General features: G+C 50.6%; 50 protein-coding genes and 3 tRNA genes (1 of these 53 only partly in view). 39 read left to right on the top strand and 14 right to left on the bottom strand.

The features are described from left to right. From tilS to PHT49_09005, 3 genes are all read right to left on the bottom strand, one after another. Positions 1-1,186, bottom strand: partial view of a tRNA lysidine(34) synthetase TilS gene (tilS, locus tag PHT49_08995; GenBank protein ID MDD5452015.1) — the 5' portion only. It extends 230 nt beyond the left edge of the window; the window shows 1,186 of its 1,416 coding nt (coding positions 1-1,186); it begins with the start codon at positions 1,184-1,186; the stop codon falls past the left edge of the window. Between the two features lie 145 nt (positions 1,187-1,331). Then, positions 1,332-1,760, bottom strand: a complete 429-nt coding sequence (locus tag PHT49_09000) for a DUF1634 domain-containing protein (protein MDD5452016.1) — start codon at positions 1,758-1,760, stop codon at positions 1,332-1,334. A 25-nt stretch (positions 1,761-1,785) separates the two neighbouring features. Continuing rightward, positions 1,786-2,736: a sulfite exporter TauE/SafE family protein gene (locus tag PHT49_09005; protein ID MDD5452017.1), complete on the bottom strand. Its 951-nt coding sequence runs from the start codon at positions 2,734-2,736 to the stop codon at positions 1,786-1,788. Positions 2,737-3,068: 332 nt separating this feature from the next. Here PHT49_09005 and PHT49_09010 point away from each other — a divergent pair, with 332 nt between their 5' ends. Both PHT49_09010 and PHT49_09015 read left to right on the top strand, forming a co-directional pair. Then, positions 3,069-3,944, top strand: a complete 876-nt coding sequence (locus PHT49_09010; GenBank protein ID MDD5452018.1) for a universal stress protein — start codon at positions 3,069-3,071, stop codon at positions 3,942-3,944. Between the two features lie 72 nt (positions 3,945-4,016). Further along, on the top strand, positions 4,017-4,871 hold the full coding sequence (locus tag PHT49_09015; protein MDD5452019.1) for a universal stress protein: 855 nt from the start codon (positions 4,017-4,019) through the stop codon (positions 4,869-4,871). Between the two features lie 77 nt (positions 4,872-4,948). On the opposite strand, the gene PHT49_09020 is transcribed toward PHT49_09015, so the two are convergent. The 4 genes from PHT49_09020 to PHT49_09035 all read right to left on the bottom strand — a co-directional run bounded on the left by PHT49_09020 (position 4,949) and on the right by PHT49_09035 (position 10,678). Beyond that, positions 4,949-7,636 carry a PEP/pyruvate-binding domain-containing protein gene (locus tag PHT49_09020; GenBank protein ID MDD5452020.1) on the bottom strand — a complete coding sequence of 896 codons (2,688 nt, stop codon included), beginning with the start codon at positions 7,634-7,636 and terminating at the stop codon, positions 4,949-4,951. Between the two features lie 333 nt (positions 7,637-7,969). Next, positions 7,970-8,404, bottom strand: a complete 435-nt coding sequence (locus PHT49_09025) for a universal stress protein (protein ID MDD5452021.1) — start codon at positions 8,402-8,404, stop codon at positions 7,970-7,972. 294 nt (positions 8,405-8,698) lie between these two features. After that, positions 8,699-9,412, bottom strand: a complete 714-nt coding sequence (locus tag PHT49_09030) for a hypothetical protein (GenBank protein MDD5452022.1) — start codon at positions 9,410-9,412, stop codon at positions 8,699-8,701. A gap of 3 nt (positions 9,413-9,415) precedes the next feature. Beyond that, positions 9,416-10,678, bottom strand: a complete 1,263-nt coding sequence (locus PHT49_09035; protein MDD5452023.1) for a sulfite exporter TauE/SafE family protein — start codon at positions 10,676-10,678, stop codon at positions 9,416-9,418. A 430-nt stretch (positions 10,679-11,108) separates the two neighbouring features. On the opposite strand from PHT49_09035, the gene PHT49_09040 reads away from it, so the two are divergent. From PHT49_09040 to PHT49_09110, 15 genes are all read left to right on the top strand, one after another. Further along, positions 11,109-11,195: transfer RNA gene (locus PHT49_09040), tRNA-Leu, on the top strand. Positions 11,196-11,228: 33 nt separating this feature from the next. Continuing rightward, positions 11,229-12,530 (top strand): trigger factor, encoded by a 1,302-nt coding sequence (gene tig / locus PHT49_09045; GenBank protein ID MDD5452024.1) that lies wholly within the window; start codon positions 11,229-11,231, stop codon positions 12,528-12,530. A gap of 27 nt (positions 12,531-12,557) precedes the next feature. After that, positions 12,558-13,163 carry an ATP-dependent Clp endopeptidase proteolytic subunit ClpP gene (clpP, locus tag PHT49_09050; protein MDD5452025.1) on the top strand — a complete coding sequence of 202 codons (606 nt, stop codon included), beginning with the start codon at positions 12,558-12,560 and terminating at the stop codon, positions 13,161-13,163. Beyond that, entirely contained in the window at positions 13,163-14,419 is a 1,257-nt protein-coding gene (gene clpX, locus PHT49_09055; GenBank protein MDD5452026.1) for an ATP-dependent Clp protease ATP-binding subunit ClpX, read from the top strand. Before clpP ends, clpX begins: the two co-directional genes overlap by 1 nt. 11 nt (positions 14,420-14,430) lie before the next feature. Further along, entirely contained in the window at positions 14,431-16,875 is a 2,445-nt protein-coding gene (gene lon, locus PHT49_09060) for an endopeptidase La (GenBank protein MDD5452027.1), read from the top strand. Positions 16,876-16,953: 78 nt separating this feature from the next. Beyond that, positions 16,954-17,029, top strand: a tRNA-Val gene (locus tag PHT49_09065). Between the two features lie 23 nt (positions 17,030-17,052). Further along, positions 17,053-17,130, top strand: a tRNA-Asp gene (locus tag PHT49_09070). 151 nt (positions 17,131-17,281) lie between these two features. Next, positions 17,282-18,400: a DNA-processing protein DprA gene (dprA, locus tag PHT49_09075; GenBank protein ID MDD5452028.1), complete on the top strand. Its 1,119-nt coding sequence runs from the start codon at positions 17,282-17,284 to the stop codon at positions 18,398-18,400. 11 nt (positions 18,401-18,411) lie between these two features. Next, positions 18,412-20,658 (top strand): type I DNA topoisomerase, encoded by a 2,247-nt coding sequence (gene topA, locus PHT49_09080; protein ID MDD5452029.1) that lies wholly within the window; start codon positions 18,412-18,414, stop codon positions 20,656-20,658. Positions 20,659-20,856: 198 nt separating this feature from the next. Continuing rightward, the gene (locus tag PHT49_09085; protein MDD5452030.1) at positions 20,857-21,891 is read left to right on the top strand and encodes a DUF1566 domain-containing protein; all 1,035 of its coding nucleotides are present in this window, start codon (positions 20,857-20,859) and stop codon (positions 21,889-21,891) included. A 348-nt stretch (positions 21,892-22,239) separates the two neighbouring features. Continuing rightward, positions 22,240-22,788 carry a sigma-70 family RNA polymerase sigma factor gene (locus PHT49_09090; protein ID MDD5452031.1) on the top strand — a complete coding sequence of 183 codons (549 nt, stop codon included), beginning with the start codon at positions 22,240-22,242 and terminating at the stop codon, positions 22,786-22,788. Between the two features lie 16 nt (positions 22,789-22,804). Continuing rightward, positions 22,805-23,128 (top strand): hypothetical protein, encoded by a 324-nt coding sequence (locus tag PHT49_09095; protein ID MDD5452032.1) that lies wholly within the window; start codon positions 22,805-22,807, stop codon positions 23,126-23,128. A 2-nt stretch (positions 23,129-23,130) separates the two neighbouring features. Further along, positions 23,131-23,577: a periplasmic heavy metal sensor gene (locus PHT49_09100; GenBank protein ID MDD5452033.1), complete on the top strand. Its 447-nt coding sequence runs from the start codon at positions 23,131-23,133 to the stop codon at positions 23,575-23,577. Positions 23,578-23,673: 96 nt separating this feature from the next. After that, positions 23,674-24,204, top strand: coding sequence for a chromate transporter (locus PHT49_09105; protein ID MDD5452034.1), 531 nt, complete (start codon positions 23,674-23,676; stop codon positions 24,202-24,204). Position 24,205: 1 nt separating this feature from the next. Further along, positions 24,206-24,721, top strand: a complete 516-nt coding sequence (locus PHT49_09110; GenBank protein MDD5452035.1) for a chromate transporter — start codon at positions 24,206-24,208, stop codon at positions 24,719-24,721. Between the two features lie 152 nt (positions 24,722-24,873). On the opposite strand, the gene PHT49_09115 is transcribed toward PHT49_09110, so the two are convergent. Continuing rightward, on the bottom strand, positions 24,874-26,388 hold the full coding sequence (locus PHT49_09115; protein ID MDD5452036.1) for a porin: 1,515 nt from the start codon (positions 26,386-26,388) through the stop codon (positions 24,874-24,876). A 458-nt stretch (positions 26,389-26,846) separates the two neighbouring features. Beyond that, entirely contained in the window at positions 26,847-27,059 is a 213-nt protein-coding gene (locus PHT49_09120) for a chromate transporter (protein ID MDD5452037.1), read from the bottom strand. On the opposite strand from PHT49_09120, the gene PHT49_09125 reads away from it, so the two are divergent. The 3 genes from PHT49_09125 (at position 26,995) to PHT49_09135 (ending at position 31,603) form a co-directional block, all read left to right on the top strand. Further along, positions 26,995-28,902: an ATP-binding protein gene (locus PHT49_09125; GenBank protein ID MDD5452038.1), complete on the top strand. Its 1,908-nt coding sequence runs from the start codon at positions 26,995-26,997 to the stop codon at positions 28,900-28,902. The genes PHT49_09120 and PHT49_09125 overlap by 65 nt on opposite strands. Positions 28,903-28,996: 94 nt before the next feature. Continuing rightward, positions 28,997-31,003 (top strand): endopeptidase La, encoded by a 2,007-nt coding sequence (lon, locus tag PHT49_09130; protein MDD5452039.1) that lies wholly within the window; start codon positions 28,997-28,999, stop codon positions 31,001-31,003. 429 nt (positions 31,004-31,432) lie between these two features. Beyond that, on the top strand, positions 31,433-31,603 hold the full coding sequence (locus tag PHT49_09135) for a hypothetical protein (GenBank protein ID MDD5452040.1): 171 nt from the start codon (positions 31,433-31,435) through the stop codon (positions 31,601-31,603). 167 nt (positions 31,604-31,770) lie between these two features. Here the strand turns inward: PHT49_09135 and PHT49_09140 are convergent, their stop codons facing one another. Continuing rightward, on the bottom strand, positions 31,771-32,202 hold the full coding sequence (locus PHT49_09140; protein MDD5452041.1) for a response regulator: 432 nt from the start codon (positions 32,200-32,202) through the stop codon (positions 31,771-31,773). Positions 32,203-32,232: 30 nt separating this feature from the next. Beyond that, positions 32,233-34,461 (bottom strand): ATP-binding protein, encoded by a 2,229-nt coding sequence (locus PHT49_09145; GenBank protein ID MDD5452042.1) that lies wholly within the window; start codon positions 34,459-34,461, stop codon positions 32,233-32,235. Positions 34,462-34,594: 133 nt separating this feature from the next. On the opposite strand from PHT49_09145, the gene PHT49_09150 reads away from it, so the two are divergent. The 18 genes from PHT49_09150 (at position 34,595) to glnD (ending at position 53,849) form a co-directional block, all read left to right on the top strand. Then, on the top strand, positions 34,595-35,707 hold the full coding sequence (locus PHT49_09150; protein ID MDD5452043.1) for an ATP-binding protein: 1,113 nt from the start codon (positions 34,595-34,597) through the stop codon (positions 35,705-35,707). Next, a complete protein-coding gene (locus PHT49_09155; protein ID MDD5452044.1) occupies positions 35,689-37,089 on the top strand; it encodes a sigma-54 dependent transcriptional regulator in 1,401 nt (466 codons plus the stop codon). The genes PHT49_09150 and PHT49_09155 overlap by 19 nt, the downstream gene beginning before the upstream one ends. 153 nt (positions 37,090-37,242) lie before the next feature. Next, positions 37,243-37,800 (top strand): CBS domain-containing protein, encoded by a 558-nt coding sequence (locus tag PHT49_09160; GenBank protein ID MDD5452045.1) that lies wholly within the window; start codon positions 37,243-37,245, stop codon positions 37,798-37,800. Between the two features lie 7 nt (positions 37,801-37,807). Continuing rightward, on the top strand, positions 37,808-38,218 hold the full coding sequence (locus tag PHT49_09165; GenBank protein MDD5452046.1) for a response regulator: 411 nt from the start codon (positions 37,808-37,810) through the stop codon (positions 38,216-38,218). Between the two features lie 140 nt (positions 38,219-38,358). Further along, the gene (locus tag PHT49_09170; GenBank protein MDD5452047.1) at positions 38,359-39,621 is read left to right on the top strand and encodes a sulfite exporter TauE/SafE family protein; all 1,263 of its coding nucleotides are present in this window, start codon (positions 38,359-38,361) and stop codon (positions 39,619-39,621) included. Positions 39,622-39,624: 3 nt separating this feature from the next. Continuing rightward, entirely contained in the window at positions 39,625-40,338 is a 714-nt protein-coding gene (locus PHT49_09175; protein MDD5452048.1) for a hypothetical protein, read from the top strand. Positions 40,339-40,361: 23 nt separating this feature from the next. Next, entirely contained in the window at positions 40,362-40,796 is a 435-nt protein-coding gene (locus PHT49_09180) for a universal stress protein (GenBank protein MDD5452049.1), read from the top strand. Positions 40,797-41,049: 253 nt separating this feature from the next. Next, positions 41,050-41,700, top strand: coding sequence for a YkgJ family cysteine cluster protein (locus tag PHT49_09185; GenBank protein MDD5452050.1), 651 nt, complete (start codon positions 41,050-41,052; stop codon positions 41,698-41,700). A 234-nt stretch (positions 41,701-41,934) separates the two neighbouring features. Continuing rightward, complete coding sequence (locus PHT49_09190; protein MDD5452051.1) at positions 41,935-42,330, top strand: phage holin family protein; 396 nt, start codon at positions 41,935-41,937, stop codon at positions 42,328-42,330. Between the two features lie 233 nt (positions 42,331-42,563). Beyond that, positions 42,564-44,087 carry a glutamate synthase-related protein gene (locus tag PHT49_09195; protein MDD5452052.1) on the top strand — a complete coding sequence of 508 codons (1,524 nt, stop codon included), beginning with the start codon at positions 42,564-42,566 and terminating at the stop codon, positions 44,085-44,087. A gap of 12 nt (positions 44,088-44,099) precedes the next feature. Continuing rightward, complete coding sequence (locus PHT49_09200; protein MDD5452053.1) at positions 44,100-44,534, top strand: 4Fe-4S dicluster domain-containing protein; 435 nt, start codon at positions 44,100-44,102, stop codon at positions 44,532-44,534. 4 nt (positions 44,535-44,538) lie between these two features. After that, positions 44,539-45,816, top strand: coding sequence for an FAD-dependent oxidoreductase (locus PHT49_09205; GenBank protein ID MDD5452054.1), 1,278 nt, complete (start codon positions 44,539-44,541; stop codon positions 45,814-45,816). Between the two features lie 2 nt (positions 45,817-45,818). Beyond that, positions 45,819-46,967, top strand: a complete 1,149-nt coding sequence (locus PHT49_09210) for a glutamine amidotransferase family protein (protein ID MDD5452055.1) — start codon at positions 45,819-45,821, stop codon at positions 46,965-46,967. Positions 46,968-46,972: 5 nt separating this feature from the next. Then, entirely contained in the window at positions 46,973-47,734 is a 762-nt protein-coding gene (locus PHT49_09215) for a hypothetical protein (protein MDD5452056.1), read from the top strand. An 89-nt stretch (positions 47,735-47,823) separates the two neighbouring features. Beyond that, positions 47,824-49,374, top strand: a complete 1,551-nt coding sequence (gene nifA / locus PHT49_09220; protein ID MDD5452057.1) for a nif-specific transcriptional activator NifA — start codon at positions 47,824-47,826, stop codon at positions 49,372-49,374. A 276-nt stretch (positions 49,375-49,650) separates the two neighbouring features. After that, positions 49,651-50,874, top strand: coding sequence for an ammonium transporter (locus tag PHT49_09225; protein ID MDD5452058.1), 1,224 nt, complete (start codon positions 49,651-49,653; stop codon positions 50,872-50,874). A gap of 24 nt (positions 50,875-50,898) precedes the next feature. After that, the gene (locus PHT49_09230) at positions 50,899-51,237 is read left to right on the top strand and encodes a P-II family nitrogen regulator (GenBank protein ID MDD5452059.1); all 339 of its coding nucleotides are present in this window, start codon (positions 50,899-50,901) and stop codon (positions 51,235-51,237) included. Positions 51,238-51,242: 5 nt separating this feature from the next. Then, positions 51,243-53,849, top strand: coding sequence for a [protein-PII] uridylyltransferase (gene glnD / locus PHT49_09235; GenBank protein ID MDD5452060.1), 2,607 nt, complete (start codon positions 51,243-51,245; stop codon positions 53,847-53,849). Positions 53,850-53,966: 117 nt separating this feature from the next. Here the strand turns inward: glnD and PHT49_09240 are convergent, their stop codons facing one another. The 3 genes from PHT49_09240 to PHT49_09250 form a co-directional block, all read right to left on the bottom strand. Then, on the bottom strand, positions 53,967-54,398 hold the full coding sequence (locus PHT49_09240; GenBank protein ID MDD5452061.1) for a PIN domain-containing protein: 432 nt from the start codon (positions 54,396-54,398) through the stop codon (positions 53,967-53,969). Next, the gene (locus PHT49_09245; GenBank protein MDD5452062.1) at positions 54,388-54,621 is read right to left on the bottom strand and encodes a hypothetical protein; all 234 of its coding nucleotides are present in this window, start codon (positions 54,619-54,621) and stop codon (positions 54,388-54,390) included. The genes PHT49_09240 and PHT49_09245 overlap by 11 nt, the downstream gene beginning before the upstream one ends. 307 nt (positions 54,622-54,928) lie before the next feature. Then, positions 54,929-55,210 carry a hypothetical protein gene (locus tag PHT49_09250; protein ID MDD5452063.1) on the bottom strand — a complete coding sequence of 94 codons (282 nt, stop codon included), beginning with the start codon at positions 55,208-55,210 and terminating at the stop codon, positions 54,929-54,931. Positions 55,211-55,240: 30 nt separating this feature from the next. Here PHT49_09250 and PHT49_09255 point away from each other — a divergent pair, with 30 nt between their 5' ends. Next, the gene (locus PHT49_09255) at positions 55,241-56,290 is read left to right on the top strand and encodes a cytochrome c3 family protein (protein ID MDD5452064.1); all 1,050 of its coding nucleotides are present in this window, start codon (positions 55,241-55,243) and stop codon (positions 56,288-56,290) included. The last annotated feature ends 205 nt before the right edge of the window (positions 56,291-56,495 follow it).

A 56,495-nucleotide genomic window follows, 5' to 3' on the forward strand; every position in this document is an offset into this window, starting at 1 on the left:
TGGGAAAAAAGATCCGCCCATAATCAAAACAAGAGGCGGGGTGCGAAGTTTCATGGAGAGAAGGCCCTACCCCACCCACTACTTCAAAAGAGACAGATTGTCCGATCTCCGGCAAAAAATACCGGCCCACGCCGTTTATCTCATATAAAAAATCTTTTGGCATCTTATCGATCCTCTTCCGGCTAAATCTCAACTCCTGATAAATCCTCTCTACTGTTACTTCGCCGGGCAGAGAAATCCTCCTATAAGGGCCGTCTTTCATGGCCAGGGATTGAATAGATTCCAGATGCCTGAACCCGATGTCCTTCAATCTTGTCCCGCTTAATTCAAGGCCCTTTTGCATGACCCTCATCTGAACCGGCCCTGGGATCTCATGATAACGCCTCAAATCCAGCGCTATCACCCGTCCCTCCGGTCCTTCTTCCAATTTAGCGAGGCCTGTCCAAGCCTCCTCAGCCATACTCGCCAGCAGGGTCTCATCCTCCCGCAGTATGGAAGCAGTCTGGAGCAAGATTCTACGGATGCGCGGATTAAAATTGGTTTCCAGCATGGGCAATAAATCGTGCCGGATACGATTTCGCAGGAAACCCCGCACCTCGTTTGAACTATCGATCCGAAAAGAAAATTTATTGGCCGTTAGATAAGATAAAATATCGGCTCGCGAGGCCTCGAGCAAAGGCCTGATAAAAATCCCTTCCCGGATAAAGGGCATGCCGGATAGCCCCCTGGCCCCGGCCCCCCGGATCAATCGCAATAAAAATTCCTCGGCCTGGTCATCGGCCGTATGTCCGAGGGCTACCCTCCGGGCCCCTGTCTTCTCCGCTGCTTCCCGCAAAAACTTATAACGAAGTTCGCGGCAGGCCTCTTCCAGAGAAAGTCCTTCTTTCTCTTTTAAGGCAAGGGCATTGCCCTGGCCCATACGAAAAGGCAGGCCGAGTTCCTCGGCCAGGTTTCCGACAAAAATGGCATCTTCTGCAGATTCTCTCCCGCGGAGGCCATGATCAAAATGGGCAATGGAAAGGTTGAGTGGACTGGTCTCTCTCAGTTCGCACAGGAGATGGAGCAGGGCCACCGAATCCGGGCCGCCGGAGACTGCCGCCACCACGTTATCCCCGGCACGAAACATGCCGCATCGGGCCACCGTCTTCCGAAATATGGATATTAAGGGTACTTGTTTCTCTTTCACTTAGGCTAAATATAATCTTTTTGCCCAATGCTGACAAGAAGAGGATTCTCTGCGGATGGGTCCATAAGCGAATATGACTGTTGGAAAACTAAAAAGCCGGCAAGACATGCCGGCTTTTTAGAACCATTGTTTCAACGTTGTGCCATTAATGTCCGCCAGTCGCAATTAAACCTGATGCGGCGGCAGACAGGACAATGACCTCAAGTAGGGCCAGCACGGCATAAACAATGTCCTTTTTCCGCAACAAGGTGGGGATGATAGCGGCATAACAGATGATCGTTACACCGGCCAGCAGGACTATGCCGATGAAGTTTAAAAAATCACCCTTACCCAGTTGGGAGGCCCACCACCAGCCAGGGGTAATATTGGCCGCCTGAAGGTAATCATGGACATTCATAGACCAATATCGACTTAAGTCTTCTACCGGTATACATGGTTCAAGGATACCCAAGACGTACACAACGAAGGTTATAACCAGGATTCCCAGCCCTGCGAGCATGCCCTTTTCAAGGACACTGGCATATAGAACTTGTTCCTCGGCTGCTCCCGGTTTCTTTATCGCATTGGTTGCCATTAGACGTCGCCTCCTTAATATCTCATTAAAAAAGTGTTATCCCTAATCCCTTGGTCAGGGCCTTGAGTCCGGCAAAGGCCAGAATGCCGATAACCATCCAGCGGATAAAGGTGGGCTTTGCCTTGGCCAGGATCTTAACCCCGATCAAAGATCCCAGCATGATGCCGATCAAACTCGGAACTACCATCATCGGTATGACACAGCCTTTATTCAAATAAATCCACGCGGCCGAGGTGTCGGTGATGGATAAGAGGAATTTGCTCGTAGCCACGCTGATCTTAAGCGGAGCGCCCATCATGAGGTTGAGCACCGGCACATTCGCCCAGCCGGCACCCAGACCAAACATACCGGCCATGACGCCAATGATGATAAAGGTTGCCAGTCCCAGAGGCGTCCGGTGTACACGCCACTCGATATCCTTACCGGTGCTTTCCTCGCGATATATGCCTGTGATGTGTAAAGCGGTGGACAGGGCATCGGGTTTCTTGACCTCGGGAAATTCAGATTTCTTGGCGGTGAGCATGATAACACAAATACCAAGAATCGTTGCCCCCAATGCGGTCTGGACGACATTCGTGGGAAGGGCCAGACCCAGCATGGCTCCCACTATGGCACAGGCCGAGGCGATTACCGCCACCGGTATAGCCAGACGCAGACTGGCCATGTTCCTCTTGAGGAGACCGGGCCCGGCAGCCAGGGCCCCGGAAAGGGCCACCAGTAAACCACACCCGCGCACGAAATCAAGGTGAAAGGGGAAAAATCCGCTGATGATCGGGACGAACAATACCCCGCCGCCCACACCGCCCAAAACAGCGACAATCCCCATGACAAAGGTGACCACAAAAAGTATAATCGGCCACTGCCACCATGGCCCGCCGGCATCCGCCGCCGCGGCCGGATCAACCGCAGCCAGCGCCGGGCTTATCCAAAGAAAGACGAGTAAAAAAATGGCAATTGGAAACAAGTATCGTTTCATTTTGCATCTCCAGTGTTGTAAAATTACAATGCGTCGTTTTATAAATGAATTGTTCTTCAATGTCAAGTATGATTTGACATCTGTCACTTTTTTGTTGACTTTTTAAACGCAATATTGAAAAGTCTTTTTATATCTGCCGGAACAGATCAGGGCTTTTCCGGCGTATATTATCCGGCGTAATTATAGTGAATGTCGTTAGTTAATAGTCATTTGTCACTGATAAAAGAGAGCAATCTTCCACAGTTAACCAATGATCGGTGACTAATGACTGACGTTGTCTATAAGCATAGACTGAGATAGACTATTATGGTTAGAGGGGGGGTATTTCGGCTATGAAAAGCAAGGAGACTATCGCCACCACCTGTAAGCTATGCCCTTTGAGCAGACACGAAAAAATACTCGTGGCCACAGATGGGTCAAGGTATAGTGAGAAGGCCTTGGATGGGGCAGTGAATATAGCTGGAAAGTGTGGAAGCAGCCTTTATGTCTTAAACGTCGTGGAACTCAACCCCGAGTTTATGTCTCTGGCCCCTGAAGCCGTAGAAAAGATGGAAAGGGATTCCAGGACGTTACTGGAGGAAACAAAAGAACGTGTTTCCCAAAAGGGCATAACGTGTGAGACCGTTATTCATGAGGGTGAGCAGCCTTATGAGTTCATTGTTAGTGAAGCAAAGAGAAAAAAAGCCGACCTTATAGTCATAGGGACACATGGAAGAACCGGACTTAAAAAACTACTTATGGGTAGTGTAGCCGCTCGCGTCATTGGCCATGCACCGTGTCCGGTAATGGTCATTCCTCTTCGAGGATCGGTTGGTCTGAAAAATATACTCGTGGCCACGGATGGTTCAATATATGCTGAAGCGGCCGTGAAGGAGGCCATAAGTATTGCCGCAGCCTGCGACAGCAAACTTAGTGCAGTGTGTGTAGTTAAAGGCCAGAGACCTACAAAATACACGAGTGAAGCAGAAAAAATCGTTGAAAGGGTCGTAAAGGGCGCCGCCAAATCCAATATCCAAGCCGAAGGAATAGTCCGTGAAGGCGAGCCCTATGAGGTTATAGCGGATCTGGCCAGGGAGAAACAGGTTGATATTATTATAATGGGCAGATACGGCCGGACCGGACTGACCAAACTATTAATGGGAAGCGTCACCAAAAGAGTAATCGGCCATGCATCCTGTGCAGTGCTGGTAATTCCGGGAAGTGTATAACCGTCCTATAGCTAACCATGATATGTTAACATCATAAATTTAAGGAGTTTTAGAGTACAGGAGGTATAATTCATGTGGGAAAAGATTCTTTTGGCCAGTAACGGAGTGGAACAGGACCGCCTGGCAATCGAAGAGGCAGTAGCGATAGCTAAACGCTTCGGGAGTTCGCTCGATATAGCAGCGGTGGTGGATGTGAACGAAGAGTTTGAAACTACGGCCCCAGGACTGACTGACAAACTCAGGGCCAAAATGAAAAAAACCATAGACGAGCTGGTCGCTCGGGCTGCCAGGGACGGTGTAAAGGCTACCGAGTCTGTGTCTGTTGGGGAAGCACATGTGCGTTTCAGTGAAAAAGTCAAGGAACTCGGGACAGATCTGGTCGTGATGGGGACGCGTGGCCGGGCCGGTCTGAAAAAGATTTTCATGGGAAGTTTAACTGCAAACGTAATCGGCCATGTGGGATGCAGTGTCCTGGTGGCCAAGGGAGAGCCCAAACGTGGTGAATACAAATCACTTCTCGTCCCCACAGACGGATCAGAGTCCAGCAACCATGCCATTCACGCGGCCTGTCGCCTCGCCAAAAAACTGGGTTCCAAGGTTACCATCCTGAATGTCGTTCCGGTGTACGGTGATCAGGTTGACCTGGCCACCAAGACCGGCCTCAGCGAGGTATTTTCCGTGGAATCTAAGGCAATTATGACGAAAGCAGAACAGATCGCTAAAGAGTACGGGCTATCCGTAACCGGCATAGTGATCGACGAAGGGTACCCCGCTGATGAAATTGCGCGTGTAGCAAAAGAGGGGAAGAGCGATCTGATTGTTATCGGGAGTCACGGAAGTGCTGGCATTACCCATGCGGTCATGGGGAGCACTGCCCAACAGGTTATCGAACAAGCGCCTTGTCCCATCCTGGTAGTAAAGCAATAATTCTACTCAGGGGCAATTAGGGAGTTGGGAGCGACAGTCGGGAAGCATCTTTCATTATGGCGTCTCCCAACTCCTTGTCAGGAACTTAATTCTTCAAACTCTGGTCCCTTATGTTCGTTAACTTTCAGCCCTAGAATAGGGGCCGTATTCTCTTCCTTTCGTTCTATCTTCACGAACGAATATATGTCATCGAGCATTTTTTTCAGATAATAGTTGACAAGGGCCTCATTGGACATAATCATATCCATCTGCCGGGTATGCAAGACGAGGTAGCCCAGAACTTTCAAACGCTCTTTGAGGAATTCCTGATCGCACCCTTCCAGGCGGGCAGAGACTACGTCCTCTTTTGCCTCAACCCGGAAGTCAAATCTACTGAGTATCTCACCGATAAAGGCAACGCGGCGGTGGCGACGTGTCACGTCGGCCGCTCCCCCCTTGAACATAAAACTCGCGTAATTTTCTCCCGGTATATCTCCAACAAAGGCCTCCACCGTGGAAAAGTGAAACCCGAGCTTTGAGCTGAGATTACAGAAATGCCGGGAGATCATGAAGTAATTCCGTTCGGCAAAGTTTGCCCCCGTATCTGGACCTATCTCCGGGCGCATGGTGGCTTCGAACATAACGGATACCATGCCCTTGGTGTCCACGGCCGGTCCCTTCCAGGGTATGGCGGTAATCCCCTCCCACAGGGCGAGCATAGGGATTGAAGCGATGTTATCAATTGAAACTCTCTTTCCCTCGACTGGGACGTTGAAGCCATCCTCGAGATCGACCACCCACCATTGCATCGGCACGCCGCAGACCAATCTCTTACTTGCTCTCCGCGAAAGATGATATTGATCGCCGGATTCAAACATTTCCCGGACCGATACCTCGTGAATGAAACGAGTAATGTCGTGCACCGTTCGGCATTTTGACGGGGTAAAATCTACCGAATCGGGATCGGTCAGGTTGAGGGGCGTGATATTGGTGAGAACCTGTTCGAGGGTCTTGTATATCGGACTTCCCTTCATGAGACTCAGCCTTTCGGGTCGCACGCCCAAGAGCGATTCGATCCGCCCGGAATAAATCCTGCCGTTATCCGCATCCACAGTAATCAGATCGCCATTTTTTATCTTAGTGGCGGCCGCAGGCACTCCAACCAACGCCGGGACGCCAAATTCCCGGGAAACGGTGGCCAGATGTCCGGCGACGCCGCCCTGTTCAGCCACTACTGCCGCGGCCTTGTGCAGTATTGCGGCCCAACGCGGATAAGCAAATTTGGTAACCATAACCGCACCATCAGGAAAGTGCGCCATGTCATCCTCATGTTGTAGCAAAAACGCCGGACCTGCAGCCACCCCTGGACTAGCCGTGATATCACCGTACAGTAGTGGCTCAGGTCCTTTCTCCTCACTCGGTATAACGGGCTTCCTTCGTTCCATGGACGACTTCAGGCGGATTAAAGGACGACATTGGAGTATCACTACAGAACCGTCGCCTGTGATGGACCATTCCACATCCTGTGCTCCGCCGAAATGGGCCTCCAGGCGCGAACAGATCTCAGCCAGAAAAAGTGCCTGCTCATCCGTAACAGAGGGAACCTCACGTTCTTTTTCCGGGACTTCGACCGCACCAAGTCCGCCTCCGGCAGCCGGAACTAATTTTATCCCCTTTGGGCGAATAGTTTTAGCCAGTATTTTTACAGGCTTGGTATGCGACAGCACGAAAAGATCGGGGGAGGTCGTACCGTCAACCACTGCCTTGGCCAGTCCCCAGGTGGCATTGATGATTATCTGGTCTTTGCGGAAGTCCTCTGGATCTCTTGAATACGCCACCCCGCTGGCTACCGGATCGACCATGGCCACAACGCCCACACACATGGCAATATCCTCATCACGGAAACCCATATTCAGTCGGTAGGCAATAGCTGAGAGGGAATATTTACTGGCAACCACTTCCTTATAGGCGTTGACAAGGTTTGTACCGTCAACATTTAGGATCGACCGGTACTGGCCGGCAAAGGTAGCCTTCTGTTGGTCTTCACCGAGGGCGCTGCTTCTGGCAGCAACTTTGACCCCTGGTGTTGTTTTTCCCTCAAGCTGCCGGTAGGCAGCCTTGATGGCCTCTTCAAGTTCAGGAGGAAGCGGGGCCTGAAGAATGGCGGCGCGAATCCTGGAGGCTTCCTTCTCCAGTTTCTCGATATCCGAGAGATCTACGGAACTGATCCAACGGTTAATTTCATCTTGTAGCTTATTGTAGATTATAAATCTCTCATAGGCGGCGACCGTAACAGTGAACCCTTCCGGTACCCGTACACCGGACACTTTGGCAATGGAGCCGAGGTTTGCCATCTTGCTTCCCACCTGCCCGGCCATGGTTTCATCAACGTGGTCAAGGGGAATAACGAATGCTCCTCCAGCCAGGACCTTTCGTTCGGCCAGCGCGGTGTCGATCTTACCGAACACGTCCTTTGCAGCCTCAAAAAGCCGCCAGTATTTGCCTCCCCCCAGTTCATTGATACCCTTTATCATCTTATATAGGTTCACAGAGATAGCAGTACAGTTTGCCCTGACAAAGTCCATGCCGAAACTGCGCTTACCGTGCAGCATCTTTTCCATGTCGGCCATTATTTCAAGGACTTTATTATTAGAACCCAGCAGGGTCGTAAAGTGCCAATAACGAAGCTTAAAGGCGGCATATAAGTCCGCTTCCTCCGCTGCGCTCAGACGTTGTTGGGGTTCTTCTTTTGAAAAAAGCCTTTTTATTGATTCCCAGAAAGCCAAAGCGATTACCTCATATCTCTAAAAATTAAAGCTCCCCCCAGCCCGCCTTGCGGCGGACGGGGAATCTCCATATGCAAGGTAAAATACATCGTATTCGCTCGCTAACCCCGCTGCAAACAGCGGGGAACGCGCTCGCGCTATGCATGTTCACAGGCCCTTTGTTTTATAATGAATTATACAGCACAAAACGTCAACCGGAAAGGGGCTGTAAGTTAAAAGACCAGCCCCGGTGTACGCATCAACGGTATCTTGCGCGGATATGGACCTCACACAAAAAAGGGCCTCTAGTGATAGAGACCCTTTTTCATGTGGATATCCCACTGGATGCCTTGCCTATTTTTCCATCCTTACCACCAGCACCGAGCAGGGGGCATGGTTTACCACTCGTGAGGCCACACCTCCCAGGATGATCCGAGCCGTGGCCCCTAACCCACGGCTGCCTATGGCAATAATGTCAAACCTACCTTTCTTGGCGGTGGTAATGATGGCATCAGACACCGAATTTGATGAAACCACTGAAGTCTTCGGGCTTATACCAGCCGCTGAGAGAACCTTCTGAGCCTCTTCTAACGCCCTTTCTGCATAGGCAGTAACTTTTTTCTCAAGGGACTCCCGTTCACGGGCCGTATATTCAATATCTATATCGGCAATAGAAGGCGTTACGGTCATAAGGGCTACCTGAGCGCCTGTGGCCCTGGCCATATCGGAGACCATCTTGACCGCCTCCATGGCATATTTGGAACCGTCGATCGGCACTAATATCTTCATGTTTACCTCCTGTCTTAGATTGTAGTACTGTCAAGAATCTTGCCACAGAGAACACAGAGATATCATCAGGGTAAGACAGCATCTGGTTCCTCCCTGGCTTCTCCAATGTTCTTGTTTGTCCCTATAACATGGCTTAATCACAGCCCTGGAGAGTGTACAGGTTCCGGAAGTGCCATAAAACTATTTCTTTTTTCATTGCTCTGTCTTTTTCTTTTGATTCCTTTACCTTGCTCTGTGCACTCTGTGTTCTCTGTGGCTTATTTTTCATGAACCTTTTGACATTACCAGGTTTTTTTATTCCTTCTTGGCCTTGGATTTGGTCATGGTCAGTCCTATTCCGTTGAATAACTCGTAGATCGAATAACCAAACCACAACGTGTAGATGACGTAGCCACCCAGCAACGCCACCAGAAGCGCCACGTGGTCTTTGACCTTCTCCTGCGTTATACCGTAAAAATTGTAGCCGGGCTCAATAACCTTGCCTATTACCTCATCCAGGAAAAGAGACTCCTCAAAACGTTCCTGCTTATCCAGATCCTTCTTGACCCCCTTTAAGGCCGAATGCCAGATATACATGACCTCCTTCTCATCGTAACCGTATTTGGCGGCCACCTCCGCCCCCCGGTCATTAAACATAAGATCAGCATCGTTCTCCGCGACCAGCAGCGTCTTGCCAAAGTCTCCGCCGCTTAGAGTGACCTTGTCTCCTGCTACCACGGCATTCGAGCCGTTTTTACTGAAAAGTATGGCGGCTTTTTCTGCCTCGGATCCATCTTTCATCTTGATGGTCATATCCAGGGGGGTACCCGCAAACTTGTGCGTCTTTTCCACGTACTTCGGGATAAAGTAGGTCGATCCCTTGGCCAGGGAGTTGAACATGTCATCCGCATAGATAATGGTCGTTTTCCCCTTAAAAAGCGGCACAAACATGATAACGTAAAATACTATGGCAAAAGAGACTAACAGAAGCAGACCCAGGTTGAATGCCTTGCTGTTTTTTACCAACATGGTTTATCCCTCCCCTCTCAATGTTCTCATGTTCCCAAAAAACTTACCAAAGACAAACGCGCCGAATGTCGTGACCACTGCAAAGAAGAGGACTATGCCTATGGTATCAAACATACCGGCGGTCGATTTGGCTATGTCAATCCACCCTAACTCGTTGAATTTATTCGGAAGGGCAAAGAGCCGGTTGAAGAAACCGGCCAGAACGGCCATGGCATAAAAGGCACGGATATAGATGCCGCGCACCACCTTGGTCGTCAACGCCCCGATCTGGATACCAATGAGGGAGCCGAGGAGCATGCCCATGGCCAAGGTGTAGAAGACAAAGCCATAGATGGCATATTGCGAGATAGAGGCAAAGCCGGCCGTCATGATGATCTGAAGAATATCAGTACCCACCGTGGTAAACGAAGACACACCGAGCATGTAGACAAATATCGGAAAGGTCAGGAAGCCGCCGCCGACACCCATGATGGCCGCCACAAAACCGACAAAGGTCCCGCAAATACCCACAATCCAGGCCGAGAGTTTCCTGCCGCCGGGAACCAGGTCCTCATCAAAAGCGATCATGGGCGGCATGTTGATGGCCTGGAGTTTTCGGGGCAGGCCGGTCAACTCGCCAACCGGGCCACCGCCGTGTGCCCCACCCTCGTCGCCTTTCTTGCTGGCTTTCACAAAGTCCAGCATGGCATAGATGCCGAGAAAACCGAGCAGTAAGGCGTACACGATGCTGATAAAGGTGTCACTGATAACCGGGTTCATGTTGTAGAGGGCCCGGTTGATAACTCCGCCGCCAAGCACGCCAAAGATGGACCCGCCGACAAAGGCGATGGCCAGTCCCACGGAGACGTTGCCCAGTTTCTTGTGCACGGCCGTCCCCATGATGGCCTTGGCAAAGATGTGGAAGAGGTCTGTACCCACGGCCGTGATACCCTTGATACCGGCGCTCATCAGGGCCGGGGCGATAACAAAGCCGCCTCCTGCGCCGATGCAACCCGTAATCAGTCCGGCGATAAGGCCGATGGCTATCGAGGACAGAAATATAGTAGTCGTATAGGTGGCCGGGGCGTATGCCTTCTTGCCGCCCAGGATGTGCGGAAGGTCTGCCGCCGAGGCCACCATTACGGCCAGGATCGGCAGCAGCAATGCAAGTAATATCAACAACTTTTTCCTGTTTTTCAAGATGGACATGGATGCTTCATAGTCCCATCTGGCGTGTGCGGCGGACGCCATAACTAACACCTGATAAATTTTTCTCGTCGTTTTCATCAATATCCCCCCTGTTGGTTTGGTTAGTTATAGCATGGGCGAAGGTGCGAAATACGGACGTCCACGCTTGGTAAATTTTGTATACTAAACCTTGGTTACCGTGCCTCTACCCCCCCTTAATTAAAAAAAGCCCCGCCGTCTTCATAGTGCCTCCCTCCTCGCCGTTTTTATTTGAAAAAGCCTTACGTAAGATCGTATGAACAGCAATTCATTGTTTCTATACCAATATTAGATAAATGGCAAACAAAATTGTAAAAAGGCATCTATTCCCCCTCTCTGTTACTCGGAAAATCCTTTTAAATCCCCCTAGGAGACTGTGGCGTAATAAGTGAGGAGATTATCAAGTAAAATAGGACATTTCTAAATTGGCTTGACAGGAATTTTTCTCTTCTTGACTTAAGTTATTATCTGCATTAAATTTAACGCGTAAGCGAGAGTGGCGGAATTGGCAGACGCGCTGGACTTAGGATCCAGTCCGCTACCGTGGGTGGGGGTTCAAATCCCCCCTCTCGCACCATTACTAATTCAAGAGGTCAGGAGTACAAAAAACGTGAGATGCAGAGTTGAGGATATAAGCGCCGTCCGCAAGAAGATCTATGTTGAGATTCCTCAAGAAGTCGTGGCTGAGGAGATTGAAAACGCTTACAGGGCCTTAAACAAGAAAGTGAGGATAAAGGGGTTCCGTCCAGGCAAGATCCCCAGGGAGATTTTAGAACGTTACTACCGTCAAAATGTGGAAGTAGATACCCTGGATAAACTTCTCAACGATTCCTACCCCAGGGCCGTTCATGAGACAGGGCTTTCTCCGGTGGCCAGACCCGTGATTGATGAGGAAGAATTCAAGCCCGGGGAGTATCTTAAATACACAGCTACGGTAGAGGTTAAGCCGCTTATAGAAGTGAAGGATTACCTGGAACTGGAGATTGAGAGGAAGGAGTCGCCAGTTACCGACCAGGACGTGGACAAAAAACTGGATGAGCTCCGGCAGATGAATGCTCATTTTAAATCCATTGATGAAGACCGGCCGATCAGAGAGGGAGATGTAGCGGTTATTGATTATAAGGGATTTCGGGACGGCAACCCCGTGGAGGGAAGTAACGGACAAAGTTATCATCTGGAGGTCGGCTCCGGGCTTTTCAATCCGGATTTTGAAAGGCAATTAATTGGTTTGTCGAAAAATGCCGAAACAGAAATAAAGGTGACCTTCTCAGAGGATTTTGCAAATAAAACAATGGCCGGAAAGACTATGGATTTCCAGGTTGGTGTAAATGACATAAAAGAAAGGGTTGTCCCGGCCTTAGATGATGCATTTGCTGTGGATCTGGGCGCTGACTTTAAGAACCTCGAAGACCTGCGCAATAAGGTCAAAGAGACCCTGGTTGAGGCCCAAAAAAAGCAGTCTGAAGCCGATATGCGGCGCCAGGTTATGGATATGCTGATAGCAAAATGTGATTTTGAATTGCCGGAGAGTCTCCTGGAAGGAGAAATAGACGCTATAGTGGATGAGTCCCGGCGTAAGCTGGCAAGAATGGGCATACCCGTTGAATCTACGGGTATTTCCGATAAAGAACTACGTAACAAATTTAGAGAAGAGGCGGGGAAGCGAGCCCGGGGCTCGCTCATCCTGGAGGAGATAGCACGCAGGGAAAATCTAAAGGTGGAAGAGAAGGATATTGACGAAGAATTCGCCAAGGTAGCCCGCACGCTCAACATGAAGCCGGAAGAGGCTAATCACCTGCGCGCCAACCCTAACCTTATGCAATCATTGCCGGATTATATATTACCCCAGAAGACACTGGATTATCTTATAGAACATGCGAAGATAAAATTGGCTCAGGCTGCTGTGGAATAAGTATTGAAAATAGATGGAGATTGGAAGATGACATTAATACCTATTGTTGTAGAACAGAGCTCACGCGGTGAACGGGCTTATGATATCTATTCGCGCCTTTTAAAGGAAAGAATAATCTTTTTGGGGTCTTCAATAGATGACGACCTGGCTAATCTGGTGATTGCGCAGATGCTTTTTTTGGAGGCTGAAGACCCGGATAAGGATATTACCCTGTACATTAATTCCCCCGGGGGAATAGTGACGGCCGGACTGGCCGTCTATGATACCATGCAGTACATAAAACCAAATATTGTGACTCTGTGCATGGGGCAGGCTTCCAGTATGGCCGCACTACTCCTGGCCGCAGGGGCTAAGGGCAAACGCTATGCGCTGCCGCATTCGCGTATTTTGATTCATCAGCCCCTGGGCGGCGCCCAGGGTCAGGCCACAGACGTAGATATTCAGGCGCGGGAGATTTTGCGGCTGCGTGAAGAGCTGAACAAGATTTTGTCGGATCACACCGGCCAATCCATTGAGCGGATCAGCAGGGATACGGACCGCGATTTCTTTATGGGCGGCGGGCAGGCCATGGAATACGGCCTCATTGATGAGGTTATAGCTAAACGGCCTGTGCTTAAAAAGGAGGAAAATTAATGTCAAAAAAGGCTGATAGAAAGGGAAGCGATTTACTCTGTTCTTTTTGCGGTAAAAGCCAGGACGAGGTCAAGAAGCTGATCGCAGGGCCGGCTGTCTATATCTGTGATGAGTGTATAGAACTCTGTAATGATATTATGGCTGAGGAGTATGAGAAGGAAGAGGTGGCCAAGAGGAGCGGCTCGATACCAAAGCCTCGAGAGATCAAAAATATCATGGATGAATATGTAATAGGCCAGGAAAGGGCAAAAAAGATACTGGCCGTAGCGGTTCACAACCACTATAAAAGAATTGACAGCCGGGTCGATACCCAGGGCATAGAACTGCAAAAGAGTAACATCCTCCTTGTCGGCCCAACGGGTTGCGGGAAGACTCTTCTGGCCCAGACCCTGGCCAAGATACTGAATGTCCCCTTTACTATTGCCGATGCCACTTCTCTCACCGAGGCCGGTTATGTGGGTGAGGATGTTGAGAATATTATCTTAAGCCTGTTGCAGGCGGCTGACTACGATGTGGCCCTGGCCTCGCGGGGTATAGTTTACATTGATGAAATCGATAAGATCGCCCGAAAATCAGACAACCCGTCTATCACCCGTGACGTCTCCGGCGAAGGCGTACAGCAGGCATTACTCAAGATTATAGAAGGGACTACGGCCAACGTCCCGCCCAAGGGTGGTCGCAAACACCCCCAGCAGGAATTTGTCAAGGTGGATACTACCAATATCCTTTTCATCTGCGGTGGGGCATTTGTTGGCCTGGAAAACATCATCAGAAACAGGATCGGGGTCAAGTCCATGGGCTTTGGCGCCGATATTCGCGGGGCGTCCCAGTCCAGGCTTGGTGATATCCTGGGTGAGGTCAAGCCGGAAGACCTCTTGCGTTTTGGTCTTATACCGGAATTTGTGGGAAGATTGCCGGTCGTGGCCACACTGGAAGAACTGGATGAAGAGGCGCTTATCAAGATATTGAAAGAGCCTAAAAATGCCCTGGTCAAACAGTATAAGAAGCTTTTCGAGCTTGATCATATTAACTTACGCTTCACCGAAGGGGCGCTGGTGGCCGTGGCCCGTGAAAGTATGAAAAGAAAGTCCGGCGCCAGAGGATTAAGATCTATTCTTGAGAATGCCATGCTGGACATAATGTATGAACTCCCCTCTAAGGGGGACGCAAGGGAATGTGTGATCAGCGAAGAGGTAATACTCAATAGAGAGGAACCCATTATCCTGTATGAGACAACAAAGGCTCGTAGTGCATAAGGGGTATATTTATGTTTGGTTCTAACGCAAAGGGGAAAGAGGATGCCTTGAAAAGGGAGAAGATCGTTGTCCCGCTTTTACCGCTGCGTGATATAGTGATTTTCCCGCACATGGTAGCGCCGCTTTTTGTGGGAAGGGAGAAGTCCATCCAGGCATTGGAAGATGCTATGGGTCGAAAGGCGGATCTTTTCCTTACAGCGCAAAAGGATGCCAAAAGAGACGAGCCCGGCGAAAGAGATATAGAACCCATTGGAACCATAGGCAGTATATTACAACTCCTGCGTCTGCCGGACGGTACGGTGAAACTCCTGGTCGAGGGTAAGAGGCGCGGGAAGATAACGCAATTCCTGCCCCATAAAAACTTCTTCCTGGTTGAAGTCGAGGAGATGGCTGATACGGGTGAGCATGGTCTGGAAAAAGAGGCGTTGGTGCGCACCGTACGTTCTACCTTTGAGGAGTATGCAAAATTTAACAAAAAGATACCTTCAGAAGTACTGTTATCTATTGCTTCTATTGATGATGTCTCTAAGTTAGCCGACACCATGGCATCTCATTTGACCTTGCGCCTCGCAGACAAACAGGCCGTTCTGGAGACGTTGAATCTGGCCAAGCGTCTGGAAAAGCTTTATCACCTGATGTGCGCCGAGATAGAGGTCGCTCAGATCGAGCATCGCATAAAAGACCGGGTCAAAAAGCAGATGGAGAAGACCCAGAAGGAATATTATCTCAGCGAACAGATGCGTGCCATCCAGAAGGAGATGGGCGGTAAAGATGACTTTAAAAGTGAGATGAATGAACTCGAGCAAAAGATTAAACGGAAGCGGATGTCGAAAGAGGCCGCAGCCAAGGTGCGTAATGAGTTCAAGAAACTGAAGATGATGTCGCCTATGTCCGCTGAGGCTACTGTTGTCCGTAATTATATAGACTGGTTGATTTCCCTCCCCTGGTATGAAAAGAGCAGGAATCAGATAGATATTAACGAGGCAGAGAGGATCCTGGAAGAGGATCATTATGGTCTTAAGAAGCCGAAGGAAAGGATTATTGAATACCTGGCGGTCCAGAGTCTTGTCAAAAAGATGAAAGGGCCGATTCTCTGTCTGGTAGGCCCGCCCGGAGTAGGAAAGACTTCTCTGGCCAAGTCCATAGCGCGGGCCACCAGGCGAAACTTTATCCGCTTATCTCTGGGTGGAGTAAGGGATGAGGCGGAAATCCGGGGTCACCGGCGGACATATATAGGGGCTATGCCCGGGAAGATAATACAATCTTTGCGCAAGGCCAAAGTCAATAACCCGGTCTTCTGTCTGGATGAAGTGGACAAGATGAGCATGGATTTTCGCGGCGATCCTTCCGCTGCCCTCCTGGAGGTGCTTGATCCGGAACAAAATCATAGCTTTAATGACCATTATCTCGATATCGATTATGATTTATCGGAAATTCTCTTTATAACTACGGCTAATACCCTCCACGCTATTCCACCTCCCTTACAGGACAGGATGGAGGTTATTCAACTTTCCGGATATACGGAAGAAGAGAAATTAAATATTGCCAGGAAATTTTTAATCCCAAAGCAGATTCAGGCTAATGGTCTTCAGAAGGGTGACCTGGATATTACAGATAATGCTATTCTGGGAATCAGCCGCCGTTATACCCGGGAAGCCGGCGTCCGTAACTTAGAGAGGGAGATTTCCAGTATATGCCGTAAGGTGGCCAAGGAGATTGCCAAAAACAAAGAGGAGAGGCGAAAGGCGGTGGTTAATGCCCAGTCCCTGGAGAAATATCTTGGTGTTCCTCGTTACCGCTATGGCCTGGCTGAAGAGAAGGATGAGATCGGGGTGGCTACCGGACTGGCCTGGACAGAGTTCGGCGGGGAGATACTGCAGATTGAAGCAGTTATCATGCCCGGGAAAGGCAACCTGACCATCACAGGTAAGCTGGGCGATGTCATGCAGGAATCGGCCAGGGCCGCCCTCAGCTATGTCCGTTCCAGGGCTGAAAGCCTTGGACTGGATGCTGATTTTTACCAGAAGATAGATATCCATATTCATGTGCCGGAAGGAGCTATCCCCAAAGATGGTCCGTCGGCCGGTATTACCATGGCCACGGCTATAACCTCGGCCTTGCTTAAGATCCCGGTCCATAAAGATACGGCCATGACAGGCGAAATTACATTGAGGGGCCGTGTACTGCCTATTGGCGGGCTTAAAGAAAAGATGCTGGCGGCAAGGCGGAGTAATGTGAGTGCGGTGTTTATCCCTCGTGAGAATGAAAAAGACCTCAAAGATATTCCCCCTAGGTTGATTAAATCTATCCAAGTGGAAATGGTTGAAAGCATGGACGAGGTGCTCAAGAAGGCGCTGGTATTGGATGACCCGGAGTCTTTATTCAAGGGTCCGGCATCCTCTCCGGTAGGCGTTTTCCCTAAAGGGGAGGTCCTTCCAGAAATTACCGCCCATTGATGTATTGCTTCTTATAACTTTATGTACATTTTGCTTGACTTGCCAAAATGGAGTTGTTAATAGTACAAACCTGATCAGGGGCGGATAGCTCAGTTGGGAGAGCATCGGCCTTACAAGCCGGGGGTCACAGGTTCAAGCCCTGTTCCGCCTACCATTTCTTGTCTTAAAATAATCGTCGGGGTCGTAGTTCAGTTTGGTTAGAACGCCGGCCTGTCACGCCGGAGGTCGCGAGTTCGAGTCTCGTCGGCCCCGCCAATAACGTTAAGGGATTAGTCATGATGGCTAATCCCTTTTTTATTTTTGACTGGGGATTCGTGACCCCGCTGCCCCAGAAATGACTTGACACTTCCGCCCCATTTATTATAGTCAGCCCCGTTTGACTGCTATTTTAAAAAATATTATATGTATGGATGACTTGTATTACTGGATGGCCCTCCACCTGATCCCGGGGGTTGGAGGTGTCACCTACCGGCAGCTTATCAAGGTTTTTGGCGCACCTGAAGAAGTATTCAAGGCCAAAGAAACTGAGCTTACGGCCATAAAAGGAATTCGGTCGGCGACCATAGAGGCTATACGCAAATTTGCCTCCAAAGAACGCGCCGCACAGGAACTAAAATTACTACGTAAGTATGGGGTAAAGATACTCACCTTTCAGGATGAGGCCTATCCTCAAAATCTGGCAAATATCTATGACGCGCCGGCCCTGCTTTACATTAAGGGGAATTTGAGTGAGGCCGATACCTTTAGCGTGGCAGTGGTCGGATCACGCCATGCCACCTATTATGGACAGAAGGCAGCGGAAGGGCTCTGCCGCTCTCTGGCCGGCCATGGCCTGACCATCGTGAGCGGTATGGCGCGCGGCATCGACACGGCTGCCCATCTGGGCGCCCTCTGGGGCAAAGGCCGAACCATAGCGGTACTGGGTTCAGGACTGGACATCGTCTATCCCGAGGAAAACAAGGACCTATATCACCGTATAACTGAAAACGGGGCGGTTATATCCGAATATCCCCTGGGCACGCCCCCTGAACCTAAAAATTTTCCGATACGTAACCGGATTATCAGCGGCCTGGCCTTGGGTACGGTTATCGTGGAGGCCACCGGGAAAAGCGGCTCTTTAATCACCGCCAACTTAGCCCTTGAGCAGGGGCGCGAGGTATTTGCCGTGCCCGGGAGCATAAACTCGCTCCGGAGCAGTGGAACACACAAGCTCATTAAGCAGGGGGCAAAATTAGTTGAATCTGCCGAGGACATAGTAGAAGAACTGCGCCCCCTGAAAAAATTCTCCCCAGAGCCGGCATTACAGGGCGAAAAAACTACAAATTGCCCACCGGTCTGTATCCCTCAGGATATTTTGCCTGAAGAAAGGGATATTCTGGCGCTGGTGGAAGAATATCCTCAACATATTGACGAATTAGTCCGAAGAGGAGACTTAGTTGTGCAAAAAGTAAGCGGCATACTTCTTAATTTAGAATTAAAGGGCCTGGTTCAGCAGTTACCCGGAAAACTATTTGTCAGAAAATAACAGGGGATAATATGTCCAAGTCGCTTCTCATCGTAGAATCGCCGACCAAGGCCAAAACGCTACAAAAATACATAGGGAAGAAGTTCACGGTAAAGGCCTCGGTAGGTCATATTAAAGACCTCCCGAAAAACAGCCTGGGCGTGGATATTAAGGATAACTTTCAGCCTGAGTATAAGGTAATAAAGGGCAAGGCAAAGATCATCCAGGAATTAAAAAAAGCGGCCCAGGAGGCAACGGACATCTACCTTGGCCCTGATCCGGACCGTGAAGGTGAGGCCATAGCCTGGCATATCCAAGATGAATTAAAGTCCACCGGCAAGACCTTCCATCGCGTGCTCTTCAATGAATTTACGCCCAAAGCTATTGCCGGGGCGCTGGCAACGCCCGCCTCTCTTGATATACACAAGTTTGAATCCCAGCAGGCCAGGAGGATACTGGACCGCCTGGTCGGTTACCAGATTTCCCCCCTCCTCTGGAAAAAAGTGCAAAAGGGCCTCTCGGCCGGCCGCGTGCAGTCCGTAGCAGTGCGCATTGTCTGTGAACGGGAGCGGGAGATTCAGGCCTTTGTGCCTGAAGAATACTGGTCTATTACCGCCGGATTAGAGGGTAAAGAGCCCCCTTCCTTCGAGGCTAGGCTGGTCGCCATTGACCAGAAAAAAATAAAGATCAATGACCAGGCCCAGGCCGAAAACATACTGAAAGACTTGGAGGGACATGCCTACCGGGTTGCAAACGTGGAGCGTAAGGAGAAAAAACGTCATCCCAACCCGCCTTTCATAACCAGTACCATGCAGCAGGAGGCTTACCGCAAGCTGCGTTTTTCCGCTAAAAAGACCATGCTCCTGGCCCAGCAACTCTATGAAGGAATAGACTTGGGTGAGGAGGGACCGGTCGGTCTCATTACCTATATGCGTACTGACTCTACGCGCCTTAGCGCCGAGGCCGTGACGGCCGTCAGAGAGGCAATAAAACAGACCTTTGGCCCGGAATATCTTCCTGCCAGGCCAAATGTCTATAAAAGCCGTAAAAGCGCTCAAGAGGCCCATGAGGCCATACGGCCGGCTGACCCATCGCTTCTTACACCGGAAAAGGTAAAAGACTTCCTCTCTAAAGACCATTTCCTATTATATGACCTGATCTGGAAGAGATTCACGGCCAGCCAGATGTCCTCAGCCGTTATGGATCAGACCATGGTAGATATAGAGGCCGGTTCTTACGGATTCCGTGCCACCGGAAGCATAATGAAATTTCTTGGATTTATGGCCCTCTATGTAGAAGGACTGGATGAAAACGGAGAAGTGGGCGAGGTAACCCTCCCCAAACTTGCAGCCGGAGAGGCATTAAAACTCCTGAACCTGACCCCCAAACAACACTTCACCCAGCCGCCGCCGCGTTTTACTGAGGCCACCCTCATAAAGACCCTGGAGGAGAGCGGCATCGGCCGGCCAAGTACTTATGCCACCATCCTTTCACATATCCAGGCCCGGAAATACGCCAGCCTTGAAAAAGGATGTTTCAGACCTACAGAGTTGGGCTTTCTGGTCACCGACCTCCTGGTCAATCACTTTCCGGATATACTTAATGTGAAGTTTACCGCCCGGATGGAAGATGAACTGGATAAGATCGAAGAGGCCCGGGCCAACTGGGCGGACACCCTGCGCCACTTCTACGGTCCCTTTAAGGAGCGGCTGGACCAGGCTGAGAGCAATATGGTTTCGCTGAAGGGGCAAGGGCTGCCCACGGATGTGACCTGCGATAAATGTGGAAATCCCATGGTAATTAAGACCGGCAAAAGCGGCCCCTTCCTGGCCTGCTCTAACTACCCGGCATGTAGAAACACCAAGGATTTTAATCGCGATCGAAATGGAAAGATCGAGATACAAAAAGAGGACGAAAAGTCATACGGGACCTGTGAAAAGTGCGGACGGCCCATGGTGCAGAAACGTGGCCGGTTTGGGGCGTTCCTGGCCTGTTCCGGTTATCCGGATTGTAAAAACACACGGCCTCTGGGTACCGGAATAAAGTGCCCTGAACCGGACTGTGACGGAGAGATCATTCAAAAACGTACGAAAAAGGGGCGGGGTTTCTATGGCTGCAGCAAGTATCCAAAATGTCAGTTTGCCACCTGGGAACAGCCCGTAGCCGAAGAATGCCCCAGATGCAAAGCCCCTTTCCTGCTCCTCAAAACTGACAAGAACGGCACCAAGCAGGTCCGCTGTCCGCAAAAAGAATGCGATTATAAAGAAAAACGGGGTTAGTTTCCGATCAATTTGTAAAAAATCATTTCACCGCTTAGTATTCACTATCCATTGTCATTTGAGTTATGAGCTGGGAGTTACGGGTTCTTTAACCCGGACAGTGGAACTCATAACGCATCACTCATGACTTAATCTATCAATTACTGACTTCCGACTCTTGACTATCGACTATAATACAAGTACAGGATACAGATAACAATGGCAATGCCGTGCTACCTCCAGACGGGTCAGGCCCGGTGCTACGATGCGGCCGGCCGTGAGATCCCCTGCGCCGGGAGCGGCCAGGATGCCGAATTTAAAAAAGGCACGCCATGGCCGGAGGGGCGTTTTGCGGTCAAGGCGGAGGTTGTTCTGGATCGCCTGACCGGGCTAATATGGAGTCGCAATGCCGATTCGGCCGGGTTTCCATTGCCGTGGGGGGAGGCCCTGGACTTTGTAGCGGCTATGAACGGCGAGCGTGCCTTGGGGTTTACGGACTGGCGGCTGCCCAACCGGCGGGAGCTGCGCAGCCTCCTGAGCCACCAGACCAGGAAACCTGCCCTGTCCGATGGCCACCCTTTTACCAATGTCTTTCCCGGCTGGTACTGGACTTCCACAAGCGCGGCCATTAACCATGCCTATGCCTGGTATGTGCACATGGAAGGGGGCCGCATGTTTTACGGCCGGAAAGATGAATATCACCTCCTCTGGCCGGTGCGGGGAGAAAGTAGTGTTCTGCCGGTTACAGGGCAGAGGCGTTGTTTTGATGCAGAGGGTCGGGAGGTCGGTTGCGGCGGCCAGGAGATGCCTGCGGCCTTTCGTGGGCAGGATGGGGAGATAGAATCCGGCTGTCCCTGGCCTGTGCCCCGCTTCGACGTTCAGGGTGAAACGGCTATAGACCGCCTCACCGGGCTCAGATGGATGCGGAAGGCGGATCTGGCCGGACGCGGAGTGGCCTGGCCGGATGCCTTCAAGGCGGTAGAGTCGTTAAACCGGGTTGGCCTGGGCGGGAGCAGCCAATGGCGTCTGCCGAATATAAACGAACTGGAATCGCTTGTGGATTGTTCGGCGCACAGCCCGGCCCTTCCTTCCGGTCATCCTTTTGGAGAGGTACAGGAGGTGTACTGGTCATCCACGACCAGTGTATTCGAGCCGGACTGGGCTTGGGCGCTTTATTTGCATAAAGGGGCGGTAGGGGTAGGCCGGAAGGAGGTGGGACATTTTCATGTCTGGCCGGTATGCGACCTGCCATAGGCGGCACAAATTTTTGCAGCCTCGCGCCGCAATACATCCCAAGAAGTCCCAAAAACCATTCCAAATATATTTCTCTTTCCAAAACCAGGCCGCATAAAAATTTTCACACAGTCGAAGGATTTCTGTCCACAAGTTGTTTATACATATAAACTGAGTGAAAAAGGAGGTAGTCTATAGAGGTAGTCTATAATGGAGACGACTCCAGTGTTGACATACCCTGGACTAAGCGTTGGACCCTTGGTAAAAAGCGCTACGACCACGTGGAATATGGGTGCCGCATTCCTGGCGGGAATCATACTCTACCAGGCGCTTGAGCAGAAACGGATAAGGGTGTAAGCTGCAGCGGAGATGGGTAAGGCTCTCGAATACAGCGACAAGTCGGATGAGGAGTTGATGGCGCTGATAGCGCGAAGGGATTATAACGCCGTTGCCACGATGGTTTCTCGTCACCAACGCGGTCTACTCAACCTTTTCTATCGCTACACCAACGATCGGTTGCTGGCTGAGGACCTGACTCAGGAGGTTTTCCTGCGGGTGTACAAATCGGCGCCGCTATATGAGTCGCGATCACTCTTTAAGGTTTGGCTCTACCGCATTGCCAAAAACGTTTGTTTGAACGAGCTTAAGGCCCTGCGGGTACTGGAGAAGTTAGCGGAACAGAAGGCGGAACCCGAATCTCCACAGGAGAAGGCGATCCAGGCGGAAAGGGAGACCCGCGTCAGGCAGGCTATAGAGAGGCTCCCGGAAAGACAGAGATTGGCCCTTATCCTGTGCCGCTTTCAGGGGCTTTCCCAGGAGGAGGCAGCCGAGGTGATGGAGACGACCTCCGAGGCAATTGAAAGTCTGCTGACCAGGGCGAAGGCAAGATTGAGGTCGGCTCTGGCTGACCTGCAATAGTAATGTACAGGAGAAGATGATGGAATGCAAAAAGGCAAGAACAATGATTGAGGCACGCAGGAAAGACAAAGAACTTGTTGCACACCTGGAGGTCTGCGCCGATTGCCGGGGAGAGCGTGCCCTCTGGAACCTGTTAGGTGAGGCCCAGGGGCTTGAGCCAGGGCTTGAATTTACTGAGCAGGTGCTGGAGAAGTTGAAGGAGGAAGAGCGGCGCACATCCTGGGGGCATATCAAGGATAGGTTGGGCAGAGGTTTTATCTGGAGCGGAACCCTGGATGAATTCTCGGATTTTCCTCCGGACTCCTTCGGGGCATTTCTCTTTGGTTCGAGGAGGGCCTGAGTATGATTTCGGTAGAAGGATTTCTTGTTGGGATAATTTTCGGGGCGGCCGCCGCCTGCGGCACCATATACGGGGTCAAAAAATGGTGTAGGCGGGAGATACGCGGCTATCTCGACCTGATAAACCTCACCGCGGATCAAAGACACAAGGTTGAAAAGATACGCGAGGGTTTTCTGCCACGCGTAGCTGGAATCCGGCAGGAGCTGCGCCGCCGCAGGATGCATCTGGCCGATTTGCTTTTCTCCACTCCATTAGATCACGAAGAAATCAGGGCTGCAGTGGAAGAGATATCAGGCCTCCAGCTCAAACTAGAGCAGGAGGTCATCGAGCATATTATCGAGGAAAATGAAATTCTTACCTTGGAGCAACAGAGCCGGTTTCATGGGGTGATCATTGAGCAGTTCCGGGGCGGCGGCCTGGGCATCCACGATGTGCCGGGACGGCGATAAGAGCCATCTTCTATTGAGAGGTATGAAACCAGATATGTTCGCATAGAGCCATTCAGTGACAGGAAACCCGACTCAATTCCTTAAAGGAGCACGAACATGACATCCCTCAGAAATATCTTCCTGGCCTTCTTCAAAATAGGCACCTTTTCCTTCGGCGGCGTCTATTCCATGATTGCGTTTTTCGAGCGCGAATTGGTCGAACGGCGGAAGTGGATTACCCATGATGAGTTCATAGAAAGCTTTGCTCTCGGCTCGATGACCCCTGGCCCCCCCATCGTCAACACGGGTATCTGTATCGGTTACAAGCTGCACAGGCTTCCCGGGGTACTGGTAGCTACCCTGGGACAGGCCTTTACCGGCACGGTATTGGCCATTATACTGGCGGCCTTCTACCTCCAGGCAAAAGACAATCCCTTGCTCCAGTCGGTAATGAAAGGCGTGGCTGCAGCGGTGGTCGGACTCCTGGGGTCTATCATCTATAAGATGGCAAAGAAGCTGGTCACCGGCTATAAGAGCGTGGCGTTGGCAGTTGGCGCCTTTGGCGCGTTGGCCATTTTTAAGCTTAACCCCATCGGCATTATTCTGGCGGCTGGTGTTCTTGGCCTGATTCTCAATTGGAGGCGCTAAAATGGAAATACTGAAGCTTGCTGCTATCTTGTTTGTGATAAACGGCCTGACTATCGGCGGTGGATATGCCATGGTGCCGTTGCTTCAAAAAGAGCTGGTAGAGAATCACCATTGGCTGACGAACAAGGAATTCATCGACGCCATCGCCATTGGCCAGGTTACACCGGGGCCGCTTACGGTCATGAACGCCTTCATGGGTTTTAAGGTCGGGGGCCTGCTTGGGGCGATCATAGCCATGGTGGCCAGCTACCTGCCGAGCATCATCATTGTCACTCTGGTAACGAGACACTACCTCCAGTACAAAGAGTCATGGATCGTCAAGGGCTCGTTCGCAGGGATCAAGCCAGCGATAGTGGGGCTCCTGGCGGCTGTACTCATCTTTCTGGGAAAGAGTTCCCTTACGAGCGTACCCTTGGGCGCTGTTGCGGCCGTGAGTTTCGGTCTTATCACTTTTACCAAGATCGATCCGACCTTCATTATCATCAGTTCCGGCATCCTGGGGGCTTTTCTGTTCTAGGAGTGGTGGCACGATACGTTGTGTCGCAATTTCACAACGTATTTCAATCATAGAGATTGCCATGCTCCCTTTGGCCGCTCGCCATGCATGTTCAATAAAAAAAGCCGCCCGCCTGAGGCGGGCGGCTTTTTCGTGTTCCTAGACGGGACAGTTTACGGGGTCAGGATGATGCGGAACATAGCGGCCGTTTCCTTGTCCATGGCCCGCGTAGTCTTCGTCTGTCCGGCTACCGGTTCATCTGTGTACATCGAACCCTCGGTGCTCTTGCAGTGGTTGATATCGAGCATGAGCCGGCACTTGGGGTTCCATATCCAGCGGAGGCCGCCGGTTATGGAGTAACCCTGGCTGCTTCCTTGCAGCATGGCGTTTGAGCCAGTAAATAGCTCGTTAGAAGTGGTGTGGAAGGCATACCTGGCCAGAAGCTCCCAGGCACCCCAGGTCCCTTCCTTCAGACTGAAGTTCTTCTTCGGCTTGGGCTGTCTCCAGGAGAAGAAGACGTCCTCAATCTGCTTCTCCTCTCCGGTCAGGAAGTGGCTTATCCATACCTGGTGGACGTCGGAGTGGTAGCGGTCCGGGAATCTCCTTAAGACTCCGCCAGCAGACGAATAAGCTGTAAGGTCTTCCCACTGCACGCGGTTAAACTCGTAGCTGAACGCGGTCGGCCCGCAAAGCCAGTGGAGTTCGCCGCCGTAGCGTATACGCTTATCAAGCTCATAGTATTGTGAGGTTGTTGACGTTGGTGATATTGTTGTTAACCACCGAAACCACCGGGACTCGTAGTTTTCCGTCCGGTTGGTGGCCTCACCCCTTACCGTCTTGATGGACTGGATGCCGTCTTGATAGCTTCCGGCCAGATGCAACCCCTTCAGGTAGGAATGTCCTGAATCCTTGAAGGGTATAAGGAGAAGTCGCGCCACATAGTCCTTGTTGTTGTCATAGTCGCCCTGGTTTACATCTACGTCCACACCGGTGCCGGTGAAGGCGGCCAGAGTGGCCTGGATCTTATTGCCCAGGAAGTTTTTCTGGACCCGGATGCCCCGATCAAAGAACGGGCTGACGGGCGTACCGGTGGCATACTCCACAAAGTTTACGTGGGCCTCTTCGGTCAGCCAGTCGGCCCCGCCGGAAGGTATCTTGAACTGCCCGATCTGGAAGCTGAGATCCGGACTGGGCTTAAACATCCAGTAGGCATTCCGGAGGTAAGGGCTATCGGCCATCTCGATCTGGAGGCGGAAGATGTGCTCCAGATCGCCCCGGTAGTGGTAACCACGCATGTCGTAACGGGCGCGGCGTATATCAAAACCGCTGGCGCTGCGGCCGGACTCAAACTGCCGGTAGTCGAAGTGGAGGACGCCCCCCAGTTGCAGCCTGAACTGCTTGTCCGGGGTCTCGATATTAAAGCCGTCCCTCCAGTAGGAGATAGCCCGGGTCTTCTTATCCTCTTTTAGCTGGGCCTCTTCTTTTTGTATCTGGGTGGTTACCTTCTCTGCCTCTTCCAGCTTCTTTTCCAAAGCCCTTAATCTCTCCTGAAGGCCCTTCATCTCATCCAACTGTTTCTTTATGGCCTTCATTTCCTCCAACAAATTCTGGTTGGTCTCAGCCATGGCCGGCACGTGCCAGGCCAGAAAGACCACCAATACTATAAAAATAAAAAATACCCTCCTCATCTATCGCCTCCCTTTTCATAAAATTAAGTTTTCAAAAGTTACTTCGGAACTAAGCCTATACTCCAGTCATCCCCCCCTTCTTTTAGTTAGCTTTCTGCCAAGCCGGTAAAAGTTAGGCTTCCACCGGCCAAAATGAATCTCGACTCACAATTGTTTTTGCAATAAATATGCCTATATTATTTTTAACAACAGAGCCCGAAGAGAATAACATTAAGAATCATTAAGTAGGACAGATGTCCCACTTGTCCTCCGGATGGGGTTTCCAGATAAACCCTATCTAACCCTTGTTATTAAATAAATTATCTGCGTTACCGGTGGTTACTTTCTGAGGGGTTATTTAAAATGTCTTGGAATCGACGTTTGTTCCCCGCATCAGACGATGGAGATACTGCCTTTTCAGCCCTAATTCCTTTGCTGCGCGGGAGCCAGGGATACCCGGCCCGGCATCGAGATATCTGTCACTTGCGGGGTGTCACCTGTCCGATGGCAATTGCGTCAATGGACTCCTTGTTGGTCAGCCAATGGTGATTCTGCACCGGTTGTTTCTGCAGCAGGGGTACCATGGCATATCCACCACCGGGATTAAGCTTGATAAATTCGCAGGATATGCATAAGATGACAGCTATAACACTAGATAAGGGGCCGGTTATCAGAGCTAAGAAGTTTCTCATTATTGCCGTAGGCGTTTTCATTCTTGTTTCCGGCATCATCGGTTATCTGGGCTATAGCGCCAATCAGGAGATTGAAAAGACCGTAACGGATCAATTCAATCGGCAACAGCTACTCCTGGCACGCAAGATAGCCCATGACATCAATAACCACTTTAATTTTCTCGATACCATCTTACGGCGCGTCAATCAGTTCTGGCAGCGGGGTGGGAGGAACATAGAGACAATAGAGGAAGATATCACCTCGTTCTTTCCGCTGCTCAGGGGCTGGGATGTCCTGGCGATTGTGCATTTCGGCCGGGACGAAAAGTTCCCTGTGGTTTTTACCGAGCAGGGATTTACCGGCGCGGAGGGATTAGGAATCTATTATGACGATTACCGGCGATGGGGCAGTCGGCCGGAATACAGAGACAGCATAATAATCGGCCGGACCTTTCGGGCGGAAAAAGGTATTTTTAAGGACAGATGGCTGATGCTAATGGCCACGCCCACCTGGAAACGTGCCGCCGGGCAAAAGGGCGTTCCGGCCTGGAGGTTTGAGGGCCTGACTTTTATTGTCGTTGATCCTATAGGGATCGCGCAGCGCTATACCCGGGGCGTCCGTTCGGGTGCGACAGGCTACGGATGGGTAGTTGATGACCGGGGGATTTTTCTGGCGCACTACGAGCAGACCTTTGTTGGCGAGGATTCCTTTACCGTCAGACAAAAGAAGAACCCGGATATCTCCTATGCGAGGATAAACAGGATCGTGCGAGAGTATCTGCTCAAAGGCAAGGAAGGAACGGATTGGTATATCTCCGGATGGCACCGCGGGGTAACCGGTGAGATGAAAAAATTATTTGCCTATAGCCCTGTTTTCCTATCCAAAGAGGATCGGGGCAATCTATGGTCGGTGGGGGTGACCGCCCCCGTGACCGAGGTCTATGGAATCATAGAGTCGGCCATCATAAGACAATGGCTGATTGCAGGCATCTTTCAATTGATAGTATTTTCCTGCCTGGGTGTGGCCATTTATCTTTCCCTGCGCTGGTCACGGATTCTGGCTGCGGAGGTTGACGCCAAGACTGCTGACTTGAGGCTTTCTGAGGCGGAGGTGCGGCAGGAGAGGGATAAGGTCAAAGAGAGTATGCAAAAACTCATTGAGATGCAGGAGAGGCTTGTCCGTTCGGAGCGTTTTGCGGCCATAGGAGAGGCGGCTGCTTACCTTTCGCACGAGATAAAAAATCCTTTGATGCTTATTGGTGGATTCGCCGGCCAGGTAGAGAAATCCCTTTCAGACGATGATGCCAACCGGGAAAAATTAGGGATAATACAGGCCGAGACCAGACGTCTGGAGTTGATGTTGGCGGAGGTCAGAGACTTTACGCGTCCGGCCAGGCCGCAAAAGGAACTGAAAAACATCAATGGAGTCATTGAAGACACGTTAGCCCTTATGGAGAACAAAATGATTGATAAGGGCATTGAGTATGAAAAAGCCTTGGATGACCGCCTGCCGGACGTACTCTTTGATCCTCAGCAGGTCAAGCAGGTATTGATTAACCTCATCAAGAATGCCATTGAGGCTATGCCGGAGGGTGGTAAACTGGTTGTCTCGTCCGGGCGTGAAGGCGGGCAGGTTAAGGTTGCAGTCCTGGATAGCGGTATGGGTATGCCCCATGAGGTGGCTAAGAAGATATTTGATCCGTTTTTTACGACCAAGAAAAAGGGAACCGGGCTGGGACTCGCTGTTTCTCGCAAGATCATGGAAGACCATGAGGGTGAAATCTCTGTTCAGAGCGAAGAAGGAAAGTGGACCAAGATTACTATTGCCTTGCCGATTAAACCGGTTAATATGGAAGCACGCTGATATCCGTAGCTTGAGCGCAGGCGATTACTGCGGGTTGGAATAGCCGGCTTTAGTAATAAGGGTTATATACCGATCCCTATTTAAAAAGTGTATCATGAAATTTTTTGGTTCTAAAAAATCTGAGCAGATGCCGCATGAGGCAGAAATAGAGGATCTGCGCCTGGCCATCGATAAGGCGCACATGCCTGCCGAGGTGCAGGAAGTTGCCCTCCATGAGTTGAAAAAACTGTCCAAAATGGGACAGATGACCGCCGAATATGGCATCATACTGAACTACCTGGAGTATCTGATCTCCCTGCCGTGGGATAAGACAACTGAAGACAATTTAGACCTTGCCCGTGCCGAAACAATACTTCACCAGGATCACTATGGACTTGAAGATATAAAAGCCAGGATTCTTGAGTACCTCGCCGTCCGGTCATTGCGATCTAAGATTAAATACCGCATCATGGTGGCCGACGAAGACGAGAACGTCCGTAGAAATTTGCAGGATATGCTCGAAAAGGAAGGCTACACTGTGGTTACTGCTACCGATGGAACGGGGGCCCTCCGGTTAATCGAGTCTTCTGAGTTTGATTTAATATTGGCTGACTTAAAGTTGAAAGGTCTCGACGGCCTGGCGTTTCTGGAAAAGGCCAAGGCTACCTGGCCGGAAACCGAATTCATTATGATGTCCCGGTATGCTATTCTCGACTCTGCTGTAGAGGCCATAAAAAAAAGCGCCTTTCATTACCTGTCCAAACCCTTTAACACGTCGGAATTACAAGAAACCGTTAAGAACGCCCTGCAAAGAAAGATGTGCGTCCAGGATACAAAAAGCCCCATTCTTTGTTTTATGGGACCGCCGGGAACCGGAAAGACTTCCCTCGGCAGGTCGGTGGCACATGCCCTGGGACGCAAATTTGTCCGGATTTCCTTGGCCGGCATGAAGGATGAGGCTGAAATCAGAGGCCACCGCCGCACCTATGCCGGAGCAATGCCCGGCCGAATTATCCACGAAATTCGCCGCGCCGGGTATAAAAACCCCGTGCTTATGCTGGATGAAATAGACAAGATAGGTCAGGATTTCAGGGGCGATCCGGCATCTGCTCTCCTTGAAGTACTCGATCCCGAGCAGAATGATAAGTTTACAGATTATTATCTGGATGTCCCTTTCGATCTTTCAAAAGTCATGTTCATCACCACGGCCAACACCGCTGATGGTATCCCCGGGGCGCTTCGTGACCGCCTGGAGATAGTGAAACTTTCCGGTTACACGGAAGAGGAGAAAAAAAATATTGCCACGCGATATATTATCCCGCGTCAGATCAGGGAAACCGGCCTAACGGCCTATCCGCCGGAGTTTACAGATGCGGCTCTATATAAAATTATTCGTGAATATACAAGGGAAGCAGGGGTACGTGACTTAGAGAGACAAATTGGCTCTATTTGCCGAAAGATGGCGCGGGCGATTATTGCAGGGCCAGGACATAATATGTCTCGGCGAACTATATTCCCGGATTCCATTGAGAAGTACCTTGGGCCGCGCAAGTACCTGTTCGAGGCCACAGAGGCCAAGAACCGCGTTGGCGTAACGACCGGACTGGTCTGGACGGAGGCCGGTGGCGATATCATCTTTGTCGAAGCTACCAAGATGAAAGGTCGTAAGAAGCTTATTATGACCGGCTCGCTTGGCGAAATTATGCAGGAGTCCGCCCAGGCGGCTCTCAGTTATATACGGTCCAATGCCTGTATTTTTAATATCGCAGAGAATTTCTTTGACTTCCAGGACATCCATATCCATGTTCCATCGGCCGCTGCACCTAAGGAAGGGCCGTCGGCCGGGATCACTATAGCCCTGGCCCTGATCTCCGCACTCACTGAAAGACCGGCCAGGCGTGACGTGGCCATGACCGGAGAGTTGACCCTGACCGGACGGGTCTTACCCGTGGGGGCCATCAAAGAGAAGATACTGGCTGCGCGGAGGGCCGGGGTAAAAGTGGTCATTCTGCCCCAAAAGAACAAAGTAGACGTGGATACGCTACCGGCTGACGCAAAAGATGGGATTAGGATTGTCTTTGTTGACAACCTTACAGAAATTGTAGACATAGTCCTGGAGTAGGTTCAGTTGCCGGTCGCCGGACGATTATAGTGAATGTCAGTAGTCAGTAGTCCTTTGTCACTGGAAAAAGATGCCAATACAGCCTCTATTTAGTTAGTTGGATTCCATTTGGACTTTGAGCTTTGGCATTTGTCATTCTTCTGACTCCTTACTTCCGTCTTCCCCCTCCTGCCCCCTGTATTCTATAACTTGTCTCCTTTTAGTTTCACCTGTCACCTGGTATTTTCAAAAAACCTGCCGTAAGTTTCCCGCGCAGGGTTTCTTATTAACATAAATCGAATTATTACAGTTAGTTATACTTATGTCCATAACCGGACAAATCTGGCACGAATCTTGTTATTAATATAAACAAAGGCTGGTTATTTGAGCATTGCGAACCCGGCGGGAGATAAACCCTGTCAAAAATATCAACTAACAGAGGAGGATGCCATGAAAGGATTAATTAGAAGATTTGAGCAGTGGATGGTGGCGATTACTTTTGCTGAGGTCGGAGAATTCGATACGGCAAGGGAGATCATGAATGAACCAGATCAACCTATGGACGTTCCTAGAAAGAGGCGGACAGATACCCCTTATATCCAGGCACAGCCGGGACGGTAATGGAGTTTAAAGCACACCCAATGGCTAACTGCTTCGCCTTGGGCGGTTTTCCGATTAGCCGGTTTCAGGGATAGACCGGCTAATCGGGTAAGGATTAAAGTTAAAACGGGGAAGATCGGTTTTGATCTGCTGAACAGCCATATCCAGTGTCGGCGCAGACGTTAACTTTAAGAAGGCGTACCGGACGGTTGATTTGCCTCTTTCCTTAATCTGATGTTCTCTTTTTGTAACCGGCGATACCTCATAACCCTTTCTATTGTGAGCAGGATATGCTCCTTGCGGAAGGGCTTGGTTATATAGTCAAAGGCGCCATTTTTCATCGCCTCAACTGCCGATTCAATGGTTCCATAAGCGGTGATAACGACAAACGGTATCTCCAGCCCGCTCTTTTGAGCCTCTTCGATGATCTCCATCCCATCCTTTTCAGGCATGCGCAGGTCTGTGATTACCAAGTCGAAATCCCCCCCGGCAATTAATCCGGGAACCTCCAGAGGATTACTTGTGGTTGTTACGTTATAATCGGTTTTGTCAGTGATAATGACCTCAAGCAGTTTAAGCATATCAGGTTCATCATCCACAATCAGAATTTTCTCGGCCATGATGTCTTTTCCTCCAACTATTGAGTTCTCCTATCTATCAAAGGAGCACAAGAAAGCAGGCAAAGACACGATAAAGGTCGTCCCTTTCTTGTCACCTGCCTCCTCCGCAGTCTTTGTTATGAAGTTAATCGTTCCTCCGTACCCGTTGACTATATTGTAGGAAACCGTGAGTCCCAGACCAGTCCCTTCCCCAGTCCTTTTGGTAGTAAAAAATGGATCAAATATCTTTGTCCTGGACTCCGGCGGGATACCACAGCCGGTATCAGAAAAACATATCCGGACCAAATTATTATCCGTATCAAAGGCAGTAGAAACAGCCAGATCTCCCCCACCCGGCATAGCCCCTATGGCATTGTTTATCAGGTTGAGGAAGACCTGCTGAACCTGTGTGGGATCCGCCTTGACTTTAGGCAGATCAGGAACCAGGTCCAAGTTAACCTTGATTTTTTTCATCAGAAGTGTGTTCCCAACTACCTTAATGATATTTCCCAGCTCCTGGTTAATATCCGTAAGATCCTCGGCATACTCGGAGGCGCGGCTAAAACTCAAAAGCTGCGATACGATCCTTTCGCATACCTGTGCCTGGTGGATTATCCTTTTTAACATATCATGCCGCTCGTCTCCGGGAGGACATTTTTCCAACAGGACTTCGGAGAACCCCATGATAATAGCGATCGGATTGTTTATTTCATGAGCCACTCCGGCAGCCAGTAGCCCCAGTGATGCGAGCTTCTCGGTGTTGGCCATCTGACCGGCCATCTTGTTTTGTTCGGTAACATCGCGCGAGATGCCAAGCAGGGCCCTTACCACCCCAGTTGTGTCCTTTATAGGGATTAAGTGGGTGCTAAACCAGTATTCTTTCCCGCCGATCTCAGCCCGATGTTCGAGGTCCTGGGGTTCCCCAGCGTCAAATATCCTATGGATGGTCGCCAGGTTTAATTTATCGCAAACGCACATTTTGAGAAAATTCCGCCCTTCAATGGACCCGGGCGGGACACCGGACAGATTACCAGAAAGAAGGTTTATGGCATAACGGTTGATGGAAATGATATTTCCATCCCTGTCCAGGGAATAGATCATGTCCTCAGCATTCTCTACTAACGATCGATAACGTTCTTCAGATCTTCTCAGGCTCCGTGTTTTTTCCTCTACTTCCTCGGAAAGCTTCTTTTCCCAGCGCCGCTCGTACATAAAAGCGGTCAGCCCTACCATAATGATGGATAGGACAATCACTCCATGCATAACATGTAGCCGCGTCAGATCCTTCTTAATGACCTCTTCTACTTCACTTATCGGGGCGACAACAGCCACCGACCAGGAAGGCCGCGACCCGGGATGACCGACAATTACCGGTGTGTAGGCGATCAGCTTTTCTATAGGACCTTTGGTCTCCCGATGCCAGCCGGAAATATACCAACTGGTTCCCTCCCGGCCCGCGAGCATCCTTTCCTTTTGAATGCGATGGATGCGGACAAAGGATATTTTAGGCGCTTTTTTCGGGCGTACCTCAAATGCGTTTGCACCCATGAACTCTGCCAGTGGATGATATAAGAAGACCCCGCGGTCATCGATCACCCATGCATAGCCGGTCTCTCCTGAACGGATATCCATTACAATCCTTTTTACGAAGGTCGTAATATCCAGGGTAACCTCTGTTATCCCGACGAAATTCCCCGTGGGCACCGGATGCGCTTCATCGATCGACTCCTGATAGGTGGGTATGCCCATGGTGAGAAGCAACCTTCCCGGATAGCGCTCCTCGTCCCGAAAGGCATCGCTGACGAAGACCTTGTCCTTATTGTCTGTTGCCGAAGCAAGCTCAAGCGTATCTCTTAGACCTGCCCTGTGACTAACATCCAAAATGAAGTGTTTCCCATGGTTATCGACGGAATACTCCTTCTTTCCATCCTGATCGATGCGGGAGATCAAGAGGACACCGCTTTGCTTCAGAACAGACATGGTTATCTCTATCCGTCTCGCCCATGCCACGGGGTCAAGATACTGGAGGGAAGGGGAATAGTTTAACACCCGCAGCTCGTCGCAAATAAGTTCAAGGTTATTCTGTAGTTGCCGCGCTGCGTACCGGGCAAGGAGGAGTTGCTGTTGATTGAATTGCTCCACCGCGATCTTTCGCGTCTGCTTCTCCAAAAAGATGCTCAAAAAAAGCGCCCCGCCGAGTAATAAAACCATGGCCGCATAGACAGCAATGGCTATACTCTTCCCTCTATAGGGGGAGGTGGTTTTTTGGGTAGTCGTCATAGGCTTAACTTGCGATTATCTATGCAGTTCAATTTGAAAACCAAGGCGATGTGTGGTAAAAGGTGACAGACTTAAGCAAATTATTAATTACTTAAATTTCTTTATTAGTCAAGGAGATATTGGTGCTGGAGTTATGAAACACTGCAAACGAAAAAGAGTCGCCCACTTTGAAGAAATCTGTCGTGCCTTAATTGATGGGACAGAAGACCTGATCTATATTCTGGATCGCAAGGGCCGCTATACCTTTATCAATCCATGGATGGCCCGATTCCTTTCCATGGACGTCGAACAGATTATCGGCCACTCCCTTTTATCATTCATGCCGGAGGTGGATGCCCAGGAACAGATCAGGTTAATCGACCAGATATACGCCGGCACAAAGAGTGTCAAAACGGAATTTACTATCCGGAAAGGAGACGGCGCCTTCTTGTTCAGCGCCAACCTGGTACCCATCAGAGATGAAAAAGGAGATGTATGCGGCGTCCTGGGCATTGCCAGAGACATCACCGAGACCCGTAATTTTGAAAAACAACTGATAACCACCGAAAAACTCGCCTCGCTGGGCACGCTGGCCGCGGGAGTGGCTCACCAGATAAATAACCCCCTGTCGATTATCTTGGGCTTTTGTGATCTCTTGCTCGAAAAGACAGATCCGGAGAGTCTAATTCATCGGGACCTTCGGACTATTGAACGTCACGGGCTGTACTGTAAGAAGGTGGTGGAAAATCTTCTCGGCTTCGCACGCATTGCGGAAGGAGACGAGGTGTCGGCAGATGTCAACCATGCCCTGGAGATGATCCTGGGTATAATAGACCATACCCTGCTCATCCACGGCATTACTGTGGAGAGAGACCTCGCCCCTTCTCTTCCCCTGATCTGTGGAGACACCAAACAGCTTCAACAGGTTTTTCTGAGTCTGATCACCAATGCTGTTGAGGCTATGAAGAACGGGGGGGCGCTTGGCATCTCGACCGGGATGGACGGGTCTTCTTACGTCTTTATCCGTATTTCGGACACCGGGGATGGCATAGACGAAAACTGCCTGGATAAGATATTTGATCCCTTTTTCACCACTAAACCGGAAGGCGAAGGGACGGGATTGGGCCTTTCTGTAAGCTATGGAATTATACAAAAGTACGGCGGGACTATTTCCTGTGAAAGCAAAACAAGCAAGCCATCGGGGACTAACTTTACCATAAAGTTGCCTATATTCAGAAGGAGCACAAGATGTCAGAACGGATATTGATCGTGGATGATGAGTCCGATATGCTGGAACTTCTCCGAAGGATTGTAGAGAAAAACACCGCCTATGAAGTCTTGACCTGCTCTAATCCGCTGGCCGTTATGGACTTACTGAAGGAGAACCCGTGTGCACTAGTCATTTCAGACCTTAAGATGCCGGGGATGGATGGCATTAGTACCCTCGAACAAGTCAAACAATTAGATGAAAGCACAGCGGTCATTATCATGACCGCTTTCGGTACGATCGAGACTGCAATTGACGCCATGCGCAAAGGTGCCTTTGACTATATCACCAAACCTTTCCGCAAGGAGAAGATTCTCGTCACCATTGACAAGGCCCTCGAATGGCACCGACTACGTACTGAAAACGAGCGCCTAAAGCAGAAACTCGAAGAAACTATGCAATATGGGACGATCATTGGATCGAGTCCGATTATGAAGCAGATTTATGAAAAAATCAACCAGGTTGCCAAGACATCCGCGACAGTCTTGATTACCGGGGAAAGTGGTTGTGGGAAAGAATTAGTGGCGAGAGCCATCCATGCCCAGAGCCTCCGTAGTAATTATAAAATTGTCCCTGTAAGCTGCTCCGCCCTCCCTGAGTCTTTGATTGAAAGTGAGCTTTTTGGACATCTGAAGGGGTCCTTTACCGGTGCGATAAGGGAACACAAGGGCCTGATCGAAGAAGCCGAAAACGGTACACTATTCCTGGACGAAATTGGTGACTTAAGTCTGCTTATCCAGGTCAAACTCCTTCGTGTTATCCAGGAAGGAGAATTCAAAAAGGTCGGTGATAGCAAGATCACTAAGGCCAACGTCCGCATCATATCGGCCACCCACCGGAACCTTCTAAAAATGATCAAGGAGAGAACCTTCCGGGAAGACCTCTATTACCGTCTTAATGTCATCCATATTCACCTGCCTGCGCTACGCGACCGCAAGGAAGACATCCCTATCCTCGCCCACTATTTCCTGGCTAAATACAGCAGCCTCAATAACAAGGACATCAAGGGCTTCTCTCCGGGGGCGCTTGCCGCTTTAAAGTCAGATGACTGGCCCGGCAATATCAGACAACTGGAAAATGTGATCGAAAGGGCTGTGATACTCTGTTCAGGCAACCGGCTCGACACGGAAAATCTGTTTTCCGCCGATTCCGTCTCAGGGCTGCAAGAAACCACAGACGCGGTTCTTACCCTTCCATACAAGGATGCCCGGGAAAGATCGATCGAAGAATTTAATCGCCGCTATATTTCCTACGTCCTGGCCCGGCATTCGGGCAACGTATCCCGGGCTGCCATGGAATCCGGATTAAAACGGCAGTACCTGCACCGCCTTATGAGAGACTACGGCATCCATTCGGCCGGTTTTAAGGCCGCGCAAGAATAATAACTATCCGAGACTATCTCCTTCCTTTTTTGGGTACCCCGTCCATTTTTTATATCAACTGTCACCTGAATGTTTCACTTAAATCCTTAACTCCACCTCGGTAAGGATACTACCGATTGTTTATTATCACGCTATAACAACAAGATAAGAAAAATGTATCTTGGTTTTGTCATGATGGCACAGGTGTTGAATATGGAAGCGGGCAGATGGGAAAGGGACTACCAGATGGTTGAAAAACGTATGCGGGAGATTATGTCGGAAGATTTTTTGACTACTGCTAAATCTCAGACTCTCCCGGAAGCGATTAAAATGCTTTGTAGCGCCCGCGGGAAGCGTGTTGTGCCCGGGGCCGTTGTTGTTTTTGACCAGAATCAATCTTTCTGGGGGCTGCTTACCCTGGAATGTGTTCTTGAAAGCGTACGCCCGTCTTTTATGAAAAGTTCAAACCAGCGGGGTGTGGTAACGTGGAACGGTATTTTGCTGGAGTCATGCCAGAAACTGGCCGGGCTTAAAGTAGAAGATGTGGCAGATAAGGAAGTCCCCCGGCTTGAACCTGAGGACAGATTGATTAAGGTTATCCACCTGTTTCTCAAAACCAACCGCCGGGAATTACCCGTATTAGAGGACGATACCGTAGTGGGCCTGGTGGATGTGAGCAGGATAATCCAGGAGATTAATGAGCTGATTACCAAATTTTGTCAGGGGAGATGATCTCACTTTGATCCCACGGATACTTATCGCCGACAGACAGACGGAGATTCTGGAACTCTTTACAAGGATACTGGAGGGAGACAGTTCTGTCTCATGTTACACAAGTGACGACAATGAGGATTTGGTTCGTCAAATCCGGGAGGTATCCTTTGCCATCATGCTGCTTGATGTCCAGATGGTTCTCTACAATAACTTTGCACTCCTGAGAACGATACGGGAGATATCTCCGGCAACAACGATCTTGATCATGGGATATCTGGAGGAGCTGGAAGCCATGAAGAAGGGGGTCAATTGCGGGGCCTCCGGGTATATTATCAAGCCGGTCATGGCTAGGGACCTCCGCAAGGAGGTAGGGAAATGCCTCCTCTCTCCCACGCCAAGAAGGGCAGAACCACCGGCAGGGCAGGTTAGCACGTAAAATTTCACTATTATTTAAAAGGAGGTAGGGACTTATGGTCAGAATAAGATTTCTCTAAATATGGAGGGCATAACCATACCAAAGAAGTTCTGTTATTTTTATGATGATTCTCAATCTCTCGAAGCAAGGAGGTTTTCTGAATGAAACTATTCAAAACAATTTATCAGGCGTTAGTTATGGCATCCGCCGCGCACGCCAGATGGGACTATGAAGCATCTATGTCCATCCTGAAAAACAGGAAAAAGTTACTGATATTAATTGCTCTCTCGCTGCCGATCCTGGCCGTAATGGTGACCTCGGCGGCAGACCTTCCGCACATCCTGGGCGGCAAGAAGGCCTATGCCCCGGCCACCTATACGACTACTATTTTTCTGTCCTCGATAGCCATCGGCCTCATCGCCGGACTGATTACGGGTTGCATCGGCGCAGGAGGCGGCTTTGTTATCGCCCCGGCCCTGATGAGCGCCGGTATCAAGGGTATCACGGCGGTGGGTACGGACCTCTTCCACATCTTTGCCAAGGCCATCATGGGGACGGCCGTACACAAGAAACTCGGCAACGTCTCCACCGGGCTGGCCGTGGCCTTTGTCTTTGGCTCTATCTTTGGCGTCCTGGGCGGCGGAGTTATCAACCGGGCCCTCTATAACATGAACCCCCTTATCAGTGATACCTTCATCAGTATTATCTATGCCGTGCTGTTAGGCTTCCTGGGTATCTATGCCATGCTGGACTTTGTGAAAGCCAGCAAGAAAGGCGACGAGGGTGGGGCCCACGGCGGTGGCCCGGTTGGCGAGTTGACCGGTCTGCCTGTAAGGATGCAATCCATAAAGATCCCGCCCATGATCGCCTTTGACGAGGATGTAGTCCCGGGCGGAAGAAAACTATCTTTTTGGATAGTCGCCATTATGGGGTCCTTTGTCGGTTTGGTGGCGGCCATCATGGGTGTCGGCGGCGGCTTTCTGACCTTTCCGATATTTGTCTACATGCTCGGTGTGTCTTCATTTACCACGGTGGGTACTGATATTCTTCAGATCATCATGACCGCCGGCTTTGCCTCTATCTCGCAATATGCCATCTATGGCTTTGTCTTCTACACCCTGGCCATGGGGATGCTCCTCGGCTCCCTTATCGGCATCCAGGTCGGGGCGTTGACGACCAAGGTGGTGCGCGGCATCTATATCCGGGCCTTTTATGCCATGGCCGTGTTGGCCGGTTTCTTCAACCGGCTCTTTGCCCTTCCGAAGAAATTCAACGAATTAGGATGGATCGATATAGCCAAATCGACCGCCAGTATGTTCGACACCATCGGCATCATCCTGTTCTTTATAGTGGTGACGACCTTCGGCGTGTTTGTCTTTGGCAAATTCTTCGGAAACCTTAAAGAACTGAGAGGGGAGGGATAAACCATGTTGGTAAAAAACACAAAGGCATTCAACCTGGGGCTGCTCTTGTTAGTCTCTTTTGCCATAGTATTTTACGTTATCATGTTTGTACCCTGTTTTAAGGGAAAGACTACCATTATCTATGCGGATGACATGTTCAACTCCCTGGCCAAGGGATCGACTTACTTTATCCCGAAGTACATGGAGAGTACACAGAAATTCGTCGGCAGACCGCTGGAGATGACCATAAAGCTCAAGAATGCGGCCGAGGCCGAAAAAGCGGCCATACTTTTTAGTAAAAACGGCTCGAATGCCGTGGTAGCAGAAGATAAGGTCACTCTAAGCGGCGGAGACTTTGGCAAGACGCTGCTGGTCGCGGAGAACGACGCAGACCTTATGTTTAATGACCGGGGGGCGGAGGTGGCCGCCAAATACGGTTACGATGAGAAGGAGGTCATGTATATCTGGCATTCGGCCTTAAAGTCCCTAATCAAGGAGCTGGAAAAACAGGAGCGCTTTGAAGGCTCGATCTTTCTCGGCGATGTTTTGACCAAGGTCATAGAACCCGGCTACAATTTTTACGGTATAAAGCCGGAGAAGGTCAAGGACCATATCGGCCTGCTGGTGGGATTTCTGGGCTTCTATGTCATCTATACCCTGTGGTTTGGTTATTCCATCTATGAATTGTTTAATGGAATAGGCCTGACCATGACCAAATCCAAGGCCAAGAAGGAATAAAAAACCTAAGACAGGAGGTAAACATGAAGATATTAGTGCCGATCGACGGTTCCAAATATGCCATGGAGGCGGTCAAGATGGTCTCCGAGCTGGCCAGGGCCACGGGCGCTCAGGTGACCCTTATGACCGTAACGCCCTCTATTGCCGATATAGATATCGAATATACGGCCCGTGAACGGGAATCTCTGGAACAGAAAACCACGGCTTATGGAGAAAATGTCCTGGAACAGGCCGAAAAAGTGCTTGGTGCAACGGGATTAATTCCAAAGACCCTCATGATGGCATCAACCTCGGTAGCCGATGCTATCATATCGGCGGCCAAAAAGGGCAAGTTTGACCTTATTGCCGTAGGCAGCCGAGGATTAGGGGCCACGGCCCGTTTTATCATGGGTGGCGTGGCCTCGCGGGTGGTTAATCACGCCCCCTGCTCGGTGCTGGTGGTAAGGATGGAAAAATAGGCAAGGCATCCAGCAAAATATCTACAACAAAAAGGGTCTCTCTCACCGGAGACCCTTTTTGTTGCAAAGGGGGGGCGTAATTCTCCCCCTTTTGCGACTGTGTCGTAATAAATTATTTTCATTGTCCTTTATGTCGCTATGCGACATATGTGTTTCATATGTGATTTTTTATTGATAAAAAATATGTTATATTAATTCAAATGTGGGTGTTTTACTTTATCGTTCATTTTGTAAACTGGCACAAGGTTTATCAATGTCATCTGCACAACCGGCAATACCGGCAATAACAGAATTTACCTCGGGGCTTGGCCGTTTCATGGAGCGCCTGAAGACTATCTACCAGGCCATGGACAAGGCTTACGATGAGATAACAGCTTACTATGGCTGCTCCTGTGCGGGTTGTGACGGCAATTGTTGCACGAGTTACTTTTTCCATTATACGGTGGCGGAGTATCTCTACCTTGCGAAGGGCTTCCAGGCCCTCAGCCCGGAAAGACAACATGAAGTGCGGCGTCTTGCCCGTGAATTTGTAAAGGACCGCGACCGGCTGGAGGCTGAAGGGAAAAAGATTGACCTGATGTGCCCGCTCAATGATAGAGGTCTCTGCGGCCTGTACGCCTTCCGTCCGATGATATGCCGGCTGCACGGAGTCCCACACTCATATCGCAGGCCGGACCTGGCGCTGGTTCGGGGTGAAGGCTGTCCTAAACTGGTCCCGCCGGTCGTAGATACGCCGGGGCATACCATAGAGAAGCCCGCCCGCCGTGAGCTTGACCGCAGCCGATTTTATAGAGATCTGGCCAGGCTGGAACAGGAACTACGCCAGGAAATCGGCTTTGGCGAACGTATCAAGATGACCATTGCCGACATGATCACGTCCATGGAGAAACAGGAGGCATCGTAGATGGAAAAATTGACTTGCATCTTCTGCGGTGGAGAGGCCACTATCCAGGGAAAGTGATACAATGCCCGGGTAGTCTGCAAGGATTGTGGACAAGAGACGAAAAAAGAGGCCTATCAGGACCAGATAGAAAAGTGGATAGAATCTGTCTGTCTGAATACTTCCCCCGTCAAGAGGTAAATCCCGGGGCTTCCGGCCTATGGTCGGTCGCAGACCGGATGTACTCCAGGTAGCAAAATGAAAGGTATTCTCATCCGTTGGATCATAAACGCCGGCGCCCTCTTCCTCGCTGCCCGTGTGGTAGAAGGGATAGAGATCACCGGATTTCTACCGGCCCTGGCCGGTGCCTTGATCCTTGGGATACTGAACACCTTTATTCGTCCGGTTGTACTGATCTTAACCCTCCCTCTAAACGTCCTTACCTTAGGGCTTCTGACTTTTATCATAAACGGCCTTATGCTCAAAATCGCGGCCTCCATCCTTAAGGGCTTTGAGGTCCAGGGCTTTTGGCCGGCGGTCTGGGGCGCCTTGATTATAAGTACCGTAAGCTGGATAATGAACATATTCATTAACTCCCGGGGAAAGATTGAACACATCGAGATGAAAAAAGGTCGGAACGGGCAATGGGAGTAAATGTGAATTAGATAACAAACTTGTTGACAAAATTGTATATTGCGGTAATTGTATCTATATCTGGGGTACGGAGTGGTACTTCAGAGGTAGACAAAGGCGTCCACTGGACTTATTATTTATACGCGTATCCAGCGGACGTTTTTTTATTTCCCCGGGAAGAAATCTTGACGGCATTAATGTATGCACAAAAATGCGCATATCCTATATAGCCGGTCTCTAAGGAGCACATAAAAGTGTTACACCAGCCAATAACTAAAAATTACCACGACTTCATCATCGAGCGTGATCCGGAAAAGTGCATCCAGTGCCAGGTCTGCGTCCGTCAGTGCTCTTACGGCGCGCATATCTACAATGAAAAAGATGAACGGGTTACCGAAGATGAGACCAAATGCGTCGGCTGCCACCGTTGTGAGGCCCTCTGCCCCACCGGGGCCCTGACTATCAGGAGAAACCCGTCCGAATTCAGAGAAAACGCACTCTGGGCCCCGCAGTTTATCAAAAATATTTATAAGCAGGCGGATACCGGCGGCGTCCTTTTGACCGGTATGGGCAACCCTTATCCCTACCCCGTCTATTGGGATCGTATGGTCCTGGATGCCAGTCAGGTGACCAACCCCTCCATTGACCCCCTCCGGGAACCGATGGAACTCAGGACATGGCTCGGCTCTAAACCGGATGCTGTCGAAATAGAAATGAAAAAAGGCAGTCCTAAACTCACAACGCAGTTTTCGCCGCAGTTGCAGGTTAACTACCCCATCCTGTTCTCGGCCATGTCCTATGGATCTATCAATCTGAATGTTCACGTCGGTCTGGCCCGTGCTGCGGAAGAATTAGGAATTCTTTACAATACCGGCGAGGGCGGCCTGCATCAAAGCCTGTATAAATACGGTAAAAATACCATTGTTCAGTGCGCTTCCGGTCGTTTCGGCGTGGACAGCAAGTACCTTAATGCCGGTGTGGCTATTGAAATCAAAATCGGCCAGGGGGCAAAACCCGGTATCGGCGGCCATTTACCCGGCGAAAAAATAGGAAAAGAAATTTCCATCACCAGGATGATCCCGGAGGGGAGCGACGCCATCTCACCCGCGCCTCACCATGATATCTACTCCATCGAAGACCTGCGGCAACTCATTTACGCCCTTAAAGAGGCCACCGATTATGAAAAACCGGTCTTTGTAAAGATTGCCGCGGTTCATAACTCCGCAGCCATCGCCAGCGGTATAGCCAGGGCCGGAGCAGATGTCATCGCCATAGATGGATTCCGTGGAGGCACCGGAGCCGCCCCCACCATGATCCGTGACAATGTAGGCATCCCCATTGAACTGGCCTTGGCCTCTGTTGACGAAAGACTAAGGCAGGAAGGGATACGAAACCGCGTCTCCCTGCTGGCGGCAGGTGGCATCCGCTGCAGCGCCGATGTAGTAAAGGCCATCGCCCTCGGCGCAGACGCGGTATATATCGGGACGGCAGCCTTGATCGCCGTCGGCTGTACTGTCTGCCAGCGTTGCTATACCGGTAAATGCCCCTGGGGTATCGCTACGAATGATCCATATCTTGCCAAGCGGATCAATCCGGATATTGCCCACCGGAGATTGGCCAACCTGATCCGGGCCTGGGGACATGAAATCCAGGAGATGCTGGGAGGCATGGGTCTCAATGCCATCGAGAGCCTGCGGGGCAACCGTGAGAAGCTTCGCGGTGTAGGGCTGAATGAAATGGAATTAAATATCCTCGGCATTAAACATGCTGGGGCATAGGTGTGTGCGAAGATGAAAAAGGTCTATGCAAGGGAAGACGTGTGTATCGGTTGCCGGCTCTGTGAACTCGCCTGTATCGTTGAACATTCTCTATCCAAAGACATCATAAGGGCCTTTAAGCAGGAAGAGAAAAGGCCTGCGCGCAATGTCGTGGAAGAATGCGGCCCGGTCTCGTTTTCTGTCCACTGCCGTCACTGTGACGAGCCGCCTTGTGTCCAGGTCTGTATTTCCGGGGCTATGGTCAAGGATGCAAAGACCGGAAGGGTCAGAAATATACCGGAAAAGTGCGTGGGCTGCTGGTCATGCGTCATGGCCTGCCCGTATGGAGTTATCAAAAGGGACACAAACCAGGGGAAGGTGATAAAATGCGACCTCTGCCCGGACCGCGATCTGCCGGCCTGTGTCTCCGCCTGCCCCAATGAGGCCCTGTTTTACGAGGAGAGATAGGCTTATGAAATATGTCATTATTGGAAATGGTGTAGCGGCCATAGGGGCGGTAGAAGGAATACGGCATACAGACCGGCAAAATCCGGTTACTATCATTGCCGCTGAGCCCTACGCCACATACGGTCGCCCCCTTATTGCCAACCTTTTGCGGGGAAAGATACATGTGGCAGACCTGGCCTACCGTCCGGAGGCATTCTACCGCGATAATAAGGTAACCCTCTTGCTGGGACGTACTGCCACAAAAATCGATGTCGCGGCGCGCCGGGCGCTATTGGAAGATGGAGACAAAGTCCCCTACGACAAACTCCTCATCGCCACGGGCGGCAAGCCTTTTATCCCGCCCATCCAGGGTAAAGACGGACCCGATGTCTATACCTTCACCACCCTCGATGACGCCGGGAAACTGGACGCATTGGTCGGTAAAATAAAACAAATCGTGGTTATCGGCGGGGGTCTTATCGGTCTTAAGGCCGCAGAAAGCCTCAATGATCGGGGTCTTAAGGTCGCTGTGGTCGAACTGGCCGACCGCATATTGAGCACCGCCTTTGACCAGACAGCCGGGAATATCATCGGCAAACGTTTGGCCGAGGCGGGTATAGAGGTCATTACCGAAAATTCAGTTAAAGAGATCGTACGCAAAAATGATCGGGTAAAAGGCATTAAACTGAACGACGGTCAAAGGCGGAGTTGCGAGGCTGTAGTAATAGCCATCGGGGTTATCCCCGACAAGGATATCGTCAAGGGAACCGGCATAGAGACAAATCGCGGCATAGTGGTCAACGACTATCTGGAGACATCTGTCGCCGGTATTTACGCAGCCGGAGACGTGGCCGAGGCCCTCGATCTTCTCTCCGGTGAAAGGCGTGTAGTGCCGATCTGGCCCAATGCCTATACCCAGGGACAGTACGCCGGCCGGAATATGGCCGGGGCCAGAGTGGCCTATAAGGGCGGGCTTCCCATGAATTCCATTGAGTTTTATGGTATTCCCACCATGTCCATGGGTATGGCCAATCCAGCCGGTGCCGGCTATGAGGTCATAACCAAACTTATCCCTGAAAAGAATGTCTATCGGAAGCTGGTCCTCAGGGATGGGATACTGGTCGGCGCCATGCTGATTGGCGAAGTAGAAAGGGCGGGGATACTGACCGGCCTCATCAGAAACAGGGTGAAGGTCAACAGTTTTAAAGAGGAATTAATGAAAGATACCCTTAGCCTTGGTTCTCTGCCCGGGGAAATACGGGCGGAGCGGTTAAGTAATCAAGAACTATACGGAGCCGCGTGATCATGAAGAGTTGGCAGTATCAAAAGGATATTTCCGGATGCGGACTTTCCGGAATCATCAATAAGAACGGGGAAAGGATCACGGGTGAAGGCATTATCTGCTCTATAGCCTGTCAACACGACAGAGGAAATGGCCTGGGCGGAGGGTTTGCAGCCTATGGTATCTATCCTGATTTTAAGGATCACTACGCCCTGCACATTATGGCGGATAATCTTGATGCCCTCCATGCGGCTGAAGGTTTCTTAAACCAGACCGTATCTGTCGTGCATCAGGAAAAGATCCCGACCCGGCCCAACAAATACATTACCGACCCGCCTATCCTGCGTCGTTATTTTGTTGAACCGGTGAAGGAAGGGGACAGGATATGTCGCTGGCCCGGCTTGAGTGACGATGACTATATAGTCCGCGTGGTGATGAATGTTAACCGGGACATTAAAGGCGCCTATATCTTTTCAAGCGGCAAAAATATGGGGGCCTTTAAAGGCGTGGGCTTCCCGGAAGATATCGCGGACTTTTACCGCCTGGACGAGTATGCCGGTTATATCTGGACGGCCCACAACCGGTTTCCGACCAATACGCCGGGCTGGTGGGGCGGCGCCCACCCCTTTACCATCCTGGACTGGTCAATCGTGCATAACGGCGAGATTTCTTCCTACGGCATCAACAAGCGTTATCTGGAGATGTTCGGGTACCACTGCACCCTGCTTACGGATACAGAAGTAGTGGCCTATCTCCTTGATCTCATCATCCGAAGGCATGGGTTGCCTGTAGAACTGGCCTGTAAGGTCTTTGCCCCGCCATTCTGGCAGGAAATCGACCGAATGGACAAAGAATCAAAGAGGCTCTTTACGGCTATTCGTATGGTCTATGGCAGCGGCCTGTTAAACGGCCCCTTTGCCATCCTCTTTGCATACAACGGGGGTCTGGTGGGCCTTAATGATCGGGTAAAGCTGCGCCCTCTGGTCGCTGCCGTCAAAGGGGACACGGTTTATATGGCCAGCGAAGAATCGGCTATCCGCGCTATCTGCCCTGATCCGGAAAAGGTCTGGGCGCCCAAGGCCGGAGAGCCGGTTATTGTAACTATGAACAAGGGCGTTTCCACGACGAAAAAACAGCCCGGGATAAGCCCGGCCTGTGCCGGAGCAAGATAATTTTTATGAGAGACAAGGCAGAGAACCCTATGGAAATTAACGCGCAAGGAATTTACTATAAAGACTTAAACGATATGATAAGAAAGGCCGTAGGGAATGGAGAGGAAAATTTTATCCTGAGAAATGTCAACGGCCAGCGTTACATCGCGGATGGCATAAGCAAAAAAATCAGCATGGAGGTCTATGGCGTTCCGGGACAGGACCTGGGGGCCTTCATGAAGGGACCACACGTCGTAGTTCACGGCAATGCCCAGGACGGGGTGGGCAACACCATGGACGTCGGCAAGATCGTTGTCGAAGGCATGGCCGGAGATGTCGTAGGCTACGGGATGAGGGGCGGAAGGATTCATATCAAAGGCGACGCCGGCTACCGCGTCGGTATCCACATGAAGGCCTACCAGGACAAGATCCCGGTGATCGTTATCGGCGGCAAGGCCGGAGATTTTCTTGGTGAATACATGGCGGGAGGAGTAATCATCCTACTGGGCATGTTCAGTCAGGATGCCGCCAAACCCATAGCGGGTATCTTTATGGGCACCGGCATGCACGGCGGGGTTATATACGTCCGGGGCGAGGTCGATCCTCATCAACTGGGATTTGGGCTAATTCCCAAAGAGTTAGACGGCGAGGACCAAAAAACCCTTAAAATGTATCTTAAAGAATACTGCGACGACCTGGATATCGATCTTCGAAAGGTATTATCTGTGCCATTCAGGAAGGTAGTCCCTTTCTCACACCGACCTTATGGGAATATGTATGCATACTAAGCGGTCGGCTCCCGGCAGGATAAGAGGCGCGGATATAAACGCGCTGCTGACGGCAGAAGGCTGAATACTTAACAAGTCCGGCGCGAGTCATGGTCCACCGAAAAGAAAAGAGTCGTGAGATAGGGGAGCTTACCTGCCTCTACGAGATCGCCAAAGCCCTGGGCGCCTCTCTGGACCTGAGGGCCTCTCTGCATAGCACCCTCGACATACTGGCAAAAAAACTGGGTATGACCAGGGGTACAATCACCATTCTCAATCCCATGACCGCCGAACTCCAGATTGAAGTGGCGCATGGATTGACTGCCGAGGCCCGCAGGCGCGGCAGATACAAACTAGGTGAAGGGGTCACCGGCAAAGTAGTGGAATCCGGAGAGCCTATGGTTGTCCCCAGAATCAGTGAAGAACCCTTATTTCTTAATCGAACCCGCTCCCGGGGGGATCTGGCCAAACAGGATATCTCCTTTATTTGTGTGCCGATAAAGGCCGCCCAGAAAACGGTAGGGGCCTTGAGTGTGGACAGGCTCTTCCAGACAGACGTCTCGTTAGATGAAGACCTGAGACTTCTGACCATCATTTCCTCCCTGATTGCCCAGACGGTAATCAAGATACAGACGATGGAGAAAGAAAAGGAACTCCTGATCAACGAAAATCTGGAGTTGAGGCACCGGCTGACCGACAAGTACAGTATTTCCCATATCGTGGGAAACAGCAGCCGGATGAAGGAGGTCTATGAGATGATCTCCAGGGTGGCCGGAAGCAACGCTACGGTGCTCATCCGGGGAGAGAGCGGCACCGGCAAAGAACTGGTGGCCCATGCCCTCCACTATAACAGTCGCCGGGCCCATAAACCATTTATCAAGGTCAATTGCTCGGCCTTGCCGGAAACCCTCATTGAAAGCGAACTGTTTGGCCATGAGAAAGGCGCTTTTACCGGGGCCATCCATCAAAAAAAGGGACGCTTCGAATTGGCTGAAGGAGGCTCTATATTCCTGGATGAAGTGGGCGAACTCAGCCAGAACATTCAGATCAAGTTGCTGCGCGTCATCCAGGAGCATGAATTCGAGCGTCTGGGCGGTACGCAAACGATTCACTGTGACGTTCGGATAATTGCCGCGACCAATAAGGATCTTGAAGAGGCGCTCAGCAAAGGAACGTTCAGGGAAGACCTCTACTACCGCCTCAATGTCTTTCCCATCCATATGCCGCCATTAAGGGAACGGAGAACTGATATTCTGCTCCTGGCCGAACATTTTTTAGAAAGGTTCTGCCGCGAAAACAATAAAAATATCCGCCGTATTTCCACACCGGCCATTGATATGCTCATGCAATACCACTGGCCGGGCAACGTTCGGGAGCTTCAAAACTGCATGGAAAGGGCCATCCTGGTCTGTGATGAAGAGGTTATAAAGAGCTACCATCTTCCTCCGACGTTGCAGACGCCGGGCAGCTCCAGGACCCATAGTCGCCTCTCCCTGGCCGAAGCGGTGGATAACACTGAGAAAGAGATGATTATAGAGGCATTGAAGGAGACCAGGGGCAATCAGTCCCGGGCGGCTCAATACCTGGATACGAGCCTGCGTATTCTGAATTACAAGATTCACAAGTATGGACTGGACCCAAAACAGTTCAAGGTAGGTTAAATCTCAAGACATATCTCTGCGCCCAACCGCCCTCCCCTGCCGCCCACAAGGCAAGCCCGCCGGAAAAAGGCAAGGGCAATCTATCCCGAATGCACCGACAGGCATTCATTACAATTTTGTAAAAAGTGCGCTGCCGTTATCACAAAACTGTAAAAAATATTTTATGAATAGCCACCCGACAAAAACTTAATTGTCTGTTTCTGCTGCTTTTTTTAGGATGGCATGGATGGTGCTTTTATCCTCAATCAAAAACATTGAAAGGGGAAAGTAGCGGTTATGGTTAACTCTGTAGATACTATGTTTGTTTTGCTTTCGGCAGCCATGGTCATGTTTATGACCCCGGGGCTGGCGCTATTCTACGGGGGCATGGTCCGGGGCAAGAATGTCCTGGGGACTATTATGCAGAGTTTCGTAATACTTGCGCTGATCAGCGTAGAATGGGTGCTCTGGGGGTATAGCATGGCCTTCGGCCCGGACATGGGAGGTGTGATTGGAGGCCTGGATTGGTTCGGGTTGAACGACGTGGGGTTGTCATCTTTTGCCGGTTATTCTGAAACGCTACCGCATCTTGCCTTCATGATCTTTCAGGGGATGTTCGCAGTAATAACCCCGGCCCTGATTACCGGCGCATTTGCGGAACGTATGAAGTTCAGTGCATTTTTGCTTTTCACCATATTATGGGTGACCCTGGTCTATAACCCCATCTGCCACTGGGTCTGGGGAGTAGGGGGGTGGATACGCAACCTCGGGGCCCTGGACTTTGCAGGCGGAACGGTCGTTCACATCAGTTCCGGCGCTTCTGCCCTGGCCGCGGCCTTGCTCATTGGGAAAAGAAAAGGCTATGGCACGGAACCCATGCATCCCCATAACCTGCCCATGACCATATTGGGGGCCGCCCTATTGTGGTTCGGATGGTTTGGTTTCAATGCCGGGAGCGCCCTTAGCTGCGGACCGCTGGCCGTCAATGCCTTTGTTACCACACACGCGGCAGCAGCATCAGCGGCCTTGACCTGGACAATCGTAGAATGGATATACCGCGGTAAGCCTACTACCCTGGGAACGGCGAGCGGGGCCGTGGCCGGCCTGGTGGGCATCACCCCGGCCTGCGGTTTTGTCGGCCTGCCGGCGGCCCTTATTATCGGAATGGTAGCTGGGGTTCTCTGCTACTTTGCCATCGTCATAAAAATGAAATTAGGCTATGATGACAGCCTGGACGTAGTAGGCATCCACGGTGTGGGCGGCACCTGGGGGGCCCTGGCTACCGGGCTTTTTGCGGACAAGGCCATCAATGCGGCCGGCGCAAATGGCCTTTTCTTCGGCAATCCAGGCCAACTGGGTATCCAGGCCCTCTCGGTTATTATCACGATCGGCTATGCCTTTATCATGTCCCTTATCATATTGAAGGCGCTGGATTGGATAATGGGCCTGCGGGTCAGCCCTGAGGACGAAGTGAGCGGGCTTGACCTCACCCAGCATAACGAAACAGCGTACAACTTATAAAGACCAAGCGCTCAGGAGGAGGCCGTGAAAAAGATAGAAGCGATTATTAAGCCGTTTAAGATTGACGAGGTAAAGGATGCCCTCAGCCTAATCGGGATAAAGGGCATGACCATTACCGAAGTAAAGGGTTTTGGACGTCAAAAGGGCCATAAGGAAGTCTATCGCGGGGCTGAATACGTGGTGGACTTTGTGCCCAAGATCAAGATTGAGGTGGTCATTGATGATGTGATGGTCGAGCGGGTGGTGGAAACTATTATAAAGAGCGCCCATACGGGAAAGATCGGTGACGGCAAGATATTTGTCTATTCCATAGATGAGGTGATTCGGATCAGGACAGGAGAAAAGGGCAAAGATGCGGTCTGAGGCCAATGGAGAAGTCACTTAAGGAGCATATCCGGCATCTTAAAGACCAGCGTGAAGCCATAAGGAATTCGCGAGACCCACAGCCCCCGGGCAGAGAAGCGGTTCGTGAGCTATCGGTAATAACGGATGTCTTCCTGGTCTCTGTATTCTATCAGGCAGAGAGAAAATGGCAAAAAAGCCATCCGGGAAGCCTTCGTTCCATAACCCTTGTCCCTGTCGGCGGCTATGGAAGAAATGAACTGGCGCTCTACTCTGATATCGATTTAATGATTCTCTGCGCCGGAGGATCAGACCCTGTGGCAGAATTCGTATCCGAAGAGATATTTTATCCCCTCTGGGATGCCGGCCTGGAGATAGGCCACAGCGTCAGGACCGTAACGGACTGCATCGACATCGCGGGAAAAAACTTTCACACCCAGACTTCTTTTCTGGACGCACGGTGCCTGGCCGGGAACAGAGGGCTTTTCGGAGAATTCAAAAAGAGATTCCATGAAAGGATTATCGAAGGACAAAGAAAAAAATTCTTAGAAAATATCCTGATAGAAAATCAGAAACGATATCAGAGATACGGCGAGGCGGCCTTCCTCCTGGAGCCGAATATCAAGGAGGGAAAGGGCGGCCTGAGAGATTACCATAGCATCCTGTGGACGGCCAAGGCCCTCTTTAATCTGTCCACCCTCGAGGAAATGGTAAATGCCGCCCTTCTCTCTCCGAATGACCGGACCTCCCTGGAGCAGTCTCTTGATTTCCTGTGGCGGATAAGAAACCGGCTTCATATCCTCACCGGCAGAAAAAACGATCAACTTTGCTTTGAATATCAGGAAGACATGGCCGGTACACTCGGATTTGCCGCAAGGGCAGATTTTCTCGAGGTAGAAGGACTTATGAGGGAATTCTACATGCATGCCTCGAATATCGAATATATTTCCTCTTTGTTTTTTGACCGTATCATGCATGCCTTAAAGATCAAGCCTCATGCCAAAACCGTGGCCTTACCCGATCGTATCCTGGAAAAAGGCGTATCTATTTACAAGGGAGAAATAAGGATAGACAGGCCCGAGGCCTTAATCAAAAAACCCTATCTGTTGCTGAAAATCTTTGAATACGCAGCGAGATACAAAGCAGAAATCCACCCGCGGACCGGACAGTTCATAAGAGATAACCTATGCCTGGTCAACGATTCATTCCGTTCTTCCCGCCGGACCAGCCGGTCTATGCTCAACCTTATGAAGCTGGGTTCGTCCGCCTTCAAACAACTGGAGGTTATGCTCCAAACCGGCCTCCTGGCCCTCTATATACCTGAATTTGAGAATATTCGCTGTCAGGTTCAACACGATGCCTATCACATTTATACGGTGGATAAACACTCCCTGTTGACCTTCCTGGAATTAAGCCTCATGCGGGAAGAAGACAAATACCCCTTTGCCGAGATAGACAGGCCTGAGTACCTCTTTCTAACCGCGCTGCTGCACGATATCGGCAAGGGTATAGGCCATAACCATGCCGAAAAAGGAGCGGATTTGATCCCGAAGATCGCCAAGAGAATGGGTCTGGAGGAGGAAGTCATCCGTGATATGGTTTTTCTCGTCCGCCATCACCTTCTTCTCGTTGATGTGGCCACGCGCCGGGATTTGGAAGATGAAAAGATTATTATTGAATGCGCCCAAAAGATTCAGGATATAAAAAGGTTGAACATGCTTTATCTTTTGACCATAGCCGATTCCAAAGCGACCGGGCCCCGGGCCTGGACAGCCTGGAAAGCTGCTCTGGTGGACGAACTTTACCTCAAAATCAAACACATCCTGCAACGAGGCGAATTAGCCACTCCACAGACCACAGCAAGGATACGAAAAGTCCTGTCCCGGGTCAAAGACGGTTTAACGCCGGAGCTAAAGAATCCTGCCGTGTCGAAGCATATAGAGAACATGCCGGGAGATTATCTCCTTACTGTAACACCACACAAGATCATAAGGCATCTTCAATTAGCTCAAGGGCTTAGCAATAAGAAATTTGCCCTGTTTATAGAAGCAAAAAATAGTTTCCGGGAGCTGACTGTCCTGGCCGAAGATAAGCCCGGACTCTTTGCGCAGATCTCAGGGGTGTTGGCCTTAAACGACCTCGATGTCCTTGGAACGCATATTTTTACCTGGGGCGATGGAATAGCGGTAGATATCTTTCAACTTAGAGAACTTATCGAAGAACCCGCCGACGAAATAAAATGGGAAAAGGTTACAGATGACCTGGAAAAGGCCTTGAGCGGAAGGCTCTCATTCGATTATCGACTGGCCGAGAAAACGACGCCGTTATCATTTCAGACTAAAAAACGCGGCCGTTCATCCAAAGTAGTAATCGACAATGAGATCTCGGACTTCTACACGGTTATCGAAGTCTATACAGACGACCACCCCGGGCTTCTCTACCCCCTTTCCAGGACGCTGTTTGATATGGGGCTGGATATCAGATCGGCCAAGATATCTACCAAGGTGGACCAGGTGGTGGATGTATTCTATGTGCGGGACTTGTATGGACAAAAAATATATCATCCAGAACAATGTGAAGAGGTCAAAAAGGCCCTGCTTTTCAAATTAAAAGGGGATAAAAGAACCGGCTAACGGCCCGGCTCGATATTTCTTTTCTTCGTTCTTGAACGCCGTCGCCTCTGAATAGGTAAGGAAAGTTAATGCACATTGTCCTGGCCCGGATAACCTCGAGAGTATGAGGTAGATTTATCAGGGATGATCTGCATGGAATGGATTTATAATCCGGACATTCTCAATCAACATGCCATGGGACAGATCCTCTGATAGAAGAGCCGAAGAACCTGCAAGGCGGCAGGCAGCCACAATCATGGCATCCCAAAAAGAAAAATCAAACTGTTTATGGAATTCAATCGCTTTTAAGATCAAGGGAACGGTAGTGTCAACCACTTTCCAAACAGAAAAGTCGCGTATGGTCTGTTCCGCGTCATCTACACTCATTTTTCCAGGGACCTTGCGAGTGACCGTGACAAAGAATTCTTTCAAGACCTGGACACTGATAACTCCGTTTCCCTTTTGGAAGGCTTCCGTTACCAAACGGGAAGCAATTTTATATTTTTCCTGGTCAGTCTTGTCAAAGGCATAAACTAAAATATTGGTATCGAAAAATAGGCTATCGCGCATGAAGCTTCTCTCTGGTCCAGGTCTTTTTTCCGACTTTGATAGGTCGTTCTTTCATTCGGGCAATGATTCGTTCCATAGCGCTCTGGTACTCTTCATTCTGGCGAACCAGATATTCCAATCGATCCCGGATAACCTGGGTCAGAGTTGTTCTTTTTTTTTGACATATTATCCTGGCTCTATGAAGGAGCTCTTCATCCAGAGCAAGAGTCACATTGCGTTTCATAGTTGGCCTCCTATGTTCACATATTATGTGTAATATTTAAGACGTAGAATTCTGGAAGTCAACATAAAAGTTACTGTAATCGAAGGGGAAAACAGATAAAAGATAAGAGCCGTCTCTAAACAGCTTTCATCCGGAAATCCTAGCCCCCATTAAGAGGCTGCGTCGCAATAGGTGAGGGGAAAGCTGACGCGCTATCACCCTCCCCCTGATCATAATGTGATGTAAAACACCAAGTGCGTCCAGTCGGGCTAATCTTGGCATAGAATATGATGGCATTTTTTAAAGTTTTGCGTTAAAGTTCCGATAATTACAAACGGTAGATGTGAGTTTCGGCGGATGGCTTGTGATGCAAAGACCTCGCCGGGAGGCAAGAGCAGAGGGTCCTAACCAGACGTTTGCGTTGAAGAAACGGCATCACCTTAATGGAGATGGGTGAGAATTGGACAATCCAGAACCCAGAAAACGGCATCTCGGGCTCGCCCATCTTTCTAGTCCTGGCCTGCGTACTCAAGAGACACCGGTATTTCCAGCCGCAGTCGCACTCCTCTTTTTCCTGATACTTACCATCCCGTTCCCTTCCTTTGCTCAAGTCACCGGGCCATGTTCCAACTGCCACACCATGCATTACAGCCAGAACGGCACCGTAGTTCCTGAATGGGGCGGCGACGGGCCATATTCGAAGCTGACTGTCACGAGTTGCGTAGGATGCCACTCGGCAACGGATGGCGCTACCTGGAAGAATCCGGTTACAGGGGCGCCGATTATTTACAACACCCAAGCCCCGGCCTACGGAGCGCAGTACAATGGCGGACCTCACCAGGGCCTGGCCGGAGGCAATTTCTACTGGGTGGAACACGCTGACGATAACAGGGGGCATAACGTATTCGAGAATAACCCGGACAACAACATATTTTATCCTGCTCCGGATCCCGGGGGTCTTTTTACCTGTGGGGTAACCTGTTGCCACGGCGATCTAAGCAGTACAGTTACTACAGAGTGGGGTGTAGGCCAAAAGGGCAGACAAGGTTGTACGAAATGTCATATGGGAATCCAACCACCCAGCCCGAGTTTTGGCCTCACAGCCTATCACCATGCCGAACAGCCAACTATGGAGGCCAACGGAGCGCAAGGCTTTTATCGCTTTTTGTCAAGCGTCCATGCTCGTGGCATTTACGGTCTGGAGGACCCCGACTGGCAATACACCTCTGGACCTGGCGACCACAACGAGTACTATAATAAGTATCCTATAACAGTTGGTTCAATTGCCGGGAGCCGCAGCATCGATGGGTACTGTGTCGGCTGCCATAGAAGCTTTTGGAACTGGGGTGACCACGGGGGTGGTGAGGAGTATCGCCACAGACACCCCTCTAATGAAATAATACCAAATGACGGAGAATATGTTGATGCGTTGGGGGCAGCAGGCTCCGGCACAGGCACGTATGACCCCTTGGTGCCGGTGTCACGGCAAACCCCGTTTACCGGCTGGACTGCAGCGAGCTCAACTGTAACTCTGGGGCAAGACACCGTTACGTGTCTCACCTGCCACAGGGCGCACGGGAGCCCTTATCCCGACAGCCTCAGGTGGGATTATGACGCCATGATCACAGGTGACCCGGATAAAGTTGGGGGGTGCTTCACCTGCCATACCAAGAAGAATGATGCCCCGTAAGGGCTTGACTGTCGACTGAGAAGCAGGCTGACCCCTCTCGATTACGCTATCCCCCTCCCCCTTCATAATGTGATGTAAAACACCGGATGCGCCCAGGCGGGCTTGTCTTGGCATGGGTTCTATTTCGCAATTAGGCTTTCCTTTTTCAACTTACTTTCTTACCAGCGTTATATATTGAAGCATCCAGAAGTTACACCCCCAATGG

This window comes from Desulfovibrionales bacterium, from assembly GCA_028715605.1.
Lineage (GTDB): Bacteria > Desulfobacterota > QYQD01 > QYQD01 > QYQD01 > QYQD01.

Bases quoted from the DNA above. Each gene is read 5' to 3' on its own strand.
- PHT49_09105 (MDD5452034.1), top strand. From the start codon at position 23,674: ATGACATCCCTCAGAAATATCTTCCTGGCCTTCTTCAAAATAGGCACC.
- PHT49_09110 (MDD5452035.1), top strand. From the start codon at position 24,206: ATGGAAATACTGAAGCTTGCTGCTATCTTGTTTGTGATAAACGGCCTG.
- PHT49_09150 (MDD5452043.1), top strand. From the start codon at position 34,595: ATGAAACACTGCAAACGAAAAAGAGTCGCCCACTTTGAAGAAATCTGT.
- PHT49_09160 (MDD5452045.1), top strand. From the start codon at position 37,243: ATGTATCTTGGTTTTGTCATGATGGCACAGGTGTTGAATATGGAAGCG.
- PHT49_09035 (MDD5452023.1), bottom strand. From the start codon at position 10,678: ATGAAAACGACGAGAAAAATTTATCAGGTGTTAGTTATGGCGTCCGCC.
- PHT49_09200 (MDD5452053.1), top strand. From the start codon at position 44,100: ATGAAAAAGGTCTATGCAAGGGAAGACGTGTGTATCGGTTGCCGGCTC.
- PHT49_09190 (MDD5452051.1), top strand. From the start codon at position 41,935: ATGAAAGGTATTCTCATCCGTTGGATCATAAACGCCGGCGCCCTCTTC.
- PHT49_09145 (MDD5452042.1), bottom strand. From the start codon at position 34,461: ATGACGACTACCCAAAAAACCACCTCCCCCTATAGAGGGAAGAGTATA.
- PHT49_09245 (MDD5452062.1), bottom strand. From the start codon at position 54,621: ATGAAACGCAATGTGACTCTTGCTCTGGATGAAGAGCTCCTTCATAGA.
- PHT49_09095 (MDD5452032.1), top strand. From the start codon at position 22,805: ATGATGGAATGCAAAAAGGCAAGAACAATGATTGAGGCACGCAGGAAA.
- PHT49_09155 (MDD5452044.1), top strand. From the start codon at position 35,689: ATGTCAGAACGGATATTGATCGTGGATGATGAGTCCGATATGCTGGAA.
- lon (MDD5452027.1), top strand. From the start codon at position 14,431: ATGTTTGGTTCTAACGCAAAGGGGAAAGAGGATGCCTTGAAAAGGGAG.
- PHT49_09090 (MDD5452031.1), top strand. From the start codon at position 22,240: ATGGGTAAGGCTCTCGAATACAGCGACAAGTCGGATGAGGAGTTGATG.
- PHT49_09005 (MDD5452017.1), bottom strand. From the start codon at position 2,736: ATGAAACGATACTTGTTTCCAATTGCCATTTTTTTACTCGTCTTTCTT.
- PHT49_09100 (MDD5452033.1), top strand. From the start codon at position 23,131: ATGATTTCGGTAGAAGGATTTCTTGTTGGGATAATTTTCGGGGCGGCC.
- topA (MDD5452029.1), top strand. From the start codon at position 18,412: ATGTCCAAGTCGCTTCTCATCGTAGAATCGCCGACCAAGGCCAAAACG.
- PHT49_09120 (MDD5452037.1), bottom strand. From the start codon at position 27,059: ATGAGAAACTTCTTAGCTCTGATAACCGGCCCCTTATCTAGTGTTATA.
- PHT49_09140 (MDD5452041.1), bottom strand. From the start codon at position 32,202: ATGGCCGAGAAAATTCTGATTGTGGATGATGAACCTGATATGCTTAAA.
- PHT49_09085 (MDD5452030.1), top strand. From the start codon at position 20,857: ATGGCAATGCCGTGCTACCTCCAGACGGGTCAGGCCCGGTGCTACGAT.
- PHT49_09240 (MDD5452061.1), bottom strand. From the start codon at position 54,398: ATGCGCGATAGCCTATTTTTCGATACCAATATTTTAGTTTATGCCTTT.
- PHT49_09170 (MDD5452047.1), top strand. From the start codon at position 38,359: ATGAAACTATTCAAAACAATTTATCAGGCGTTAGTTATGGCATCCGCC.
- PHT49_09000 (MDD5452016.1), bottom strand. From the start codon at position 1,760: ATGGCAACCAATGCGATAAAGAAACCGGGAGCAGCCGAGGAACAAGTT.
- PHT49_09215 (MDD5452056.1), top strand. From the start codon at position 46,973: ATGAGAGACAAGGCAGAGAACCCTATGGAAATTAACGCGCAAGGAATT.
- PHT49_09025 (MDD5452021.1), bottom strand. From the start codon at position 8,404: ATGAAGATATTAGTGCCGATCGACGGTTCCAAATATGCCATGGAGGCG.
- dprA (MDD5452028.1), top strand. From the start codon at position 17,282: ATGGATGACTTGTATTACTGGATGGCCCTCCACCTGATCCCGGGGGTT.
- clpP (MDD5452025.1), top strand. From the start codon at position 12,558: ATGACATTAATACCTATTGTTGTAGAACAGAGCTCACGCGGTGAACGG.
- lon (MDD5452039.1), top strand. From the start codon at position 28,997: ATGAAATTTTTTGGTTCTAAAAAATCTGAGCAGATGCCGCATGAGGCA.
- PHT49_09115 (MDD5452036.1), bottom strand. From the start codon at position 26,388: ATGAGGAGGGTATTTTTTATTTTTATAGTATTGGTGGTCTTTCTGGCC.
- PHT49_09030 (MDD5452022.1), bottom strand. From the start codon at position 9,412: ATGTTGGTAAAAAACAGCAAGGCATTCAACCTGGGTCTGCTTCTGTTA.
- nifA (MDD5452057.1), top strand. From the start codon at position 47,824: ATGGTCCACCGAAAAGAAAAGAGTCGTGAGATAGGGGAGCTTACCTGC.
- PHT49_09185 (MDD5452050.1), top strand. From the start codon at position 41,050: ATGTCATCTGCACAACCGGCAATACCGGCAATAACAGAATTTACCTCG.
- PHT49_09135 (MDD5452040.1), top strand. From the start codon at position 31,433: ATGAAAGGATTAATTAGAAGATTTGAGCAGTGGATGGTGGCGATTACT.
- PHT49_09010 (MDD5452018.1), top strand. From the start codon at position 3,069: ATGAAAAGCAAGGAGACTATCGCCACCACCTGTAAGCTATGCCCTTTG.
- PHT49_09015 (MDD5452019.1), top strand. From the start codon at position 4,017: ATGTGGGAAAAGATTCTTTTGGCCAGTAACGGAGTGGAACAGGACCGC.
- PHT49_09210 (MDD5452055.1), top strand. From the start codon at position 45,819: ATGAAGAGTTGGCAGTATCAAAAGGATATTTCCGGATGCGGACTTTCC.
- PHT49_09225 (MDD5452058.1), top strand. From the start codon at position 49,651: ATGGTTAACTCTGTAGATACTATGTTTGTTTTGCTTTCGGCAGCCATG.
- PHT49_09180 (MDD5452049.1), top strand. From the start codon at position 40,362: ATGAAGATATTAGTGCCGATCGACGGTTCCAAATATGCCATGGAGGCG.
- PHT49_09125 (MDD5452038.1), top strand. From the start codon at position 26,995: ATGCATAAGATGACAGCTATAACACTAGATAAGGGGCCGGTTATCAGA.
- PHT49_09205 (MDD5452054.1), top strand. From the start codon at position 44,539: ATGAAATATGTCATTATTGGAAATGGTGTAGCGGCCATAGGGGCGGTA.
- PHT49_09255 (MDD5452064.1), top strand. From the start codon at position 55,241: ATGCATTACAGCCAGAACGGCACCGTAGTTCCTGAATGGGGCGGCGAC.
- PHT49_09175 (MDD5452048.1), top strand. From the start codon at position 39,625: ATGTTGGTAAAAAACACAAAGGCATTCAACCTGGGGCTGCTCTTGTTA.
- glnD (MDD5452060.1), top strand. From the start codon at position 51,243: ATGGAGAAGTCACTTAAGGAGCATATCCGGCATCTTAAAGACCAGCGT.
- clpX (MDD5452026.1), top strand. From the start codon at position 13,163: ATGTCAAAAAAGGCTGATAGAAAGGGAAGCGATTTACTCTGTTCTTTT.